The sequence below is a fragment of the Rahnella sp. R3(2024) genome (genome assembly GCF_042920125.1).
In the GTDB taxonomy this organism is placed as follows: domain Bacteria; phylum Pseudomonadota; class Gammaproteobacteria; order Enterobacterales; family Enterobacteriaceae; genus Rahnella; species Rahnella rivi.
The window spans coordinates 2824389-2882059 of record NZ_JBHGBU010000001.1; the positions used below are offsets into that span (position 1 = coordinate 2824389).

At 53.1% G+C, this 57671-nt stretch carries 46 protein-coding genes and 1 riboswitch (2 of these 47 cut by a window edge); of the genes, 24 read left to right on the forward strand and 22 right to left on the reverse strand.

Annotation, left to right across the window (positions count from 1 at the left end; translation table 11 throughout):
* The 4 genes from dnaK to nhaR all read left to right on the forward strand — a co-directional run.
* A protein-coding gene (gene dnaK, locus ABSH60_RS12755) for a molecular chaperone DnaK (protein WP_056776772.1) crosses the window boundary here: on the forward strand, positions 1 to 1658 show its 3' portion. 244 nt of this gene lie to the left of the window's left edge; only the last 1658 of its 1902 coding nucleotides appear in the window; its start codon lies off the left edge, out of view; its stop codon occupies positions 1656 to 1658.
* Positions 1659 to 1758: 100 nt separating this feature from the next.
* Positions 1759 to 2895: a molecular chaperone DnaJ gene (gene dnaJ / locus ABSH60_RS12760; RefSeq protein ID WP_056776775.1), complete on the forward strand. Its 1137-nt coding sequence runs from the start codon at positions 1759 to 1761 to the stop codon at positions 2893 to 2895.
* Positions 2896 to 3128: 233 nt separating this feature from the next.
* Positions 3129 to 4304: a Na+/H+ antiporter NhaA gene (gene nhaA / locus ABSH60_RS12765; protein ID WP_390974230.1), complete on the forward strand. Its 1176-nt coding sequence runs from the start codon at positions 3129 to 3131 to the stop codon at positions 4302 to 4304.
* 62 nt (positions 4305 to 4366) lie between these two features.
* Positions 4367 to 5254 (forward strand): transcriptional activator NhaR, encoded by an 888-nt coding sequence (nhaR, locus tag ABSH60_RS12770; RefSeq protein WP_390974232.1) that lies wholly within the window; start codon positions 4367 to 4369, stop codon positions 5252 to 5254.
* 82 nt (positions 5255 to 5336) lie between these two features.
* On the opposite strand, the gene rpsT is transcribed toward nhaR, so the two are convergent.
* The gene (gene rpsT, locus ABSH60_RS12775; RefSeq protein ID WP_056776784.1) at positions 5337 to 5600 is read right to left on the reverse strand and encodes a 30S ribosomal protein S20; all 264 of its coding nucleotides are present in this window, start codon (positions 5598 to 5600) and stop codon (positions 5337 to 5339) included.
* Between the two features lie 117 nt (positions 5601 to 5717).
* Positions 5718 to 5861, reverse strand: coding sequence for a hypothetical protein (locus ABSH60_RS12780; protein ID WP_183848539.1), 144 nt, complete (start codon positions 5859 to 5861; stop codon positions 5718 to 5720).
* A 178-nt stretch (positions 5862 to 6039) separates the two neighbouring features.
* Here ABSH60_RS12780 and ribF point away from each other — a divergent pair, with 178 nt between their 5' ends.
* The 5 genes from ribF (at position 6040) to ispH (ending at position 11772) form a co-directional block, all read left to right on the forward strand.
* On the forward strand, positions 6040 to 6978 hold the full coding sequence (gene ribF / locus ABSH60_RS12785; protein WP_056776787.1) for a bifunctional riboflavin kinase/FAD synthetase: 939 nt from the start codon (positions 6040 to 6042) through the stop codon (positions 6976 to 6978).
* Between the two features lie 61 nt (positions 6979 to 7039).
* Positions 7040 to 9856: an isoleucine--tRNA ligase gene (ileS, locus tag ABSH60_RS12790; protein WP_122094220.1), complete on the forward strand. Its 2817-nt coding sequence runs from the start codon at positions 7040 to 7042 to the stop codon at positions 9854 to 9856.
* Positions 9856 to 10362 carry a signal peptidase II gene (gene lspA, locus ABSH60_RS12795; protein ID WP_056776793.1) on the forward strand — a complete coding sequence of 169 codons (507 nt, stop codon included), beginning with the start codon at positions 9856 to 9858 and terminating at the stop codon, positions 10360 to 10362. The genes ileS and lspA overlap by 1 nt, the downstream gene beginning before the upstream one ends.
* 5 nt (positions 10363 to 10367) lie before the next feature.
* Positions 10368 to 10838, forward strand: coding sequence for an FKBP-type peptidyl-prolyl cis-trans isomerase (fkpB, locus tag ABSH60_RS12800; RefSeq protein WP_056776797.1), 471 nt, complete (start codon positions 10368 to 10370; stop codon positions 10836 to 10838).
* The gene (gene ispH / locus ABSH60_RS12805; RefSeq protein WP_056776801.1) at positions 10819 to 11772 is read left to right on the forward strand and encodes a 4-hydroxy-3-methylbut-2-enyl diphosphate reductase; all 954 of its coding nucleotides are present in this window, start codon (positions 10819 to 10821) and stop codon (positions 11770 to 11772) included. The genes fkpB and ispH overlap by 20 nt, the downstream gene beginning before the upstream one ends.
* An 81-nt stretch (positions 11773 to 11853) precedes the next feature.
* Here ispH and ABSH60_RS12810 read toward each other — a convergent pair whose 3' ends face one another.
* Complete coding sequence (locus tag ABSH60_RS12810; protein WP_390974236.1) at positions 11854 to 12729, reverse strand: SMP-30/gluconolactonase/LRE family protein; 876 nt, start codon at positions 12727 to 12729, stop codon at positions 11854 to 11856.
* 144 nt (positions 12730 to 12873) lie between these two features.
* Complete coding sequence (locus ABSH60_RS12815; RefSeq protein ID WP_056776810.1) at positions 12874 to 14019, reverse strand: porin; 1146 nt, start codon at positions 14017 to 14019, stop codon at positions 12874 to 12876.
* A 787-nt stretch (positions 14020 to 14806) separates the two neighbouring features.
* On the opposite strand from ABSH60_RS12815, the gene ABSH60_RS12820 reads away from it, so the two are divergent.
* From ABSH60_RS12820 to kefC, 7 genes are all read left to right on the forward strand, one after another.
* Positions 14807 to 16951, forward strand: a complete 2145-nt coding sequence (locus ABSH60_RS12820) for a type I secretion system permease/ATPase (protein WP_056776813.1) — start codon at positions 14807 to 14809, stop codon at positions 16949 to 16951.
* On the forward strand, positions 16948 to 18381 hold the full coding sequence (locus tag ABSH60_RS12825; RefSeq protein WP_390974238.1) for an HlyD family type I secretion periplasmic adaptor subunit: 1434 nt from the start codon (positions 16948 to 16950) through the stop codon (positions 18379 to 18381). Before ABSH60_RS12820 ends, ABSH60_RS12825 begins: the two co-directional genes overlap by 4 nt.
* Positions 18382 to 18652: 271 nt before the next feature.
* On the forward strand, positions 18653 to 19474 hold the full coding sequence (dapB, locus tag ABSH60_RS12830; RefSeq protein WP_390974240.1) for a 4-hydroxy-tetrahydrodipicolinate reductase: 822 nt from the start codon (positions 18653 to 18655) through the stop codon (positions 19472 to 19474).
* A 476-nt stretch (positions 19475 to 19950) separates the two neighbouring features.
* On the forward strand, positions 19951 to 21111 hold the full coding sequence (gene carA, locus ABSH60_RS12835) for a glutamine-hydrolyzing carbamoyl-phosphate synthase small subunit (protein WP_136376082.1): 1161 nt from the start codon (positions 19951 to 19953) through the stop codon (positions 21109 to 21111).
* 16 nt (positions 21112 to 21127) lie between these two features.
* On the forward strand, positions 21128 to 24352 hold the full coding sequence (gene carB / locus ABSH60_RS12840; protein ID WP_056776825.1) for a carbamoyl-phosphate synthase large subunit: 3225 nt from the start codon (positions 21128 to 21130) through the stop codon (positions 24350 to 24352).
* 123 nt (positions 24353 to 24475) lie between these two features.
* Positions 24476 to 25030 (forward strand): glutathione-regulated potassium-efflux system oxidoreductase KefF, encoded by a 555-nt coding sequence (gene kefF / locus ABSH60_RS12845; RefSeq protein ID WP_056776827.1) that lies wholly within the window; start codon positions 24476 to 24478, stop codon positions 25028 to 25030.
* Positions 25023 to 26876 (forward strand): glutathione-regulated potassium-efflux system protein KefC, encoded by a 1854-nt coding sequence (kefC, locus tag ABSH60_RS12850; RefSeq protein ID WP_056776830.1) that lies wholly within the window; start codon positions 25023 to 25025, stop codon positions 26874 to 26876. The genes kefF and kefC overlap by 8 nt, the downstream gene beginning before the upstream one ends.
* A 58-nt stretch (positions 26877 to 26934) precedes the next feature.
* On the opposite strand, the gene ABSH60_RS12855 is transcribed toward kefC, so the two are convergent.
* Positions 26935 to 27549, reverse strand: a complete 615-nt coding sequence (locus tag ABSH60_RS12855; protein ID WP_217203576.1) for a LysE family translocator — start codon at positions 27547 to 27549, stop codon at positions 26935 to 26937.
* A 106-nt stretch (positions 27550 to 27655) separates the two neighbouring features.
* Between ABSH60_RS12855 and ABSH60_RS12860 the strand changes: the two genes are divergently transcribed.
* The 3 genes from ABSH60_RS12860 (at position 27656) to folA (ending at position 29542) form a co-directional block, all read left to right on the forward strand.
* A complete protein-coding gene (locus ABSH60_RS12860) occupies positions 27656 to 28465 on the forward strand; it encodes a threonine/serine exporter family protein (RefSeq protein ID WP_390974244.1) in 810 nt (269 codons plus the stop codon).
* Entirely contained in the window at positions 28462 to 28926 is a 465-nt protein-coding gene (locus tag ABSH60_RS12865) for a threonine/serine exporter (protein ID WP_056776836.1), read from the forward strand. The genes ABSH60_RS12860 and ABSH60_RS12865 overlap by 4 nt, the downstream gene beginning before the upstream one ends.
* A 130-nt stretch (positions 28927 to 29056) precedes the next feature.
* The gene (gene folA / locus ABSH60_RS12870; RefSeq protein ID WP_056776841.1) at positions 29057 to 29542 is read left to right on the forward strand and encodes a type 3 dihydrofolate reductase; all 486 of its coding nucleotides are present in this window, start codon (positions 29057 to 29059) and stop codon (positions 29540 to 29542) included.
* A 74-nt stretch (positions 29543 to 29616) separates the two neighbouring features.
* On the opposite strand, the gene apaH is transcribed toward folA, so the two are convergent.
* From apaH to lptD, 6 genes are all read right to left on the reverse strand, one after another.
* The gene (gene apaH, locus ABSH60_RS12875; protein WP_122094207.1) at positions 29617 to 30471 is read right to left on the reverse strand and encodes a bis(5'-nucleosyl)-tetraphosphatase (symmetrical) ApaH; all 855 of its coding nucleotides are present in this window, start codon (positions 30469 to 30471) and stop codon (positions 29617 to 29619) included.
* 6 nt (positions 30472 to 30477) lie between these two features.
* Positions 30478 to 30855, reverse strand: a complete 378-nt coding sequence (gene apaG, locus ABSH60_RS12880; protein ID WP_056776850.1) for a Co2+/Mg2+ efflux protein ApaG — start codon at positions 30853 to 30855, stop codon at positions 30478 to 30480.
* Between the two features lie 4 nt (positions 30856 to 30859).
* Entirely contained in the window at positions 30860 to 31687 is an 828-nt protein-coding gene (gene rsmA, locus ABSH60_RS12885; protein WP_056776854.1) for a 16S rRNA (adenine(1518)-N(6)/adenine(1519)-N(6))-dimethyltransferase RsmA, read from the reverse strand.
* A 5-nt stretch (positions 31688 to 31692) separates the two neighbouring features.
* On the reverse strand, positions 31693 to 32715 hold the full coding sequence (gene pdxA, locus ABSH60_RS12890; protein ID WP_390974247.1) for a 4-hydroxythreonine-4-phosphate dehydrogenase PdxA: 1023 nt from the start codon (positions 32713 to 32715) through the stop codon (positions 31693 to 31695).
* Positions 32705 to 34000, reverse strand: a complete 1296-nt coding sequence (gene surA / locus ABSH60_RS12895; protein ID WP_056776857.1) for a peptidylprolyl isomerase SurA — start codon at positions 33998 to 34000, stop codon at positions 32705 to 32707. The genes pdxA and surA overlap by 11 nt, the downstream gene beginning before the upstream one ends.
* A gap of 67 nt (positions 34001 to 34067) precedes the next feature.
* On the reverse strand, positions 34068 to 36443 hold the full coding sequence (lptD, locus tag ABSH60_RS12900; RefSeq protein ID WP_136376934.1) for an LPS assembly protein LptD: 2376 nt from the start codon (positions 36441 to 36443) through the stop codon (positions 34068 to 34070).
* Positions 36444 to 36624: 181 nt separating this feature from the next.
* On the opposite strand from lptD, the gene djlA reads away from it, so the two are divergent.
* Entirely contained in the window at positions 36625 to 37446 is an 822-nt protein-coding gene (djlA, locus tag ABSH60_RS12905) for a co-chaperone DjlA (RefSeq protein ID WP_056776863.1), read from the forward strand.
* 64 nt (positions 37447 to 37510) lie between these two features.
* Here the strand turns inward: djlA and rluA are convergent, their stop codons facing one another.
* From rluA to ABSH60_RS12920, 3 genes are all read right to left on the reverse strand, one after another.
* Complete coding sequence (gene rluA, locus ABSH60_RS12910) at positions 37511 to 38212, reverse strand: bifunctional tRNA pseudouridine(32) synthase/23S rRNA pseudouridine(746) synthase RluA (RefSeq protein ID WP_136376935.1); 702 nt, start codon at positions 38210 to 38212, stop codon at positions 37511 to 37513.
* Between the two features lie 61 nt (positions 38213 to 38273).
* On the reverse strand, positions 38274 to 41171 hold the full coding sequence (gene rapA, locus ABSH60_RS12915) for an RNA polymerase-associated protein RapA (RefSeq protein WP_122094201.1): 2898 nt from the start codon (positions 41169 to 41171) through the stop codon (positions 38274 to 38276).
* A gap of 223 nt (positions 41172 to 41394) precedes the next feature.
* Entirely contained in the window at positions 41395 to 43800 is a 2406-nt protein-coding gene (locus ABSH60_RS12920) for a DNA polymerase II (RefSeq protein ID WP_390975755.1), read from the reverse strand.
* A 244-nt stretch (positions 43801 to 44044) separates the two neighbouring features.
* Between ABSH60_RS12920 and ABSH60_RS12925 the strand changes: the two genes are divergently transcribed.
* The gene (locus tag ABSH60_RS12925; protein WP_183848560.1) at positions 44045 to 44812 is read left to right on the forward strand and encodes a DedA family protein; all 768 of its coding nucleotides are present in this window, start codon (positions 44045 to 44047) and stop codon (positions 44810 to 44812) included.
* Here the strand turns inward: ABSH60_RS12925 and thiQ are convergent.
* From thiQ to sgrR, 4 genes are all read right to left on the reverse strand, one after another.
* Positions 44802 to 45527, reverse strand: a complete 726-nt coding sequence (gene thiQ, locus ABSH60_RS12930) for a thiamine ABC transporter ATP-binding protein ThiQ (protein ID WP_056776881.1) — start codon at positions 45525 to 45527, stop codon at positions 44802 to 44804. The genes ABSH60_RS12925 and thiQ overlap by 11 nt on opposite strands.
* The gene (gene thiP / locus ABSH60_RS12935) at positions 45511 to 47121 is read right to left on the reverse strand and encodes a thiamine/thiamine pyrophosphate ABC transporter permease ThiP (RefSeq protein WP_390974251.1); all 1611 of its coding nucleotides are present in this window, start codon (positions 47119 to 47121) and stop codon (positions 45511 to 45513) included. The genes thiQ and thiP overlap by 17 nt, the downstream gene beginning before the upstream one ends.
* Positions 47097 to 48080: a thiamine ABC transporter substrate binding subunit gene (gene thiB / locus ABSH60_RS12940; protein ID WP_390974252.1), complete on the reverse strand. Its 984-nt coding sequence runs from the start codon at positions 48078 to 48080 to the stop codon at positions 47097 to 47099. Before thiB ends, thiP begins: the two co-directional genes overlap by 25 nt.
* A gap of 43 nt (positions 48081 to 48123) precedes the next feature.
* A riboswitch (TPP riboswitch) is annotated at positions 48124 to 48376 on the reverse strand.
* Between the two features lie 40 nt (positions 48377 to 48416).
* A complete protein-coding gene (gene sgrR, locus ABSH60_RS12945) occupies positions 48417 to 50078 on the reverse strand; it encodes an HTH-type transcriptional regulator SgrR (RefSeq protein WP_390974254.1) in 1662 nt (553 codons plus the stop codon).
* A 102-nt stretch (positions 50079 to 50180) separates the two neighbouring features.
* Here sgrR and sgrT point away from each other — a divergent pair, with 102 nt between their 5' ends.
* Positions 50181 to 50366: a glucose uptake inhibitor SgrT gene (gene sgrT / locus ABSH60_RS12950; protein WP_056776895.1), complete on the forward strand. Its 186-nt coding sequence runs from the start codon at positions 50181 to 50183 to the stop codon at positions 50364 to 50366.
* Between the two features lie 169 nt (positions 50367 to 50535).
* Complete coding sequence (locus ABSH60_RS12955; RefSeq protein ID WP_390974256.1) at positions 50536 to 51699, forward strand: MFS transporter; 1164 nt, start codon at positions 50536 to 50538, stop codon at positions 51697 to 51699.
* A gap of 62 nt (positions 51700 to 51761) precedes the next feature.
* Here ABSH60_RS12955 and leuD read toward each other — a convergent pair whose 3' ends face one another.
* The 4 genes from leuD to leuA are packed head-to-tail and all read right to left on the reverse strand — an operon-like array spanning position 51762 to position 56457.
* Positions 51762 to 52364, reverse strand: coding sequence for a 3-isopropylmalate dehydratase small subunit (gene leuD, locus ABSH60_RS12960; RefSeq protein ID WP_056776901.1), 603 nt, complete (start codon positions 52362 to 52364; stop codon positions 51762 to 51764).
* Positions 52365 to 52374: 10 nt separating this feature from the next.
* The gene (gene leuC / locus ABSH60_RS12965; RefSeq protein ID WP_390974258.1) at positions 52375 to 53775 is read right to left on the reverse strand and encodes a 3-isopropylmalate dehydratase large subunit; all 1401 of its coding nucleotides are present in this window, start codon (positions 53773 to 53775) and stop codon (positions 52375 to 52377) included.
* A gap of 1 nt (position 53776) precedes the next feature.
* Complete coding sequence (gene leuB / locus ABSH60_RS12970) at positions 53777 to 54868, reverse strand: 3-isopropylmalate dehydrogenase (RefSeq protein ID WP_056776907.1); 1092 nt, start codon at positions 54866 to 54868, stop codon at positions 53777 to 53779.
* 2 nt (positions 54869 to 54870) lie between these two features.
* Complete coding sequence (leuA, locus tag ABSH60_RS12975) at positions 54871 to 56457, reverse strand: 2-isopropylmalate synthase (RefSeq protein ID WP_056776911.1); 1587 nt, start codon at positions 56455 to 56457, stop codon at positions 54871 to 54873.
* Between the two features lie 750 nt (positions 56458 to 57207).
* On the opposite strand from leuA, the gene leuO reads away from it, so the two are divergent.
* Positions 57208 to 57671, forward strand: the 5' end (the start) of a protein-coding gene (gene leuO, locus ABSH60_RS12980) for a transcriptional regulator LeuO (RefSeq protein ID WP_056776916.1). The gene runs 484 nt beyond the window's last position; 464 of the gene's 948 nt are visible here — the first part of the coding sequence; it begins with the start codon at positions 57208 to 57210; its stop codon lies off the right edge, out of view.

The window sequence follows — 57671 nt, forward strand, 5'->3', positions numbered from 1 at the left end:
TTCAGCGTGACAAAGGCATCATGCCTTACCAGATCGTAGGCTCCGACAACGGTGACGCCTGGATCGACATCAAAGGCCAGAAAATTGCACCTCCGCAGATCTCTGCTGAAGTGCTGAAGAAAATGAAGAAAACCGCTGAAGATTATCTGGGTGAACCCGTTACTGAAGCTGTTATCACCGTACCTGCATACTTCAACGATGCACAGCGTCAGGCAACCAAAGATGCTGGCCGTATCGCAGGTCTGGAAGTAAAACGTATTATCAACGAACCTACCGCAGCGGCACTGGCTTATGGCCTGGATCGCGAAGTTGGTAACCGCACTATCGCGGTATACGACCTGGGTGGTGGTACTTTCGATATTTCCATCATCGAAATTGATGAAGTAGATGGCGAAAAAACCTTCGAAGTTCTGGCAACCAACGGTGACACTCACCTCGGTGGTGAAGACTTCGACAGCCGTCTGATCAACTACCTGGTTGAAGAGTTCAAGAAAGAACAAGGTATGGATCTGCGTAATGATCCGCTGGCGATGCAACGTCTGAAAGAAGCGGCTGAGAAAGCGAAGATTGAATTGTCTTCTGCTCAGCAAACTGACGTGAATCTGCCGTACATCACAGCAGATGCGACCGGTCCTAAGCACATGAACATCAAAGTGACCCGTGCAAAACTGGAATCTTTGGTTGAAGACCTGGTTAACCGTTGTATCGATCCGCTGAAAGTCGCGCTGAAAGACGCAGGTCTGTCAGTGTCTGACATTCAGGACGTGATCCTGGTCGGTGGTCAGACGCGTATGCCAATGGTTCAGAAGAAAGTGGCTGAATTCTTTGGTAAAGAACCACGTAAAGACGTGAACCCGGACGAAGCTGTTGCTATCGGTGCAGCGGTTCAGGGCGGTGTGTTGGCAGGTGATGTGAAAGACGTTCTGCTGCTGGACGTTACTCCGTTGTCACTGGGTATCGAAACCATGGGCAGCGTGATGACGCCGCTTATCACCAAAAACACCACCATCCCGACAAAACACAGCCAGGTGTTCTCTACTGCGGAAGACAACCAGTCTGCAGTGACCATCCATGTGTTGCAGGGTGAGCGTAAACGTTCAAGCGATAACAAATCTCTGGGTCAATTCAACCTGGACGGTATTCAGGCAGCGCCGCGCGGTCAGGCACAGATCGAAGTGACCTTCGACCTTGACGCCGACGGTATCCTGCACGTGTCTGCGAAAGACAAGACTACCGGCCGTGAGCAGAAGATCACCATTAAGGCATCTTCTGGTCTGACGGAAGAAGAAATCCAGAAAATGGTCAATGATGCCGAAGCGAATGCTGAGTCTGACCGTAAGTTCGAAGAACTGGTCCAGACCCGCAATCAGGCGGATCACCTGATCCACGGTACCCGTAAGCAACTGGAAGAAGCCGGCGACAAACTGCCAGCGGAAGACAAAACCGCGGTTGAAGAAGCCCTGCAAGCACTGGAAGTTTCTGCTAAAGGTGAAGACAAGGCTGACATCGAAGCGAAAATCCAGGCGCTGGTACAGGTTTCCGGTAAGCTGATGGAAATGGCTCAGCAGCAGGGTCAGGCTGAAGGCGGCGATAACAGCGCTCAGAAAGATGATGACGTTGTTGACGCTGAATTCGAAGAAGTCAAAGACAAGAAATAATCGCCCTTAAGCGGGCACAGTAAGAGTTCATTACTGAAAACCAGCACGGGCGTCGAGGAAACTCTGCGCCCGTGCACGCATGTTGAGGGTAGGTTAAAGCATGGCGAAGCAAGATTTTTATGAGATTTTAGGCGTATCCAAAACAGCGGATGAGCGTGAAATCAAAAAGGCCTACAAGCGCCTGGCGATGAAGCATCACCCTGACCGCAATCAGGGCGATAAAGCCTCTGAAACTAAATTTAAAGAAATTAAAGAAGCGTATGAAATTCTGACCGATGCGCAAAAGCGTGCGGCCTATGACCAGTACGGTCATGCAGCCTTTGAACAAGGTGGCATGGGCGGCGGTGGTGGCTACGGCGGTGGCGGCGGTGCAGATTTCAGCGACATCTTTGGTGACGTCTTTGGCGACATCTTTGGCGGCGGTCGCCGTCAGCGTGCAAGCCGGGGATCAGACCTGCGTTACAACATGGATCTGACTCTGGAAGAGGCCGTTCGTGGTGTCACCAAAGAAATCCGCATTCCTACGCTGGATGAATGTGACGTCTGCCACGGCAGCGGCGCGAAAGCGGGCAGCTCTCCGGCCACCTGTCCAACCTGCCATGGTGCGGGTCAGGTTCAGATGCGTCAGGGCTTCTTCACCGTGCAGCAGGCGTGTCCGACCTGTCAGGGGCGCGGTAAGGTCATCAAAGATCCTTGCAGCAAATGTCACGGTCATGGCCGCGTAGAGCGTTCGAAAACCTTGTCCGTGAAGATCCCTGCGGGTGTAGACACCGGCGACCGTATCCGTCTTGAAGGCGAAGGCGAAGCGGGCGAGCATGGTGCACCGTCAGGCGATCTGTACGTTCAGGTTCAGGTTAAAGCGCACAAAATCTTTGAGCGTGAAGGCAACAACCTGTACTGCGAAGTGCCTATCAACTTCGCTATGGCTGCACTGGGTGGCGAAATCGAAGTCCCAACGCTCGATGGCCGCGTGAGCCTGAAAATTCCTGCTGAAACGCAAACGGGCAAGATGTTCCGTATGCGCGGACGCGGTGTGAAATCCGTGCGCGGCGGTGCTCAGGGCGATTTAATGTGCCGCGTTGTTGTTGAAACGCCGGTCAGCCTGAGCGACAAACAGAAGCAGTTGCTGCGTGATCTGGAAGAAAGCTTTGGTGGCGTCTCGGGCGAGAAAAACAGCCCGCGCTCTAAAAGCTTCCTGGACGGCGTGAAAAAGTTCTTCGATGATCTGACCCGCTAATCCCGCGCTGATTACAGCGACGGAAAGCCAGACAAAATCCCCGGCAGCGGTTGACGCTCCGGGGATTTTTTTATGGTTCAAAACAGGCAAAAGCCTGAAATCCGATGATTCGTAAAAACCGAGTTATACTGCAGAAATAATCGAATTTTTACGAAGTGAGTCTTTGCGTACAATTCGGTCATTCCATTGTGGCAATCCCTTTTGCGCCACGGTTTTTCTACAGGAGAGTCAGAATGTCGAATATTATTCGTCAGTTTTTACGGATGGAAGCCGCCGGAGGCGTGGTGCTGATCGTCGCGGCTATCGTGGCATTGATCATGGCGAACAGCCCGTGGCAGGGGGCTTATCAGGCATTTCTGGATATTCCCGTTACGCTACGTTTTTCAGAACTGCTGATCGATAAACCTCTTTTGCTCTGGATCAATGATGGCCTGATGGCGGTGTTTTTCCTGATGATCGGGCTGGAAGTGAAGCGCGAGCTGTGCGAAGGCGCGCTGGCAAATCGTGAGCAGGCGTTATTCCCGGCGATTGCCGCCCTGGGCGGAATGATTGTGCCTGCGCTGATCTACTTACTGTTTAACGGTAGTGATGAGATCGCTCGTCAGGGATGGGCCATTCCTGCGGCCACCGATATTGCTTTTGCGCTTGGGGTGATGGCGCTGCTGGGTTCACGTGTACCGACAGGGCTGAAAGTATTTTTACTCGCGCTGGCAATCATTGATGACCTCGGTGCGATCGTCATCATTGCACTGTTTTACAGCCATGATGTCTCTGTGCTGGCGCTGGGGCTGTCCGCGGTTTGCATCGGGGTGTTGGCATTTATGAACTGGCGGGGAGTGACCAGACTGACGCCTTATCTCGTTGTGGGCGCCGTGTTCTGGGTATGCGTACTGAAGTCTGGCGTACACGCCACCCTGGCAGGAGTGATCCTCGGGTTCCTGATCCCGCTGAACACCAAAGAGAATAAACCATCACCGGCACGTCGCCTTGAGCATGGCATTCATCCTTACGTCGCCTGGTTTATTTTGCCTGTCTTTGCTTTTGCCAATGCGGGGATCTCATTGCAGGGCGTATCGGTATCCGGTGCTTTTTCCCTGTTGCCTGTGGGCATCGCTGCCGGATTACTGCTCGGTAAGCCGTTGGGTATCATCCTTTTCAGCGGTGTCGCCCTGAAGTTGGGCCTAACCCGTTTGCCGTCGGGAATTATGTTTAGCCAGATTGCTGCTGTGTCTGTGTTGTGCGGTATCGGTTTCACCATGTCGATTTTTATCGGCTCACTGGCCTTCGCTACACGTGACCCGGCACTGCTGACCTACGCGAAAATGGGCATCCTGATGGGGTCTGTGGCTTCGGCGGTATTAGGTTACTTACTGTTAAGCCGCTCTTTGCCAAAGAAAGCCCTCAAATAATGATGAAGGTGCAGCGCGTCCCGGGGCGTGCTGTGCTTTTATTTTTCAGGAACGGATAAAACATGCCTCATATTAACTACAACCATTTGTATTATTTTTGGCACGTCTGTAAATCAGGTTCTGTCGTCGGAGCCGCAGAGGCCCTGTATCTGACGCCGCAGACCATCACCGGGCAGATAAAATCCCTTGAGGAACGTTTAGGCGGCAAGCTTTTTAAACGTCAGGGGCGCGGTCTGGTGCCGTCTGAGCTGGGACAACTGGTTTATCGCTACGCTGATAAAATATTCACGCTGAGCCAGGAAATGCTGGATATCGTGAATTATCGCAAAGAGTCGAGTTTGCTGTTTGACGTTGGCGTAGCGGACGCGCTGTCGAAACGGCTGGTCAGTCGCGTGCTGGAAGCCGCCGTACCGGCTAACGCGCAGATTCATCTGCGCTGCTTTGAATCCACCCACGAAATGCTGCTGGAACAACTGAGCCTGCATAAGCTGGATATGATCCTGTCGGACTGTCCGGTGGATTCGACGCAACAGGAAGGGTTGTTTTCAGTCAAGCTGGGAGAAAGTCCAATCAGTTTCTATTGCTGCAACCCACCTGCGGGTTTTGATTTTCCTGCCTGCCTGGAGCAACGTTCTCTGCTGATCCCGGGACGTCGCTCAATGCTGGGGCGCAAGCTGCTCAACTGGTTTAACACGCAGGGTTTAAAAGTGAATATTTTGGGGGAGTTTGACGATGCTGCCCTGATGAAAGCTTTCGGCATGAACAATGACGCGATATTTGTTGCCCCAGCGATTTACTCTTCGACTGAGTTTCAGGATGAGAACATTGTTGAGGTGGGACGTGTCGAGGGGATTCTGGAAGAGTACTACGTGATTTTTGCCGAACGTATGATCCAGCATCCGTCGGTGCAAAGGATTTGCCACACGGATTTTTCAACACTGTTTGAGTAACAGTTCAGGCAAGACTCAACATTCAGGTATAAAAAAACCGGCGTTAGCCGGTTTTTTTATCAAGCATATCAGCGTAATGCAATTATTGCATTGCGTTGATTTGCGCAGTCAGGTTTGACTTATGACGCGCTGCTTTGTTCTTGTGGATCAGGCCTTTACAAGACTGACGATCCACAATTGGTTGCATTTCGTTAAATGCATTTTGTGCAGCAGCTTTATCGCCTGCTGCAATAGCCGTGTATACCTTCTTGATAAAGGTACGCATCATTGAACGGCGGCTCGCGTTATGCTTACGACGTTTTTCTGACTGTACGGCGCGTTTCTTAGCTGATTTGATATTAGCCAAGGCCAACTCCCAAATATTTTTCTATTGATGAACAATTCAAAGGCCGAGGAATATGCCTTTTCGGTCTTCTGTTGTCAACGGATTTGTGCAAATAAGCGTCGTTTTAAAGTGTGAACTTCAATCGTCGCTTGTTACGTTGTGATGGCGCAGGATTTTAACAGCTTCCGGCATCGGAATACAGTCTTTCGCGAGAAAAATCGACAGGAGAGTGTACAAACTGCCCACGGCGGCCATTAACGCTTTGTTTATGCGAAAAGTCACGCATTCCCTGCACGAAAAGAAAGATTTTCGTCGCCACACACTCATTTGAACCGCAATATCTGCGGTATGCAAGAGAGAATGGTGTGATCCTGCTAATCGCTGGTTAACCTTGGGGGCTGTACAAGGTATAATCCGCCGATTTCCATCTTTATGAGTCAGCATTGGATTTGAGCCAGCTATGGAGCTAATTCGCGGAATACACAATATTCGAGCACGCCATCATGGATGTGTGCTGACTATTGGCAATTTTGATGGTGTACACCGTGGTCACCAGGCCCTGATTGAACAGCTAAAGCTGGAAGGTCAACGTCTGGGGCTGCCGGTGATGGTCATGATATTTGAACCACAGCCGCTGGAACTGTTTGCAGGGGATAAAGCGCCTGCTCGTTTAACCAGCCTGCGTGACAAAGCCAAATATCTGGCTGAGTGCGGCGTGGATTATCTTTTATGTGTGCACTTTGAGCCGCGGTTCGCTGCGCACATGGCGCAGGCGTTTGTCTCACAGCTGTTGGTCGAAAAGCTGGGCGTTAAATTCCTGACCGTTGGGGATGACTTCCGCTTTGGTGCCAGTCGTTTGGGCGATTTTGAACTGTTGCAGAAAGCCGGAAAAGAGTATGGCTTTGAAGTGATCAGTACCCAGACGTTCCGCGAAGGCGGTAACCGTATCAGCAGCACGGCAATCCGCGATGCGCTGCGTGACGATGACTTAGCACTGGCCGAAAATTTACTGGGCCATCCGTTCAGTATTTCAGGTCGCGTCGTCCACGGTGACAAACTGGGGCGCACGATTGGCTTCCCGACGGCTAACGTGCCGTTAAAACGTGTTGTTTCACCGGTTCGCGGCGTGTATGCCGTCGAAGTTCTTGGCCTGGGCCCGGAACCTTTGCCGGGCGTCGCCAATATTGGTATTCGTCCGACGGTCGGTGGCGTACGCAAGCAGTTGGAAGTTCACCTGCTCGACACCACATTAGATTTATACGGGCGCCACATTGACGTGGTGCTTCGCGCAAAATTGCGCAACGAACAGCGTTTCTCCTCGCTTGATGCTTTAAAGCAACAAATTGCGAACGATGAGGTGACGGCCCGGGAATTCTTCGGGTTAAAGACACCACGCTAAACTTGTACTGACAGGCGTGTAACAAAGCCTGGAATCCAGCCGAAAACGGAACCGAGAATCTATGAGTGACTACAAGAACACCCTGAATTTGCCGGAAACAGGGTTCCCGATGCGTGGCGATCTGGCCAAGCGTGAACCTGACATGCTGAAAAATTGGTATGACCAGGATCTGTACGGGATTATTCGTGCTGCCAAGAAAGGCAAGAAAACCTTTATTTTGCATGACGGCCCTCCGTATGCGAACGGCAGCATTCATATTGGTCACTCAGTCAACAAAATTCTTAAAGACATGATCGTTAAGTCCAAAGGGCTGGCGGGCTTCGATGCGCCTTATGTACCGGGCTGGGACTGTCATGGTCTGCCAATCGAGCTGAAAGTCGAACAACTGATCGGTAAGCCGGGCGAGAAAGTGACCGCCGCGGAATTCCGTCAGGCGTGCCGTAAATATGCCGCAGAACAGGTTGAAGGTCAGAAGAAAGACTTCATCCGTCTGGGCGTGCTGGGCGACTGGGATCATCCGTACCTGACCATGGACTTCAACACTGAAGCCAACATCATCCGTGCGCTGGGCAAAATCATCGGTAACGGCCACCTGCACAAAGGCGCTAAGCCGGTTCACTGGTGTACAGATTGTGGTTCATCACTGGCTGAAGCCGAAGTGGAGTATTACGACAAAAGCTCCCCTTCTATTGATGTGATGTTCAATGCAACCGATGCGGCTGCGGTGGCGGCGAAATTCGGCGCGACGTCCTTTAATGGCCCGATTTCACTGGTTATCTGGACCACCACGCCGTGGACCATGCCAGCTAACCGTGCGATTTCACTCAACGCTGAGTTCTCCTATCAGCTGGTGCAGATTGACGGGCAGTGCGTGATCCTGGCAACCGATCTGGTTGAAAGCGTCATGAAACGCGCAGGCGTTGCACAATGGACCGTACTGGGCGAGTGCAAAGGTGCCGATCTCGAATTGCTGCGCTTCAAACATCCGTTCCTTGGTTTCGACGTTCCGGCGATCCTCGGTGATCACGTGACCCTCGATGCCGGTACCGGCGCCGTGCACACTGCACCTGGCCATGGCCCGGATGACTTTGTTATCGGCCAGAAATACGGTCTGGAAGTGGCAAACCCGGTGGGGCCGAACGGTTGCTACCTGCCTGGCACATACCCGACGCTGGACGGTAAATTCGTCTTTAAAGCCAACGACCTGATTGTTGAGCTGCTGCGTGAAAAAGGCGCATTGCTGCACGTTGAGAAAATCACGCACAGCTATCCGTGCTGCTGGCGTCACAAAACACCGATCATCTTCCGCGCTACGCCACAATGGTTCATCAGCATGGATCAGAAAGGCCTGCGTCAGCAGTCTCTGGAAGAGATCAAAGGCGTGCAGTGGATCCCTGACTGGGGCCAGGCACGCATCGAAAATATGGTCGCTAACCGTCCTGACTGGTGTATTTCCCGTCAGCGTACGTGGGGCGTCCCGATGTCTCTGTTTGTTCATAAAGACACCGAACAACTGCATCCGCGCAGCCTTGAGCTGATGGAAGAAGTCGCGAAGCGTGTTGAAGTGGACGGCATTCAGGCGTGGTGGGATTTGAACCCGGAAGACATTCTGGGTGCTGACGCCGCTGATTACGTGAAGGTGCCGGATACGCTGGACGTCTGGTTTGACTCCGGTTCCACACACTCTTCCGTTGTGGATGTGCGTCCTGAGTTCAACGGTCACGAGCCTGATCTGTATCTGGAAGGCTCTGACCAGCATCGCGGCTGGTTCATGTCTTCCCTGATGATTTCCACGGCGATGAAAGGCAAAGCGCCGTACAAGCAAGTGCTGACTCACGGCTTCACCGTCGATGGTCAGGGCCGTAAAATGTCTAAATCCATCGGCAACACCATTGCGCCTCAGGACGTGATGAATAAGCTGGGTGGCGACATTCTGCGTCTGTGGGTTGCGTCTACGGACTACACTGGCGAAATCGCCGTGTCCGACGAAATCCTCAAACGTGCTGCTGATTCTTACCGCCGTATCCGTAACACCGCGCGCTTCCTGCTGGCGAACCTTAACGGTTTCGATCCTGCGTTGCACAGCGTGGCTCCGGAAGAAATGGTCGTACTGGATCGCTGGGCCGTTGGCCGCGCGAAAGCCGCTCAGGAAGAGATCATTGCTGCATATGAAGCCTATGATTTCCATGGCGTCGTACAACGTCTGATGCAGTTCTGCTCGATCGAAATGGGTTCCTTCTACCTCGATATCATTAAAGATCGTCAGTACACCGCGAAAAGCGACAGCGTTGCCCGCCGCAGCTGCCAGACCGCGCTTTATCATATCTGTGAAGCACTGGTTCGCTGGATGGCACCGATCATGTCCTTCACTGCAGACGAGATTTGGGCTGAATTGCCAGGCAAACGTGAGAAGTTCGTCTTCACCGAAGAGTGGTACGACGGTCTGTTTGGCCTGATCGGTAACGAATCCATGAACGATGCGTTCTGGGATGAGTTGTTGAAAGTTCGTGGCGAAGTGAACAAAGTGATCGAACAGGCTCGTGCAGATAAACGTCTTGGCGGTTCTCTGGAAGCTGCTGTCACCTTGTACGCAGACGACGCGCTGGCCACTGACCTGCGTTCACTGGGCAATGAACTGCGTTTCGTCTTGCTGACCTCCGGTGCGAAAGTCGCTGCTCTGTCGGAAGCCGACGATTCCGCTCAGGCGAGTGAATTGCTTAAAGGCCTGAAGATCGGCCTGGCAAAAGCCGAGGGCGATAAATGCCCGCGCTGCTGGCATTTCACTACCGATATTGGGCAGAACGCGGAACACAGCGACATCTGCGGCCGTTGTGTTACTAACATTGCCGGCGACGGCGAAGAGCGTAAGTTTGCATAATGAGTAAACCTCTCAGTTCTACCGGACTCCGCTGGCTATGGCTGGCGGTTCTCGTCGTTATCGTCGATCTCGGCAGTAAGTTTATGGTCATGGGGCATTTTCAGCTCGGTGAATCTCTGCCGCTGATCCCGTTCTTTAACCTGACCTACGCCCATAATCCGGGTGCAGCGTTCAGTTTCCTCGCGGATAAAGGCGGCTGGCAGCGCTGGTTCTTTACTGCCATCGCGTTGGTCATTGTGGTCGTTCTGCTGGTACTGATGTATCGCAGCAGCGCGAAACAGCGCATGAATAACATTGCGTTTGCGATGATTATTGGTGGCGCGCTGGGCAACATGTTTGACCGCATGGTGCACGGTTTCGTGATCGACTTTATTGATTTCTACGTGAATGACTGGCATTACCCGATCTTCAACCTGGCCGACAGTTTTATCTGCGTCGGTGCGGTGCTGGTCGTGCTGGAAGGTTTCCTCGCGAAACCGAACGAAGCGACGAAGAGCAAAGGATAAGAAGCATGTCTCAACAGGTGAAACACGACAGCGCCGTACTGGTGCATTTTACGTTAAAGCTGGAAGACGGCTCGACGGCAGAATCTACCCGCGCCAACGGGAAACCTGCGCTGTTTCGCCTCGGCGACGGCAGTTTGTCTGACGCGCTGGAGAATCAGCTTTCAGGGCTGAGTGTCGGGGATAAACATGCGTTTACCCTGTCACCGGAATCTGCATTCGGCACGAAAAGCCCGGATTTGGTTCAGTTCTTCTCGCGCCGTGATTTCCAGGAAACAGGGGTGCCGGATGTCGGCACCATCATGCTGTTCAGTGGTCGTGACGGTAACGAAATGCCGGGTGTGGTGCGCGAAGTGACAGAAGATTCAATCACTGTTGATTTCAACCATCCGCTGGCGGGACAGTACATTGATTTCGATATCGAAGTGCTGGAAATCGACCCGCAACTGGAGGAGAAACATGCAGATATTGCTGGCTAATCCGCGCGGATTTTGTGCGGGCGTTGACCGTGCCATCAGCATTGTGGAACGTGCGCTGGAATTATATGGCGCACCGATTTATGTCCGTCATGAAGTGGTGCACAACCGCTACGTGGTCGACAGCCTGCGTCAGCGCGGCGCGATTTTTATCGAGCAAATCAGTGAAGTGCCCGACGGTTCCATCCTGATTTTCTCCGCACACGGCGTTTCGCAGGCGGTGCGTGCACAAGCAAAAGCCCGTGACCTGACCATGCTATTTGACGCGACCTGCCCGCTGGTGACCAAAGTGCATATGGAAGTGGCACGCGCCAGCCGTAAAGGGACAGAAGCGATACTGATTGGTCACGCCGGTCATCCTGAAGTGGAAGGCACCATGGGCCAGTACAGCAATCCGAAAGGGGGCATGTACCTGGTTGAAGCGCCGGAAGATGTGTACAAATTGCAGGTAAAAGACGAAACCAACCTGTGCTTTATGACGCAAACTACGCTTTCTGTGGATGACACTTCGGCGATCATCGATGCCCTGCGCGATCGCTTCCCGAAAATCATCGGGCCGCGTAAAGACGATATTTGCTACGCAACGACTAACCGTCAGGAAGCCGTGCGAACGCTGGCCGATGGCGCGGATGTGGTGCTGGTGGTGGGGTCGAAAAACTCATCCAACTCCAACCGTCTGGCTGAACTGGCGCAGCGCGTTGGCGTGCCGTCCTATCTGATCGATTCCGCGGCAGATATTCAGGAAAGCTGGCTGAAAGACGCGAAAAGCATTGGTGTGACGGCAGGCGCATCAGCACCGGATATCCTGGTGCAGGATGTGATCAACAAACTAAAAACGTTTGGTGGTCTGGATGTGATTAACATCGAAGGGCGCGAAGAAAATATTGTTTTCGAAGTGCCAAAAGAACTGCGTGTGGATGTGAAACAGATCGACTGATTTTCACAGGTCCCTGCAACAATAAAAAAACCGGCTCATTCGTGGCCGGTTTTTTATTTTCTGCGTCTGCATCAGCGCTGCTTAAGGCTTTTGCAGTTTGAACAAATTCTGCGGTACGCCAACGGTTGAGGTTTGAACGTGCAACAATGCCCCTTCCAGCGCATGGGGTGCTTCAAGGGTTTTGCGCGCAGAAGTGATGTAAAGCTCAGTCATGTCCGGCCCGCCAAAGGTACAGCAACTCGGTTGTGTCACCGGGACAGGCACGGTGTCCAGGGTCAGCAATTCACCCTGATTAATTTGCTGGCGTAACAAGCAATGTGATCCCCAGCAGGCGGTAATCAGCCAGCCATTTTGAGCCAGTGCAGAACCGTCGGGTGATTTATCTCCGGAAGAGAAGCAGGAGATTTTTTGCGGATTGATACGGCGTGCATTAGCAGAATAGAAGCGGTTTTTTCGGGTATCAGCGAACCAGACCTTGCCTTCATACCAGACCAGCGTATTAGTGATCCCGACGTTATCGAGCATCATTTCTGGCGCATCGGCTCCTGCTTCGTAGCGATACCAGGCCCCGTTATTCTTTTCTTCTTTGAGGTCCAGAGTGCCAAACCACAGAGAACCATCCGGCGCGATTGCTGCTTCGTTCGGGCGTGTACCTTCTGCACCGAAATAATCGCAGATTGTCTGACGGCTTTTCAGATCGTAATCGTAGAGATGGATGCCGTCGATCGAAACCAGTAAAAACAGATTACGTTTCTCCGTCAGCAGGACGGCACTGGTGATGCTCGGCAGATCGTGGATTTCAGTTTTTTTGGTTTCAGGCCAGTAGCGCAACACACGTTGAGCAAGAATATCGACCCATAACAACGATTGAGTGCGCTGGCACCAGACGGGAGTTTCACCCAATTCGGCTCGATAATCGCCAACGGCGGTCACGTCGGACCGGAATAATGCTGACATCGTAAAGCTCTCCTGAGGTATAGGCTGTGGCAGCATTCAGTCTAGTCCTGCTTTGCGTGTAGTGGATAGTAGAAAAGGTGTAAAAATAAAGGGCCGGCACGTCATTAAGACGTAAAACCGGCCCGCAAATGAGTGCTTAAACGCTTAGAAATCGTATCTCAGACGGATCAGGTTCATATCCCCGAGGTTATCGGTAGAGGATGTGAACACGTGTTCGTAATCAACACGGAAGCCGTAATCGAGCTGGAAGGAAACACCCAGACCGTTATCAATACGCTGGTAATTACGGCCAGTGACATAGGTCAGACGGTCACCCATGAAGTAAGGTTGAATGGTTTTGACAGCCATCTGATTGATCGGGAAGGCATAACCCAGGAAGTATTCCAGACCGTAAGCGTCGCCTGCAAAGAAGCTATCTTCAGTTTTCACGCCAGTGGTCAGGAAGTCATGGTAATAACCGCCGCCGAAGGATGCCGTCCAGTTACCAGGTTTCCAGCTCAGCGCAGTACCAACAATACTCTGGTTATAGTCTTTAGACGTGTTATCGCCCGGATTTCTCATTTCTGCGTCGGTGTAGTTGTACGCAGTACCCCAGGTCAGGTCTTTGGTGATGTGGTAATCCACACCGACAGAACCGCCGCCGTTACGTTTGTAACGCAGGCCATTTTTGCCGGTCAGCAGTTCGCTGTCTTCAAACAGGTAAGAAGCGTAAACATCGGCATCGCCGAATGTATTTTTATATTTCAGCATTTTACGGGAACGGTATGAACCATCGTAATCGCCGTTAACACCATTACCCGGTGCCTGGGCGAGCATATCGTAATCCCAGATATCGGTTTTCGCACCGACCACATCATAGTAAACGCTGTTTTGCTGACCAAAGGTCAACTGACCGTAGGTTTTGCTTTTCAGACCGGTGTAAAGCATACGACGGCTGGTGTTATGCGCGCCATCAGCATGGTGATTATCCCAGCCGGTCAGGGCAGGAATGTTCACGCCCAGCTCGTAGTAGTTAATCCAGCTGATGTCATCAAACAGATAATAATCAGCAGAAAAACGGAAACGTGTGCCGCCATCAAAACCGTTGGTTTTGTAGTTTTTCACGCCGTTCTGGAACTGGAATTGTGGACGAATACTGCCGCCAACCTGGAAATTCAGGCGGCTGAGCGGATCGTTAGGCTGGGGATCTTGTTTGATCAGTGTGATTTCTGCGTGTGAAGCAAAAGAGGCTAAGCCGAATAACAGGCCTGCGGTCGCCACTTGCGTGACTTTATTTAGTTTGAAGTTCATGTAAGTCCCTGAGCCAGTACTCTGTTTTGAAAAAACCAACAGAGAAACCGGCCTTGTGTGTTTTATAGTTTTTCCCCTTACTTATGACAGGCTGGTAAGGGTGAAGACGCGCCTCATACTTTCAGGCTGCTTTCATTTTAACCGCTCAAAAATCAACTTTCGGTGGTTAAAATTAGCTGGCTATTTATTATCATATTCATTGGTTTTATCAATATTATTTCGTGCCATATTATAAAATATTGATGTTTTAGATCTAAGAAATGGCGGTTTTGAGGAAATTATCTGCAAATTGCTTGGATACGGAGGAGGGCATGGCCGCGTTGAGGGTTGATCCCGCCCCTCCGGGTGATAACAAGGAGATCATCCGGAGGGACAAGATCCTGTAGGGGTACAAATGGAATTAGGAAGCTAATGATATAATGACTTAGAGTGACAATATCGTAATGCGTATTATGAATAATGCCCTTAAAAGGCAAGAACGGTTTGTTGCTATTTGGTTTGAACACAAGAATAAATAATCCAATACCGGTCAGAGATAAATCAAATAATCAAGGGGGATAAATTAAATTATCGATAGTGTGATGTGTGTCTATCAATAAGATATCCCACTTATTAATGTTTTATATATTTTTATAATTATTATATATGCATGATTATTGATTTAAAAAATAGTATTGAATTAATGATGTCACTATTGAGTTTGAGCGTTTTTTTTGTTTTTAATGCTGTGGTACACGAAGTGCGAAAGGGATGTTTTGTCCATTATAAAGGGAATAAATAAACTATTATGTCACTGCTTGAAAATGAACTCAGTACAGGGGTGAAAAAACAGCATGATCTTGCTTTTTCTGCCCTGACTATTATTGCGCATTACCACGGCGTTGCTGCTAATGGTGAAGATTTAAAGCATCAGTTCAGTGATGGAAATGGTGGGCTGACAACAACCCAATGGCTGTTAGCGGCAAAGTCTTTAGGGTTAAAGGCAAAATTAGTGCGTCAGGATATAAACCGGCTTCACTTAATCAGCTTACCGGCCGTGGTATGGAGAGAAGATGGTGAGCATTTTATTTTGGCGAAAATTGATAACAATAAATATCTGATTCAGGATCTTGAACTCGGCAGGCCGGTTGTACTGGATAAAGGTGATTTTGAGGCGCGTTACAGCGGCAGGCTTATTCTGGTGACGTCCAGAGCTTCTGTGCTTGGCAGTCTGGCCAAATTTGATTTCACCTGGTTTATTCCTGCCGTTATTAAGTACCGAAAAATTCTGCTGGAAGTGCTTGCAGCATCGGCAGTTATTCAGTTTTTTGCCTTAATTACCCCTTTGTTTTTTCAGGTTGTGATGGATAAGGTGCTGGTGCACAGGAGTTTTAGCACACTCGATGTTGTGGCTGTGGCATTACTTATTGTGGTGTTATTCGACGTTATTTTGAGTGGTTTACGAACCTATATTTTCGCGCATACCACAAGCCGCATCGACGTTGAATTAGGGGCGCGTCTGTTTCGCCATCTGTTTGCGTTACCTCTCGCCTGGTTTGAAAAGAGACGCGTGGGTGACACCATCGCGCGCGTCAGAGAATTGGAACAAATCCGCACTTTCCTCACCGGACAGGCGCTGACCTCGGTGATGGATCTCAGTTTTTCATTCATCTTCCTTATTGTGATGTGGTTTTACAGTGGCTGGCTAACCCTTGTGGTGATGGTTTCATTACCCTGTTATGCCTTTTGGTCTGCCACCATCAGCCCTGTTTTAAGGGCACGTCTCAACGACAAATTTGCCCGTAATGCCGACAGCCAGTCATTTTTGGTAGAGTCCGTCACCTCGGTCGGGACGATTAAATCGATGGCCGTTGAGCCTCAGATGACCCGTAACTGGGATCAGTTGCTGGCGGCGTACGTGCATTCCGGATTACGGGTTACCCGTCTGGCGACCATCGGCCAGCAAGGCGTTCAGTTGATCCAAAAATTAGTGATGGTGAGTACGCTGTGGCTGGGAGCTCAGCTGGTTATTGGAGGAGATTTAACGGTCGGTCAGTTAATTGCTTTTAATATGCTGGCAGGTCAAGTTGCGGCGCCGGTGATTCGTCTGGCGCAGTTATGGCAGGATTTTCAGCAGGTAGGGATCTCCGTGGCGCGTCTGGGAGATATTTTAAATACGCCGACGGAACGTTCCGGTAGCCGTTTAGCGCTGCCTGAAATTAAAGGAAAAATAGATTTTGAACAGGTGAATTTCCGCTACCGTCCAGATGGTTATGAGGTATTGCGCGATCTCACTTTGAGTATTCAGGCCAGTGAAGTTGTGGGGATCGTAGGCCGTTCCGGATCAGGTAAAAGTACACTCACCAAACTGGTTCAGCGCTTATATACCCCCGGGCGCGGCAGGGTGCTGGTCGATGGTAATGATTTAGCGCTGGCTGATCCGGCCTGGTTACGGCGTCAGATAGGCGTGGTATTGCAAGACAACGTACTGCTCAACCGTTCCGTTCGTGAAAATATCGGTTTAGCGGAACCCGGTATGTCTTTAGAAAGAATCATCCACGCGGCCAAACTCGCCGGTGCGCATGAATTTATTATGGCGTTGGCTGAGGGCTATGACACGGTTGTCGGCGAACAGGGCGCGGGGCTATCTGGCGGCCAGCGGCAACGGGTTGCCATTGCGCGGGCATTGGTCGGAAACCCACGGATTTTAATATTGGATGAAGCCACCAGCGCTCTGGATTATGAATCGGAAAGGGCAATTATGCAGAATATGCAATTAATTTGCCGTGAACGCACCGTACTTATTATTGCTCATCGTCTTTCTACTGTTCGTTTTGCGCAAAGAATCATTGCAATGGACAAAGGTGAGATCGTCGAACAGGGCAGTCATGAAGAACTGTTGAAAATAGAAAATGGTTACTATCGTTACTTACATGAGCTTCAGTCATTATGAATATCTGGTTGCAGGCCTCGAAAGAACTTATCCGCAAATATTGTCATGTATGGAAAGAAGTCTGGAAGGTTCGTGAAAAATTGGACCCGCCTAAACGGGAAGGCGATGAGCGAGTTTTTCTTCCCGCCACGCTGGAAATTACGGAGACACCTGTTTCAGTGGCGCCGAAATATATCGCCAGACTGATTATGTTGTTTACTGCCATTGCATTGATATGGGCCATATTTGGGCATATCGATATTGTTGCGGTGACGCAGGGGAAAACCATCGTCAGCGGGCGCAGCAAAAAAATTCAGCCATTGGAAACGTCCGTCATTAAAAACATTTATGTTAATGACGGCGATTATGTCCACGCGGGTCAGACGCTGATTGAGTTGAATGGCATCGGTTCTGACAGCGATTACGAACAATCCCGACATGCTTTGGAAGCGGTGCAGTTAACGAAATTGCGCTGTGATGCGTTAATCAAAGCGCTTCAACATGAGGGCGACATTGAGATTAACCGCGAAGAGGCGAAACAACTCGGTCTGAAAGAAACCGAAATCTTAGCCACACAGTTACTGGCGAAAAATCAATTTCAGTCGTGGTCTGCTGATAATGAAAGGTTGCAGGCGATTTTAAGCCAGCACAAATCTGAATTACGGTCGAATGAAGATCAGGTCCATAAGCTGGAGCAGATCCGAAAAATTGAACTGCAGCGATCAAAAGATTATCAGGCTCTTCTGGAGAAAAAATACCTTTCACAGCATGAGTATTATGAACAGGACAGCAAAACAATCCAGAATGAGCAGGATCTCCGCAGCCTGAGAAATCAGACGCAGCAAATAAAAGAAAGCATTCATCAGGCTGAACAGGAAAAGCTATTAAACACCCAGACGTTTCAGCGAGACACGCTGGACGCACTGCGCCAGGCAAATGAGCAAATACCTCAGCTTAAGGGCCAGATGGAAAAAACCCGGCAGCGCCAGTCTTTGATGACATTAAAGGCTCCCGTCGACGGTACCGTTCAGCAGTTGGCATTTCATACGGTGGGTGGGGTGGCCTTAGAAGCGGAGGCGATCATGACGATTGTGCCACTTGATGACAAAATCGAGGTCGAAGCGATGGTGGCAAACAAAGACATTGGGTTTGTGAATGTTGGGCAGGATGTCATCATAAAAATCGAATCATTCCCTTATACTCGCTACGGATATATCACCGGAAAAGTCACCAGCGTCAGTTTCGATGCGATTGAGCATGAGAAATTAGGGCTGGTATTCAATGCGAATGTCGCGCTCGACCAAAACTATCTGGTGGTGGAAGGCAAGCGTATTAACCTGGTGGCGGGGATGAACGTCAGCGCGGAGATTAAAACCGGCAAGCGTCAGGTGATTGATTATCTGCTGAGTCCGCTACAAACTAAAGTTGATGAAAGTTTCAAAGAGCGTTGAGATCCCCTGACCATTATGCACAAAAATGAATGGTTATGCGGGGAGTCGTACACAGGGGAATTAAGGCTGGTTTTCTGAAAAAGTTCCAGTTTGGCTGGGTTGTTAACACAAAACCTCACTTTAAGTAACCTGAAATCAAATGGTTTTTACTGATATTAACCAGCCTGTATCATAATTTTCTAATTATGTGGCAATTTTGCTGGCTACCCTATAACAGGGTAGTTAACCTGATTCTGTTTCACGGCAGAACCCCTATAAAAAGAGAGTATTTATGAGTAACGCTGAAATTCGCATGGCCATTGTTGGCGCGGGCGGGCGTATGGGCCGGCAGCTGATTCAGGCCGTTTCCGACGCTGAAGGTGTGGTGCTGGGTGCCGCGCTGGAGCGTCCGGGATCATCCCTCATCGGTACTGATGCCGGTGAACTTGCAGGGATCGGCGCAGCGGGTATCAAGGTCAATGATGACCTGAATGCCGTGGCGGATGACTTCGATATTTTGATCGACTTTACCCGTCCCGAAGGCACCCTGGTGCATCTGGAATTTTGCCAGAAGCACCATAAAGGCATGATTATCGGGACTACGGGCTTTGATGACGCGGGTAAGGGGGCAATTAAACAGGCTTCTGAGGTTATTCCGGTGGTTTTTGCGGCTAACTTCAGCGTAGGCGTGAATGTTGTCCTCAAACTTTTAGAAAAAGCCGCCAAAGTGATGGGCGACTATACCGACATTGAAATTGTTGAAGCACACCATCGCTATAAAGTGGATGCGCCATCAGGCACCGCGCTGGCGATGGGTGAAGCGATAGCGGGCGCGCTGGGGCGAGATCTGAAAGAATGTGCGGTATATGCCCGTGAAGGCCACACCGGAGAGCGCGATCCTAAAAGTATTGGTTTTGCGACGATCCGGGCCGGAGATATCGTGGGTGAGCATACTGCGATGTTTGCAGACATTGGCGAGCGCGTAGAGATAACGCATAAGGCTTCCAGCCGTATGACTTTCGCAAATGGCGCTGTTCGTGCAGGGAAATGGCTTGCTTCGCATAAGACTGGCCTTTATGACATGCGGGATGTGCTTGGATTGGATGATTTGTAGCAGATGATTTAGATGTGATGTGGTTGTATTGGTCATAATCTTTTGATAAAAGGGCAGTTCCTTGATTGCCCTTCTCTTTTTATTTAAAAATAAGCATCCTGATTTAAATTTGCAGATTAGTCGTCTTTTTCATGTCTTTTGTGACGATTTTACCTGTCAGTCGCGCGTTTTTCGAACGCCTCCTTTCGTCCTCACCCGCACAAACCGATTTTCAGCACTATTTTCAGACATCCTCTTCCGCAAACGGTTACTATGTTTACTTAGCCTGTGGTTTTGTGGCTGTGACGGAGCCTTTTCACTGAGTTGTGCGAAAAATAGAGAAATATGGCGGCTTTTGGTAGACAAACTTCACTGCCATCATTAGAATGCGCGCAATTTGCCGAAAATTGGCTTCCCGAGCGATTTTTGCATTGATTTAGATCGGGTTATCTGAATTAATATGCAGATATTGTGATTTATTATTCTTGGAGGATGCTTTGATAAAGTCAGCGCTATTGGTTCTGGAAGACGGAACCCAATTCCACGGTCGGGCCATCGGGGCAGAAGGTTCGGCAGTGGGGGAAGTGGTCTTCAATACGTCGATGACCGGTTATCAAGAAATCCTCACTGATCCTTCCTATTCCCGCCAGATTGTCACTCTCACTTATCCCCATATCGGTAATGTCGGCACCAATGCCGCTGATGCAGAATCCTCCGCAGTACACGCTCAAGGCCTGGTCATTCGCGATTTACCTCTTATTGCCAGCAACTACCGCAGTGAAGAAAACCTTTCTGATTACCTCAAGCGCAACAACATCGTTGCCATCGCCGATATCGATACCCGCAAGCTGACCCGTCTGTTACGTGAAAAAGGCGCGCAGAACGGCTGCATCATCGCGGGCGATTCACCGGATGCTGAACTGGCACTGCAAAAAGCCAAAGCATTCCCGGGCCTGAAAGGCATGGATCTGGCGAAAGAAGTGACCACCGCGGAATCTTACAGCTGGCAACAAGGTAGCTGGACGCTGGAAGGCGAACTGCCGGAAGCGAAAAAAGAAGAAGAGCTGCCATTCCACGTGGTGGCCTACGATTACGGCGCCAAACGCAATATCCTGCGTATGCTGGTGGATCGCGGCTGTCGCCTGACGGTAGTACCGGCGCAAACGCCAGCTGCTGACGTGCTGAAAATGAATCCGGACGGTATTTTCCTGTCCAACGGCCCTGGCGACCCGGAGCCTTGCGACTACGCTATCGCCGCCATCAAAACCTTCCTGGAAACCGACATTCCGGTATTCGGCATCTGTCTCGGCCACCAGTTACTGGCACTGGCCAGCGGGGCGAAGACCGTGAAAATGAAGCTCGGCCACCACGGTGGTAACCATCCGGTGAAAGATCTCGATAAAGATATCGTGATGATCACGGCGCAGAACCACGGCTTTGCGGTGGATGAATCCGATCTGCCGGCCAACCTGCGCGTGACCCACAAATCACTGTTTGACCACACGGTGCAGGGCATTCACCGTACTGATAAAGCGGCATTCAGCTTCCAGGGTCACCCTGAAGCCAGCCCGGGCCCGCACGATGCGGCGCCATTGTTCGATCACTTCATCGAACTGATTAACGCTTTTCGCGCTTCTCACAACCACAACGCCAAATAACAGGAGCGAATAAAAAATGCCAAAACGTACAGACATAAAAAGCATCCTGATCCTCGGCGCCGGTCCGATTGTTATCGGCCAGGCTTGTGAATTTGACTATTCCGGTGCGCAGGCGTGTAAAGCGCTGCGTGAAGAGGGTTACCGCGTCATTCTGGTGAACTCCAACCCGGCCACCATCATGACTGACCCGGACATGGCTGATGCGACTTACATCGAGCCTATTACCTGGGAAGTGGTGCGTAAGATCATCGAAAAAGAGCGTCCGGACGCCGTGCTGCCAACCATGGGCGGCCAGACCGCACTGAACTGTGCACTGGAACTGGAACGTCAGGGCGTGCTGGAAGAATTCGGCGTGACCATGATTGGCGCGACCGCAGATGCGATTGATAAAGCCGAAGACCGTCGCCGTTTCGACGTCGCGATGAAGAAAATCGGCCTCGATACGGCGCGTTCCGGTATCGCACACACCATGGAAGAAGCGCTGGCGGTTGCTGCCGATGTTGGCTTCCCGTGCATTATCCGTCCTTCCTTCACCATGGGCGGCACCGGTGGCGGTATCGCGTATAACCGTGAAGAGTTCGAAGAGATTTGCGAACGCGGTCTGGATCTTTCCCCAACCAAAGAGCTGCTGATTGATGAGTCGCTGATTGGCTGGAAAGAGTACGAGATGGAAGTGGTGCGTGATAAAAACGACAACTGCATCATCGTCTGTTCTATCGAAAACTTCGATGCGATGGGTATTCACACCGGCGACTCCATCACCGTGGCGCCAGCGCAAACCCTGACCGACAAAGAATACCAAATCATGCGTAACGCCTCGATGGCGGTACTGCGTGAAATCGGCGTAGAAACCGGGGGTTCCAACGTCCAGTTCTCGGTGAACCCGAAAAATGGCCGTCTGATTGTTATCGAAATGAACCCGCGTGTTTCCCGCTCTTCCGCGCTGGCTTCTAAAGCGACCGGTTTCCCGATTGCTAAAGTCGCGGCGAAGCTGGCAGTGGGTTACACCCTCGATGAGCTGATGAACGACATCACCGGTGGCAAAACCCCGGCATCGTTCGAACCCTCTATCGACTACGTTGTGACTAAAATTCCTCGCTTCAACTTCGAGAAATTTGCCGGTGCAAATGACCGTCTGACCACGCAGATGAAATCTGTTGGCGAAGTGATGGCAATTGGCCGTACGCAGCAGGAATCCTTGCAAAAAGCGTTGCGCGGTCTGGAAGTGGGCGCGAGCGGTTTTGACCCGAAAGTGAACCTTGATGACCCTGAAGCGCTGACCAAAATCCGTCGCGAGCTGAAAGAAGCCGGTGCCGAGCGTATCTGGTACATCGCCGATGCTTTCCGTGCCGGGATGTCCGTTGACGGTATCTTCAACCTGACCAACGTGGACCGCTGGTTCCTGGTACAGATTGAAGAGCTGGTGAAACTGGAAAATGAAGTGGCTGAAGGCGGCTTCAACATTCTGACTCACGATTACCTGCGCATGCTTAAACGCAAAGGCTTTGCGGACCTGCGTCTGGCAAAACTGGTCGGCGTTTCAGAAAGCGAAGTGCGCAAACTGCGTCATAAATACAATCTGCATCCGGTCTACAAACGTGTCGATACCTGTGCGGCGGAATTCTCCACCGATACCGCGTACATGTACTCCACGTATGAAGAAGAGTGTGAATCCAACCCGACCAATGACAAGCCGAAAATCATGGTACTGGGTGGCGGTCCAAACCGTATCGGTCAGGGTATTGAGTTCGACTACTGCTGCGTACATGCCTCACTGGCGCTGCGCGAAGACGGTTACGAAACCATTATGGTTAACTGTAACCCGGAAACCGTGTCTACCGACTACGACACCTCCGACCGTCTGTATTTCGAATCCGTCACTCTGGAAGATGTGCTGGAAATCGTGCGTATCGAACAGCCAAAAGGCGTGATTGTTCAGTACGGCGGCCAGACTCCGCTGAAACTGGCGCGCGAACTGGAAGCGGCGGGTGTGCCCATTATTGGTACCAGCCCGGATGCGATTGACCGTGCAGAAGACCGCGAACGTTTCCAGCAGGCGGTTCACCGTCTGGGCCTGAAACAACCGGCAAACGCCACGGTTGCGACAATCGAACAAGCCGTTGAAAAAGCAGCCGGTATCGGTTATCCGCTGGTGGTGCGCCCGTCCTATGTACTGGGTGGCCGTGCGATGGAAATCGTCTACGACGAAATCGACCTGCGCCGTTACTTCCAGAACGCGGTCAGCGTCTCCAACGATGCGCCGGTGCTGCTGGATCGCTTCCTTGACGACGCCATCGAAGTGGACGTTGATGCCATCTGCGACGGTGAACGTGTGCTGATTGGCGGCATCATGGAGCACATCGAACAGGCGGGCGTTCACTCCGGTGACTCCGCATGTTCACTGCCGTGCTACACGCTGAGCCAGGAAATTCAGGATGTGATGCGTCAGCAGGTCGAGAAACTGGCCTTTGAGCTGAGCGTTCGCGGCCTGATGAACGTCCAGTTTGCGGTGAAGAACAACGAAGTCTACCTGATTGAAGTTAACCCGCGTGCTGCGCGTACCGTGCCGTTTGTCTCCAAAGCAACCGGTGTGGCGCTGGCAAAAGTGGCGGCGCGCGTGATGGCGGGGCAGACACTGGCGCAGCAGGGCATCACAGAAGAAGTGATCCCGCCTTACTACTCCGTGAAAGAAGTGGTGCTGCCGTTCAACAAATTCCCAGGCGTTGACCCGATTCTGGGGCCGGAAATGCGTTCCACCGGTGAAGTCATGGGCGTCGGTCGTACCTTCGCCGAAGCCTTTGCCAAAGCGCAGCTGGGCAGTAACTCCGGCATGAAGAAAGCCGGTCGCGCACTGTTGTCAGTCCGCGAAGGCGACAAAGGCCGCGTGGTGGATTTAGCCGCGAAACTGCTCAAACGCGGTTTCGAGCTGGATGCGACTCACGGTACCGCGGTGGTGCTGGGTGAAGCCGGGATTAACCCGCGTCTGGTCAACAAGGTGCATGAAGGCCGTCCACATATTCAGGACCGTATCAAGAACGGTGAATATGTGTATATCGTGAATACCACGGCGGGCCGTCAGGCGATTGAAGACTCCAAGCTTATCCGTCGCAGTGCGCTGCAATACAAAGTGCATTACGACACCACGCTGAACGGCGGTTTCGCCACGGCGATGGCGCTGTCTTCTGACCCGACGGAGCAGGTGATTTCAGTGCAGGAAATGCACGCGAAAATCAAAGGCTAATGGCATAATTGCTTGATGAAAGGCGCGGCGAAAGCTGCGCCTTTTCTTTTTATACGCTCAGCTTTTACCAGAAAGCCCAAAATTGCGTATGCTGAAGTAAAGCTAATAAGACAAGAGACCTGCATGATTTTAATAATTTACGCCCATCCTTATCCGCGCCATTCGCGGGCCAACCAGGGACTGCTCTCGGCCGTCAGCGATTTACCTAATGTTGAAGTGCGTTCGCTGTATGACCTTTACCCCGATTTCAATATCGATATCGCTGCTGAACAGAAGGCGGTTGAACGCGCCGATATGGTGGTATTTCAGCATCCGATCCAGTGGTACAGCCTGCCGCCACTGATGAAGCTGTGGCTGGACAAGGTGCTCGAGCACGGCTGGGCTTACGGCCATGACGGCAACGCGCTCAACGGTAAGCATTGCCTGTGGGCAGTGACGACCGGCGGAGATGAACACCATTTTGAGCTCGGCGATCACCCCAATTTCGACGTGCTGGCGCAGCCATTACAGGCGACGGCAGTTTACTGCGGCATGCACTGGCAGCCATATTTCGCCGTACATAACACCTTTATTTGCGATGAAGTTGCGCTGAAAGCCGCGGGTGAAGAGTACCGTCGACGTCTGACCGCCTGCCTGAGCCTGAAAGAAGGCTGTGCGCCGGAGGTCGAAAATGGATAACCATAACCTGATGATTGAAGGGCTGATTTACCTCGGCTCTGCGGCGTTGTTTGTCCCGATTGCGGTACGTCTTGGTCTGGGATCGGTGCTCGGTTATCTGATCGCCGGCTGCATTATCGGGCCGTGGGGCCTGAAACTGGTTTCTGATGCTGAGTCGATTCTGACCTTTGCGGAAATCGGCGTAGTGCTGATGTTGTTCGTTATTGGCCTTGAGCTGGATCCTAAAAGGCTTTGGACCATGCGCGCCTCGGTCTTTGGCGGCGGCAGCATCCAGATGGTCGGCTGCGGCGTGGTGCTCAGCGCATTCTGTTATTTCCTCGGCCTCGACTGGAAAATCGCCATGCTGATCGGCCTGACGCTGGCGCTTTCCTCAACGGCCATCGCCATGCAGGCAATGAGTGAACGCAGCCTGACGGCGTCACCGATTGGCCGCAGCGCCTTTGCGGTGTTGCTGTTCCAGGATATCGCCGCGATCCCGCTGGTGGCGATGATCCCGCTGCTGGCGAGTACCGGTGAAGCCACCACGCTGATGAGCTTTGGCCTGTCGGCGGCGAAAGTGGCCGGTGCGCTGGTGCTGGTGGTGTTGCTCGGGCGCTATGTCACTCGCCCGTTACTGCATTTTGTTGCCCGCTCCGGTATGCGTGAAGTGTTCAGTGCCGTGGCGCTTTTTCTGGTGTTTGGATTTGGCATTCTGCTGGAAATGGCGGGTATGTCGATGGCGATGGGCGCGTTTCTGGCGGGCGTATTGCTGGCGAGCTCTGAATATCGTCATGCGCTGGAAAGCGATATTCAGCCGTTCAAAGGCCTGCTTCTCGGGCTATTCTTTATCGGCGTCGGCATGTCCATCGACTTCGGTACACTGGTTCATCAGCCGTTACTGATCGCCACATTGCTGGTCGGCTTTATGGCGCTGAAAGCCGCTTTACTGTGGCTGGTCGCACCCTGGCTTGGCGTTCCGAAAAAGCAGCGCGGGTTATTCGCCATCCTTATCGGGCAGGGCAGTGAATTCGCGTTCGTGATTTTCAGCACAGCACAAATGGCCGGTGTGTTGCCGGTGGAATGGGCGAAGGCGCTGACGCTTGCTGTGGCGCTGTCGATGGCGGTCACGCCGCTGTTGCTGGTTCTCGCCGCGCGTATGGAACGCAATGCGCCGCAAGACGATCGTCCGCAAGATACGATTGATGATGAAAATGCGCAGGTGATTATCGCCGGTTTCGGGCGCTTTGGTCAGATTGCCGGTCGTCTATTGCTGGCGAATAACGTTCATACCGTGGTGTTGGATCACGACCCGGATCATATCGAAACGCTGCGTAAATTCGGCACCAAAGTGTTTTACGGGGATGCCACGCGGGTGGATTTGCTGGAATCAGCCGGTGCGGCGCAGGCCAAAGTGTTGATTAACGCTATCGATGATGTGGAAGCCAACCTGCAACTGACCGCGCTGGCAAAAGAGCATTTCCCGAACCTGAAGATTATTGCCCGCGCCCGCGACGTCGATCACTGGTATCAGCTGCGGCAACTGGGTGTGGAAGCACCGGAGCGGGAATTGTTCGAAGGATCCCTGCGCGTTGGCCGGGAAGTGCTGGAGACGCTCGGGCTTGATGCGTATGAAGCCCGCGAGAAAGCCGATCTGTTCCGCCGCTACAACCTGAAAATGCTGGAAGCGACCATCGAGAATTACGAAGACACTGAGTTCCGTATCGCCAGTATGCAGCGCGCGAAAGACATGCTGAGCGCCGCGATTGAACAGGATCAGGAACGTCTCGCCTCTGAACAGCAACAAGGCTGGCGGGGAAGTATCGACGGTAAAGCACCGGAGAATGAAGTGATTGAAGCGAAGAGTTAAGCAAGGATGAAATCTGAAGCCGGTGCCTGAACAGCACCGGCTTTTTTTTGTGTTTCAGTCAGCTCAGCGCGACTTTGATACCTAAACCTATCAGTACGCCGCCCAGCAGTTTATCGATAATTTTTTGCGCTTTTGCCAGACCACGACGCACCGGCGCGCTTTGGATCAACAAGGCCAGCGACGGCCACCAGACCAATGAAAGTCCGACAATGATCGAGGCATACCAGAGTTTCTCGCCAAGGCTGGAGTCTACCTGTAATACCTGGGTAAACATCGCCAGGAAAAACAGCGTTGCTTTAGGATTCAGCAGGTTGCAAAGATATCCCTGTACAAAAGCGGTACGCAGTTTCACCTGCTGCGGCACCAGTCCGTCGAGATTCATTTTACTGTTGCTGCGCGAGAACAATGCCTGGATCCCCACCCAAATCAGATAAGCCGCCCCGACGTATTTCAGCAAGCCAAACAACCACGGCGTGGTGGTGATCACGACCGCCAGACCTGCGACGCAGTAAGACATATGTGTAATCACGCCACAAATGACGCCCAGCGAGGTCATCAGTGCCGCCGCGCGCGGATAGCGGGCCGCATTTTTGATCACCAGAAAGAAATCGGGGCCGGGAGAGAGCATGCCGAGGAAGGCGATACTGGCAATAAAAAGGGAGGTTTCAAGCATGAAAGTAACCGTCGTCAATGTTCAGGGCAAAATAAGGCCGCATGATACGTCAATCTTCACCTCGACGTATCACACTTATTGGCTTTTTTTACGGGCGGTAAAGGCTATGCAAGAACCTGTCGTTGAATACCCGCAGCGCGAAAGTCCACAGGCGCATTACCAGCGTGAAATCACCCGCCTGTGCATCGAATGTGCCCTGTTGTTGTTACAGCACGGCGCTGAAAGTATGTTGGTGGAGCAGTTATCAGCCCGGCTCGGTATCGCGCTGGGCATGGATCAGGTGGAAAGTTCGATCTCCGCCAATGCCGTGGTGCTCAGTACGCTGTGCGGCGGATACTGCCTGACCTCAACGCGAAAAAATGTCGATCGCGGGATCAACATGCAGGTGGTCACCGAAGTGCAACATACGGTGATCCTCGCCGAGCATAAGTTGCTCGACAGCACGCTGGTGGAGAAGCGTCTGAGCCATATCAGGCCGCTGCGCTATCCCCGCCCGCTGATGATCCTGATGGTGGCGCTGTCGTGCGGTTGCTTCAGCAAACTGAACGGCGGTGGCTGGGATGCGTTCAGCATAACGTTTATCGCCAGCGGTGTGGCGATGGCGGTGCGCCAGACGCTGACCCTTCGCCATATGAATCCGCTGATTAATTTCTGCTGTACCGCCTTTGTGGCGACCTCGATTTCCGGTCTGCTCATGCGCCTTGATGCATTCCATCACACCTCGAACGTGGCGATGGCTGCCAGCGTTTTACTGCTGGTGCCGGGGTTTCCGCTGATCAACGCGGTGGCCGATATGTTTAAAGGCCATGTGAACACCGGTTTGGCGCGCTGGGCAATGGCCAGTTTGCTGACGCTGGCAACCTGCATCGGGGTGGTCATGGCGATGGCGCTGTGGGAATTACGGGGGTGGGCATGAGTCTGATCTGGGCACTCCTGCAGGATATGTTTCTGGCCGCGGTGCCGGCGCTGGGTTTTGCGATGGTGTTCAATGTCCCGCCGCGTGCGTTGCGCTATTGTGCGCTGCTCGGTGCCATCGGGCACGGCTCCCGTATGCTGATGATGCATGGCGGGATAAACATTGAGTGGGCTTCTTTGCTGGCGGCTATACTGATCGGCATCATTGGTATTCGCTGGTCGCGCTGGTTTCTCGCGCACCCTAAAGTTTTCACAGTAGCCGCCGTCATCCCCATGTTTCCGGGAATTTCTGCGTATACGGCGATGATTTCCATGGTGGAAATTTCGCACCTTGGTTACAGCGAAGTGCTGATGTCTACCATGGTCACCAATTTCCTGAAGGCCAGTTTTATCGTCGGGGCATTGTCGATTGGATTATCTTTGCCGGGGCTGTGGCTGTACCGCAAACGTCCCGGCGTGTAAGTCTGAGCGGCGCGCGTTTATATCTTTGTAAAGCGCGAGTCTCCCTATCGACGGCTGATGGGGCTTTCCGTATAGTGGCAGCTCTTTTTTCGGGTCACGGTTTTATTCCTTATCTACACAGGGCTTCACAATGATTATTAGCCTGATCGCCGCACTGGCGACCGATCGCGTTATTGGCATGGAAAACGCTATGCCTTGGCATTTACCCGGTGATCTGGCCTGGTTTAAGCGTAATACGCTCAATAAACCCGTCATCATGGGACGCAAAACGTTTGAGTCGATAGGACGCCCTTTGCCTGGCCGACTGAATATTGTCATCAGCTCTAAACCCGGCGAGCACGAAGGCGTGACCTGGGTGACGTCTGTTGATGCCGCACTGGCCGCTGCCGCCGGCGTGGAAGAAGTGATGGTCATGGGCGGTGGTCGTGTGTATGAGCAATTCCTGCCTAAGGCGAACCGCTTATATCTGACCCACATTGACGCCGAAGTCGAAGGGGATACCCATTTCCCTGACTATGAGCCGGACGACTGGGAAAGTACGTTCAGCGAATTCCATGATGCGGATGAGCAGAACTCTCACGGCTATTGCTTTGAGATCCTTGATCGCCGCGCCTGATTAAGCCGCAGCAGTCAGCAAAAAGGCACCTGAGAAGGTGCCTTTTGTCTTTCAGAAACGGGGGAAATGTCTGCTCAGAGCGCCTTTGGCGCGACCGCCAGATCCTTTTCACTGCGCCGGTGAGAAGGCTCAGTGAAATAGGTTTTGTCTTCCCAGCGCAGCATGGTCATATCGCCGCCCCAGCAACAGCCGGTGTCCAGCGCATAAATACCTTCCGGCGCGCCTTTTCCTTCCAGCGAAGCCCAGTGACCAAACGCAATGCTGAAACCCGCTTCCTGTAAAGGACCCGGAATATCAAACCAGGGTTTGAGCGGTTTCGGCGCGGTATCGGGCGTGTCTTTGCATATCATATCCAGCTGCCCGTTAGGGAAGCAGTAACGCATCCGGGTCAGCGCATTGGTGCTGAAACGCAGACGCGCAAGACCGGTCAGCTCGGGATGCCAGTTGTTGGGCATATCGCCATACATCGCGTCGAGAAACAGCGGATAGGTGTCACTTCTCAGCACGGATTCCACTTCACGCGCGCACATCTGCGCGGTCTCCAGGTCCCACTGCGGCGTAATCCCCGCATGCGCCATCACCAGCTTCAGCTCTTCATCCACCTGCAGCACCGGCTGGCGTCGCAGCCAGTTGATCAGCTCATCTGCATCTTCAGCTTCAAGCAAAGGGGTGATGCGATCTTTCGGTTTGTTAAAGCTGATACCGGCGTAAACCGCTAACAGATGTAAGTCGTGGTTGCCGAGCACCATGCGGACTGCGTCGCCCAAACCACTGACAAAACGCAGCACCTCGAGCGAGGACGGGCCACGGGCGACTAAATCTCCGGTCAGCCAGAGACAATCATTTTGCGGATTAAAATCCACCTGCGCCAATAGCGCCTTGAGTTCATCGATACAACCGTGAACATCACCAATAAGGTATGTCGACATAAAGGATTAATTTATCAGTGTAGGGATGGCGAGGCGGAAGACCGGAACCGGCACACGGAAGGATTCACCGTCTTGTGCGACCATTTCATAATGGCCTTCCATGGTACCGAGCGGCGTTTCAAGGATCGCACCGCTGGTGTAGTGAAATTCACTGCCGGGCAGGATCAGCGGCTGTTCGCCGATAACCCCTTCGCCCTGTACTTCGGTCTGGCGGCCGTTACTGTTGGTGATCAACCAGTAACGGCGCAGGAGCTGTACGTTAAAACGCCCAAGATTGCGGATGGTGATGGTGTAGGCGAAGACAAAACGCTCATCTTCCGGTATCGACTGTGACTCAATGTAGACACTTTGCACCTGAACACATACGCGGGGCGAATTAAGCATATCGCTACTCCTGGGGTTCTGTGGTTTTCGGTCGGGTTGATAACCAGTTAGCCAGTTTACAGAATTGTTCGACTGAAATGTTCTCAGCACGCATTGACAGATCCAGACCCAGCGCGCTCATTTGTTCTGGTGTGAACAAGTGGCCGAGGCTGTTACGAATCGTTTTACGGCGCTGGTTAAACGCATCTGTTGTCAGACGACTCAGAATGCGGATATCTGAAACCGGGTACGGGATCACGTCATGCGGAATCAAACGCACCACGGCGGAATCAACTTTCGGCGCTGGGGTGAAGGATTCCGGTGGAACTTCCAGAACCGGGATCACGTTACAGTAATACTGTGCCATGACCGTTAAACGACCATACGCTTTGCTGTTCGGCCCCGCAACCAGACGGTTGACCACTTCCTTTTGCAACATGAAGTGCATGTCTTTAATGGCGTTGGTATAGGTGAACAGGTGGAACATCAGTGGCGTAGAAATATTATAGGGCAGGTTGCCGAATACGCGCAGCGGCTGGCCGAGCTCTTCGGAAAGCTCGGCGAAATTGATTTTCATCGCATCAGACTGAATGACGCGCAATTTGCCCTGAAACTTAGGATTACTTTCCAGACGAGCCGCCAAATCGCGGTCAATTTCGATAACGGTCATGCTGTCCAGACGCGAGGCGACGGGCGCCGTCAGCGCTGCCAGGCCGGGCCCGATTTCGACCACCGCTTGTCCCGGCATCGGATGAATGGCCGACACAATGCTATCAATCACAAATTGATCGGTTAAAAAGTTTTGGCCGAAACGTTTACGGGCAAAGTGCCCCTGGTGGACTCTACTATTCATTGTTTTTATTTATCAGTGTGTTGTGGTTCAAAAGTATTGATTGCCATACGAATGGCGAGATTTATTGCTGTCCTGAAACTGCCTGCATCGGCGGTGCCGGTAGCGGCAAGTTCAAGCGCAGTACCGTGATCAACGGAAGTCCGGATAAAGGGCAGGCCAAGCGTGATATTCACAGCGCGACCGAATCCCTGATATTTTAGCACCGGAAGGCCCTGATCGTGATACATCGATAAAACAGCATCGGCGTGTTGCAGATATTTCGGCTGGAAAAGCGTATCTGCCGGCAGCGGACCCACCAGATTCATCCCCTGCTGACGCAGTTCATCCAGTGCAGGAATGATCGTATCGATCTCCTCATGCCCCATGTGACCGCCTTCTCCGGCATGCGGATTCAGGCCGCAGACGTAAATCTGGGGGTCAGCAATGCCAAATTTGGTTTTCAGATCATGATGAAGAATGGTGATCACTTCATGCAGACTTTGTCGGGTAATGGCACCCGGCACGGCCAGTAACGGTAAATGCGTTGTCGCCAGCGCGACGCGTAATTCTTCGGTCGCCAGCATCATCACCACACGTTCACAGTGGCTGCGGTCAGCGAAGAATTCGGTATGCCCGATAAACGGAATACCGGCATCGTTGATGATGCTCTTCTGGACCGGCCCGGTGATCAGTGCAGCGAATTCGCCGCTTATCGCACCGTCACATGCTCTGGCCAGCGTTTCCACGACGTAAGCACTGTTCGCGACGTCCAGCTTGCCCGCCGTCACCGGCGTTGCGGTTTTTACCGGCAGAACCGTGAGTGTCCCTGCAGCCTGAGGCTGGGCCGGGCGGCCCTGCACGTAATCGCGTAACTGAATGTTCAGACCCAGCGTCGCGGCACGTTCAAGCAACAGGGCCGGATCGGCACACACCACTAACTCAACAGGCCATGCCTGCTGAGCCAGCGCCAGTACCAGATCCGGCCCAACCCCGGCGGGTTCGCCGGGGGTGATGACCACAGATTTTGTCATGGAAGTATTATTTACCATTACCATCCATAATTTTCACATAAGCTTCAGCACGTTGTTCCTGCATCCACGTCTGAGCTTCTTCCGCAAACTTACGGTTGAACAGCATGCGGTAAGCACGTTCTTTCTGAGCAGCATCGGTTTTATCAACCTGACGGGTATCGAGTAATTCGATCAGATGCCAGCCAAAGGAAGAGTGCACCGGTGCGCTCATCTGGCCTTTTTTCAGGTTAATCAGTGCTTCACGGAACGCCGGATCGTACATGTCCGGAGAAGCCCAGCCTAAGTCTCCGCCCTGAAGCGCAGAACCCGGATCCTGAGAAATCTGTTTTGCTTCTTCAGCAAAGGTCGCTTTGCCGCTCTTGATGTCTGCAGCAACCTGTTCCAGTTTTGCTTTAGCCTGTGCATCCGTCATGACGACGGAAGGTTTCAGCAGGATGTGACGGGCATGAACTTCGGTGACGGAAACCGTTTTGTTATCGCCACGGATGTCATTCACTTTCAGAATATGGAAGCCAACGCCTGAACGGATTGGGCCGATGATCTGACCTTTCTGCGCGGTGCTCAGCGCCTGAGCAAACAGCGAAGGCAACTCCTGCAATTTGCCCCAACCCATGTTGCCGCCTTTCAGCGCCTGTGAGTCAGCAGAATAGGTGATCGCCAGCTTACCGAAATCAGCGCCGTTATTCAGATCTGCAACAATTTTCTTCGCCTGCTCTTCAGCAGCATCGACCTGATCCTGCGTCGGGTTTTCCGGCAATGGCAACAGGATATGGCTGAGGTTGAACTCAGCACTGCCGCCATTTTGTGCCGCCACTTGCTTAGACAGCTGATCCACTTCCTGAGGCAGGATCGTCACGCGACGGCGGACTTCACCATTACGGACCTCACTGATCAGCATTTCTTTGCGGATCTGGGCGCGGTAGGTGCTGAAGTTCAGACCGTCATAGGCCAGACGACTGCGCAGTTGATCGACGGTGATGTTGTTCTGCTGAGCAATACCGGCGATGGCTTTATCCACGTCCTGATCGGTCAGTGTGATGCCCATCTTCGACGCCATCTGGAGTTGGATCTGATCCATGATCAGGCGGTCGAGGATCTGGTGGCGCAACGTTGCATCATCGGGCAACTGCTGTTTAGCCTGAGCTGCCTGCTGTTTAACAGACTGCATTAAGCCATCGACATCACTTTGTAACACGACGCCGTTGTTCACAACGGCGGCGACTTTATCAACTTCCTGAGGGGCTGCAAACGCAGTGCTGGCACAAAGCGTCACGCCGAGGAGAAGTGTTCTCCAGTTCTTCATACTTTTTCCATTTGTCTAATCCGCAAGCGCGGGTTTCAAGTTCACTGAGTTAATCGTGTCGTCTGGCTTAGAAAGCGCGTTGATAAGGCAGTATGCCACTGGCCAACATTTCTTTCGTTCCGAGAGTTTGATTACTTCCCAGGCCTCTAAGTTCAATGTTGAAACCAATCTTATTGTCATACTTACTTTCAGACTTAACGGAGTCGTAGTTGGTGATCTTGCGTTCGTAACCGACATTGATGGCCCAGCAGCAGGTGTTGTATTGCAGGCCGATCAACTGATCTGCAGGCTGCTGTGCTTTGGTGTCGTAATAGTAAGCACCGACAATCGCCCAGCGATCGGCGATTGGCCAGCTGGCGATACCACCGACCTGAGAAATCCCATCCTGATAACCCGGGTTTGTCACGCTAGGTAAGGTAGCCTGAATATATTCCGGGCTGGCGTAACGGTAGCTCAACTGAATCATTCTTTCTGAATCAGCTTTGTACTCGAGAACGGCATCGCCCACGGCCAGCGAATCCAGACGTGTGTCGTACTGCACACCGCCACGAATACCCCAGAAGTTGTTGATTTTATAATAAGTGTCACCCGCCCAAACCAGGCTGCCGGTGTCATCATTTTTATCCAGTGCGCTGTTCTGGTCGCCCGTACGTGGCGGCTGGAAGTAGTAAATCTGACCGGCGGACGCATTAAAGCGCTCAACCAGACCATCATCATAAATACGGGTTGTTAAACCACTTGCGACCTGGTTGGCGGAGGCAATGCGGTCAAGGCCACTGTAGCTCTTATCGCGGAACAGGCCGGTATAGTCGGACTGCAGCAGCGTAGAGTCATAGGTGTTAATGGAGCTTTGATTACGGTAAGGGATGTACAGATACTGCACGCGCGGTTCAAGCGTTTGCGTGTAATCACTGTTCCAGTCCATCGTGCGGTCGAAGACCATTTTGCCGTCGCTTTTAAACTCAGGCATGACACGGTTTACCGACGAGCGCAGCTTGGTATTCGGATTGGCCTCGTAATAGTTATCCGAAATGTCCTGCTGATAGTGGGTCGCCATCAGCTTCACTTCGTTATCCAGGCTTCCCCAACCGTTACTGAGCGGCAGACTGATGGTTGGTTCAATGTGCGTACGAATGGCTTCCGGGTTATCCGGGTTTACGCTGGTAAATTTGGCTGCCTGACCGTAAATGTGCAGATCGAACGGGCCGACGTCATTTTGGTAATAGTTGACATCAAGCTGTGGCTGAGCACGGTAGGCATTGGTATTTCCGTAATCGGAGAACACCTGGAACTGCTTGCTGGCCAGGGTGGCATTCCAGTTTTCGTTGAAATAACCGACGCTGAATTTTTGGGTAGCATAGCCATCTGTACTTGAACCGTATTTCGAATCGAAATCGGTGAAGTAGTAAGGATCGCTAACTTTGGTGTAATCGACATTGAAGCGCCACACCTGATCATACACACCCGAATGCACCCAATAGTACATCCAGCGCTTCGTCTTATCGCTGATGCGGTTTTCATCTGCGACATACTGGTCGTCAATTTTCTTGTCATTACCCAGGAAGTCAAACTCCATCAAACCTGCACCGGCAACGGTCAGATAACGGAATTCGTTCTGCAATTGCAGACCACGGGTACTCATGTAATTTGGCGTGATAGTGGCATCGTAGTTTGGTGCGATGTTCCAGTAATAAGGAACCGTGACACCAAAGCCATTGTTGCTGCTGTATTTCGCGTTCGGGATAAGGAAACCGGAACGGCGGCGGTCACCGATAGGCAACTGCATATACGGGCTATAGAACACCGGCACCGGGCCGATGTGGAAGCGGGCATTCCAGATTTCAGCCACTTCTTCCTGACGGTCCTGAATCACCTCAGAACCCACTACGCTCCAGCTGTTATCGCCGGGCAGACAGGTCGTGAAGGTGCCGTTGTCCATGATGGTGTAGCGGTTGTTATCACGCTGCTTCATCTTGTCGGCATCACCACGGCCCTGACGGCCCACCATCTGGTAATCACCGTTCTCAACATCCGTATCTTTGGTGGTCAGGTTGGCGAAACCTTTCGGCCCGTTCAGCTTGATTTGGTTATCGTTATAACGCACGTTGCCGGTCGCCGTGGCGGTTCGGGTCGGTGTGGGCTGATTGGGATTGGCGATTTGGTTCAGCTGAACCTGATCGGCATCCAGCGTGCTGTTGCCCTGTACGACGTTAACGTTTCCGCTAAACAGCGCGCTATCAGGATAGTTACCGGTGGCTTTATCGGCATTGATGGTGACAGGCAGTGAGTTTGGGTCACCCTGTACCAGAGGTTTGTCATAGGTCGGAACGCCGAGCATACATTGTGCAGCAAGGTCGGCCATTGCGCCGTGACTGTACAATGCTGACCAGATTGTGGCGGCCAGCATTGTGGGTAAGCGTGTATTCAGACGTCTGTTTTTCATACGTAAAATGGTGTTCCGTCATCAGAGGCATCATGCCGGCAAACGGTCAGAGACTATCTCACTCATCATGGTTGCGCTAGTGTTAAATCCCACCTGTTACGTTGCCGCCGTTAGGCACAACGATAAATGCCGGTTATGATAAAGCAATTTTTAAGCGACGGCATGGCGAATTGAGGAGTATATGCAGTATTGGGGAAAACTGCTCGGACTTATCCTTGGCTATATGTCAGGGACGGGATTCTGGGGGATCGTATCAGGTCTGCTGATTGGACATATGTTTGACACGGCGCGCGCTGCAAAACGCCGGGGTTACTTTGCCGATCAACAGACGCGTCAAACCATCTTCTTCCGCACCACGTTTGAGGTGATGGGGAATCTGACTAAATCAAAAGGCAGGGTAACAGAGGCGGATATCCAGATCGCCAGCCTCTATATGGATCGTATGCAGTTGCATGGTGAGCAGCGTGAAGCCGCGCAGCGCGCCTTCCGCGACGGGAAAGAGGCGAACTATCCCTTGCGTGAGAAAATGCGTGAGTTACGCAGTGCGTGTTTTGGTCGTTTCGACCTGATACGGACTTTTCTGGAAATTCAAATCCAGGCTGCGTATGCCGACGGTTCATTGCATCCTAACGAACGCGAAGTGCTGTATGTGATTGCCGAAGGGCTTGGCATTTCACGCATGCAGTTCGATCAGTTCCTGCGCATGATGGAAGGCGGCCAGCAGTTTGGCGGCGGTCAGCAGGGCGGTCGTTCTTATGGCGGCGGTTATCAGCAGGCACAGCAGGGCCCGACCCTGGCCGACGCCTGCAAAGTGTTGGGCGTCAATGCGACTGATGATGCGACCACCATCAAACGCGCCTACCGCAAGCTGATGAGTGAGCACCATCCGGATAAACTGGTGGCAAAAGGCTTACCGCCGGAAATGATGCAAATGGCAAAAGAGAAAGCGCAGTCGATTCAGGCCGCGTATGACCTCATCAAACGAGAGAAAGGCTTTAAATAAGTCTGGTTGATGCAAAAGCAAAAGGCGCTGAATTCAGCGCCTTTTTTGTTTTTTACGGGCCGCATTAAAAATCCGGCTCGCAATTAAACACCAGCGGCTCATCGGTAACCGGATGGTAAAACGACAATTCCTGCGCATGCAGTTGCAGGCGATCCACGGCGGCCAACGCGGCGGGGTGGGCGTAAAACTTATCCCCCAGAATCGGATGTCCGAGCGCCAGAAGATGCACGCGTAACTGATGTGAACGTCCGGTGATTGGCCGCAGCCGGACGCGGGTCGTGCCATCGTCGTCCCACGACATCACTTCGTATTGCGTCAGCGCCTTTTTGCCCGTCTCATGACAAACCTTCTGCTTGGGCCGGTTCGGGTAATCGCAAATCAGCGGTAAATCGATAATGCCGTAATCTTCTTCCATCCGTCCCCAGACCCGCGCGATATACACTTTCTTGGTTTCGCGTTCGCGGAACTGGCGTTTGAGCTCGCGCTCGGCGTCTTTGGTCAGTGCCACCACAATCACGCCGCTGGTCGACATATCCAGACGATGTACGGATTCCGCCTCAGGAAATGCCTGCTGAATACGGGTCATCAGGCTGTCCTGATGTTCAGCTAACTTGCCCGGCACCGAAAGCAGACCGCTTGGCTTATTGACCACCATGATGTGTTCATCCTGAAAAATCACCTGCAACCAGGGATCGGTCGGCGGATTATAGTTTTCCAGCGGCCGGGTGTTTGAAGGGACAGGCATGTTCGGTTGATGTTCGCTCATAGCGGTTTCAGTCTGTGTCGGGTTTAAAAGAGGGGTGCAGACCGGCTGCACCCCGTCGGGCTTACTGATGGCTGACCACCACCAGGCGGATCGCATCCAGACGCCAGCTGGCATCGTTCAGGTTCGCCAGCACTTGCTTACGGTTAGAGTCTACCGATTCCAGTTCGTCATCACGAATGTTCGGGTTCACTTCCTTCAGCGCTTTCAGACGAGCAAGTTCCTGCGTCAGTTGCGCGTCGGCTTCTACCTTAGCTGCTTCAATCAGCGCACGCGCCTGTTCTGCAATCTGCGGTTCGGCCTGCTGCAACATGTTATGCACATCCTGCTGCACGGCGTTCACCAGTTTGCTGGAGTTATGACGATTGATAGCATTTAACTGACGGTTAAAGCTCTCGAACTCTACCTGCGCGGCCAGGTTGGTGCCTTTGCTGTCCATCAGCATGCGCACCGGCGTTGGCGGCAGGAAGCGGGTCAGCTGTAGATGCTTAGGCGCCTGACACTCGACCACGTAGATAAGCTCGGCCAGCATGGTGCCCACCGGCAGCGCTTTGTTTTTCAGGATTGACACCGCACAGCTGCCGGTATCGCCGGACAGGATCAGATCCAGACCGTTGCGCACGATCGGGTGTTCCCAGCTAATGAACTGCGCATCTTCACGCGACAGCGCCTGCTCACGATCGAAGGTCACGGTACAACCCTCTTCCGGCAGACCTGGGAAATCCGGTACCAGCATGTGATCGGACGGCGTCAGAACGATCAGGTTATCACTGCGATCTTCCTGATTAATCCCCACGATATCGAACAGATTGAGCGCGAAGTTAACCAGATTCACGTCGTTATCCTGCTCGCCGATCTCTTTTGCCAACTGCTGCGCACGCTCGCCACCGTTGGAGTGCATCTCCAGCAGACGGTCGCGGCCATTTTCCAGCTTCTCTTTCAGCGCATCATGTTCCGCGCGGCATTCGAGAATAAAGTCGTCCAGACCTTCCTGTTCAGCCGGCGTGGCGAGGAACGCGATCAGTTGCTCATAGGCGCTGTCATAAATGGTGCGTCCGGTCGGGCAGGTGTGTTCGAACGCGTCCAGCCCCTCATGGAACCAGCGAACCAGCACCGACTGCGCGGTCTGTTCGAGGTAAGGCACCATAATGTCTATGTTGTTTTGCTGGCCGATACGATCCAGACGGCCAATACGTTGTTCCAGCAGATCCGGGTTGAACGGCAGATCGAACATCACCATTTTGCTGGCGAACTGGAAGTTACGGCCTTCGGAGCCGATTTCAGAACACAGCAGAACCTGTGCACCATCTTCCTGCGAGGCGAAATAGGCGGCAGCGCGGTCACGCTCAATGATCGATAAACCTTCATGGAACACGGCGGCGCGGATCGCTTCACGTTCACGCAGTACCTGCTCCAGCTGTAATGCGGTGGCCGCTTTGGCGCAGATCACCAGCACTTTTTCGTCGCGGTTGGCGGTCAGATAACCGAGCAGCCATTCAACGCGCGGATCAAAGTTCCACCAGGTGGCGTTCTCGCCTTCGAATTCCTGATAAATCTGCTCCGGGTACAGCATGTCATGCGCACGGGCTTCGGCGGATTTCTTCGCGCCCATAATGCCCGAGACTTTAATGGCGGTCTGATACTGCGTCGGCAGCGGCAGTTTCACCGCCTGCAGATGACGCTCAGGGAAACCTTTCACGCCGTGACGGGTGTTACGGAACAGCACGCGGCTGGTGCCGTGGCGGTCCATCAGCATGGAAACCAGCTGTTTGGCTGCGGCTTCATCACCTTTATTGGCGGCGGCCAGCAGGGCATCGGTATCGGCGTTGCCGACGCTTTCACCCAGCAACGCCAGGGCTTGTGGCGTCAGCGGTTCTTTATTCAGTAACAGCGTGACGGCATCTGCCACCGGCTGATACTGCTGTTGTTCTTCGATGAATTCTTCGTAATCGTGGAAACGATCCGGATCCAGCAGGCGCAGACGCGCAAAGTGGCTTTCCTGACCGAGCTGCTCAGGCGTAGCGGTCAGCAACAGAACGCTGGGGATTTGCTGAGAAAGTTGTTCGATAACCTGATATTCGCGGCTTGGCGCGTCTTCGCTCCACACCAGATGGTGCGCTTCATCGACCACCAGCATGTCCCACGCCGCATCTGAAAGCTGCTCGAGACGGGATTTATTGCGGCGCACGAAATCGAGGGAGCAGATCACCAGCTGTTCAGTTTCAAACGGGTTGGTCGCCTCATGCACGGATTCGGCGTAGCGGTCATCATCAAACAGAGAGAAACGCAGGTTGAAGCGGCGCAGCATTTCCACCAGCCACTGGTGTTGCAGGGTTTCCGGCACCACAATCAGCACGCGTTCGGCGCGGCCTGACAGCAGTTGCTGATGAATGATCATGCCTGCTTCGATGGTTTTACCCAGACCCACTTCATCGGCCAGCAATACGCGCGGGGCATGACGCTGACCGACTTCATAAGCGATGTGCAACTGGTGCGGGATCAGGCTGGCGCGCATACCGCGCAGGCCGCCGAACTCCAGGCGGAACTGCTCGCGCTGATATTTACGGGCGCGGAAGCGCAGGGCGAAACGATCCATGCGATCGATCTGGCCGGCGAACAGGCGATCCTGCGGTTTGCTGAAGGTCAGCTTGCTGTCGAGCAGCACTTCACGCATGGCGACGCCGGTTTCTTCTGTATCAAGACGGATGCCGATGTAGGTCAACAGACCTTTGTCTTCAACGACCTCTTCGACCTGCAACTGCCAGCCTTCGTGGCAACTGATGGTATCACCGGGATTGAACATCACACGGGTGATCGGGGAATCATTTCGGGCATACAAACGGTTTTCACCGGTGGCGGGGAAAAGCAAAGTCACCATGCGTACATCCACTGCTACCACGGTTCCTAATCCTAATTCGCTTTCCGTATCGCTTATCCAGCGTTGACCCAATGTAAACGGCATAATCTCTCTCTGTGTTGTGTGTTCCAGATATGGCAACTGTGACGCCAACTGCGCAATGCTTGCTATGCCTCTGATGAAGCGTGGGCAATAGTCTTCTTTCCCCGCCCGAAGGGACGGAGTGATTCACTGTGTGAGGATGATTCAGAAATGGGAAAGGGCGCTATGGTAATGGAAGGTAAACGATTCGTCACCTGCGAATCACCGGGCGCGCATCAACTTTTGCTTAAAATAGCCCCATCTGACCCGTAATGAGTGTAGCAAAATCATCGTGAAGGAAAGGCAGAATGCCATCGGCCACCGGTTCAAGCTGGCGCTCAATGTAGTGGTCATAATCGACAGGTGACTGGCGGTTTTCCAGCGGTTCCGGCCCGGACGTGGTCATAACGTAGCTGATCCAACCGCCGTTCTGGTACTGCTTCGCACGGCCGTGCAGGGCGTTATATTCATCGGCAAGTCTCGCGGCGCGCACGTGCGGCGGCACATTTTTCTCATAATCGCTGAGTTTACGGCGCAGGCGTTTGCGATACACCAGTTTGTCATCGAACTCGCCCGCCAGCGTGCGCGCGACATAATCACGGACGTAATCCTGATAAGGCTGGCGGTGGAACACGCGCTGATACAGTTCCTGCTGGAACTCCTGCGCCAGTTTCGTCCAGTCGGTGCGCACGGTTTCCAGCCCTTTATAGACGATGTGCTCGCCATCGGCATCTTTCACCAGACCGGCATAACGTTTTTTACTGCCTGTCTCTGAGCCGCGAATGGTGGGCATCAGGAAGCGCTGGTAGTGCGTTTCGAACTCCAGCTCCAGCGCACTCTCCAGCCCGTACACCTGCCCGATATGGTTTTTCCACCAGGCATTCACCTGTTCTACCAGATGGCGGCCAATGACGTTCGCGTCTTCCTGCGAATGGGCCTTGTTCAGCCAGACAAAGGTGGAATCGGTATCGCCGTAAATCACCTGATATCCTTCGGCTTCAATCAGCTCGCGGGTCTGACGCATGATGTCGTGTCCGCGCAGGGTAATCGACGAGGCGAGACGCGGATCAAAGAACCGGCAGCCGCTTGACCCCAGCACGCCGTAAAAGGCGTTCATGATGATTTTCAGCGCCTGAGACAGCGGTTTGTTTTTTTGCTTTTTGGCTTCTTCCCGACCCATCCAGATTTGACGGACGATCTCCGGCAGGCAATGTTTTTCCCGCGAGAAGCGGGCGTTGCGGTAACCGGGAACCGAATGCTCATCGTCCGGTTGTTGCAGCCCGGCGACCAGGCCGACCGGGTCGATCAGGAAGGTGCGGATAATTGACGGATACAGACTTTTATAATCAAGCACCAGCACCGAATCATACAGGCCGGGCCGTGAATCCATCACAAATCCGCCAGGGCTCATTTCCCCTTCCAGTTCGCCCATGTTGGGTGCGACATAACCGGCGCGGTGCATACGCGGTAAATAAAGGTGAGTAAATGCCGCCACCGATCCACCGCTGCGATCTACCGCCAGGCCGGTGACCGAGGCGCGCTCGAGCAGGAAGGGCATCAGTTCGGTTTTGGCGAAAATGCGCGTCACCAGCTCGCAGTCTTTCAGGTTGTAGCGCGCCAGCATCGGCTTATCTTCACGAAAACGCTGTTCGATTTCGGCCAGCCGCTGATAGGGATTGTCGCTGGCCTTGCCTTCGCCCAGTAAACTTTGCGAGACGAATTCCAGGCTGAATGAATTGAAATTCCAGAACGCCGATTTCAGTGCTTCTATGCCGTCAATAATCAGACGGCCCGCCGCAGCGGCAAAAAAGTGCCCCTGCTTAAAGCCGTGCTCGCGCCACTCCAGCTCCCCGCCGCCGCGTCCGAATTTTAGCGGGATTTTGTAGCGGTCAGCGTGTTTTTGTAAAACCCGCAGATCAAACTGCACCACGCTCCAGCCGATAATGGCGTCGGGATCGTAGGTTTCCAGCCACTCATTGAGTTTTTCCAGCAACTGCGGACGGCTGTCGACATAAACCAGATTGAAATCAAACTGCGCGTGCGGATCGCCATTGGGCGGCCCGAGCATATACACGTGGCGCTGCCCGCAGCCTTCCAGCCCGATGCAGTAAAGCTCGCCGTTACCGCTGGTTTCGATATCCAGGGAGCAGAGCTTGATGGGCGGGCGGTAGCCTTCGGCAGGCTTCATTTTGGTGTCGAGCAGAAGATTTCCTGCTCCCGGTTTCCCGCTGAACCAGACGGGCGCGGTGATATACCGCTCCATCAGAAAGCGCTCCGGCGGGCGGATATCCGCCTCATAAACCTGAACGCCGCCTTCTTTCAGCAATTTCTCAATGCGCATCAGCTGACGGTGTTGCGGGCAATACAGGCCGAGAACCGGGCGGGAATGGAAATCCTGCATCGGTAATTCGCGCAAACTGACATTTTTTTCATCGGCCAGCAGGCGTTCTGCGGCGTGGCGCTGTTCCGCCGGAATAAACGCGACGGATTCCTGCAATGGCAGACGAATTTTCTGTGCGCCTTCATCGGTTGCCAGCCACAGTTCCACCTCGGTGCCGCGCGGCGTGTCGCGCCAGTGGCGGGTCAGCACAAATCCCTGACGCGGCGGGGTATCAGTGGCAGCAGGAGCGGGACGAACAAAGGTGGAAGTAATAAGCGCCTCGAAACGGTACAGATGAAGATATCGGGATCCAATACAGAGTATGGTTATTTATACAGTCTTTGTCTATGGCTCAGGTTTCTGCCAAATACGCATACAATTACCCGGTTGACTGTGATAGTTCATGCACTGACAATTCAGCCGCTTAATGTATTTACTACAATGAGAAGGCAGAAAACTCACACTTGTCTCATTTATCTGCGCAATTGGCGCAGGCGAAACTGAATTCTGGGAATATATGGAAGCCTATCTACAACATCTGGTCGCTCAGTCGGTGGGCTTCGCGTTAATTATTGTCGCCGTGGTGGCTTTTTTCGAGTCGCTGGCGCTGGTGGGGCTGATCCTGCCGGGTACCGTCATGATGGCGACGCTCGGCACGCTGATTGGCAGTGGTCAGGTGGGATTATACGAAGCCTGGCTTGCCGCCGGTCTGGGGTGTTTCCTGGGAGACTGGGCCTCGTATTTCATTGGCCGTGGTTTCAAGGAGCCGCTGCATCGCTGGCGCTTCCTCAAACGTTACCAGTCATTACTGGATAAAACCGGTTATGCGCTGGATCGTCACAGTTTTGCCACGGTGATTTTAGGCCGTTTTATCGGTCCGACGCGTCCGCTGGTGCCGCTGGTCGCCGGTATGCTCAATCTGCCGCCGTATAAATTCGCCCCACCAAATATTGTCGGCTGCATCACCTGGCCGCCGGTGTATTTTCTGCCGGGGATCCTGGCGGGTGTGGCGATCGACATTCCTGCCAGTCACAACAGCGGCGTTTTCAAGTGGATGTTGTTTATCAGCGTGATGCTTATCTGGCTCAGTGCGTGGCTGGGGTGGCGCTGGTTCCGTGCCGGTAAAAGCTCACCTGACTTCATGAGCAAATGGCTGACGCTGCCAAGATTACGCATTGTCTGCATCCTGAGCGTGGTGGCGACGGTGGTCAGTCTGGTGATGCTCAGCAAGCAACCGATGATGCCGGTTTACGGCCATCTGCTGTGGAACGTCATTACGCGCTGATATCAGGTTTACTTCCTGAAGCGTCGATTCCTAATACTCTGGCCTCCGGCGCACTACCGTTTACCAGCGCCTGCGTCGGGCCATCGTAGAAAATCCTGCCATCGACAATCAGCAACGTGCGCGGCGCAATCCGCGCTGCGTCATCCAGATTATGCGACACCATCAGCAGCGTGAGTTGACGTTGCCCGCAGACCTTATCGAGCAAACTCAGCATTTCACTGCGCAGCGCCGGATCGAGCGCCGAAAACGGCTCGTCGAGCAGTAAAATCGGCTGGCTGCGCAACAGGCAGCGTGCCAGGGCGACACGCTGACGCTGACCGCCGGAAAGCTGCGACGGCAACCGCGCCAGACAATCACTCAACCCCACCTGCCGGGCGATCTCCTCCAGTTCCTGCTTTTGTTGTGCCGTCAGTTTCAGCCCCGGATGCAGCCCCAGCCCCATGTTCTGACGTACGGTCAGATGTGAGAACAGATTGTTTTCCTGAAACAGCATCGATACCGGGCGCTTAGCCGGTGGCGTTGCGCTGTGATCGGCGCCATTAAGCAGGATCTGCCCGCTGACCGGCGACAGAAAACCAGCGGTCAGGCTGAGCAGGGTACTTTTCCCCGCGCCGCTCGGGCCGAGGATGGCCACGCGCTCACCGGCGTCGATCTGCAAATCGAAGCGCATCGGCAGATGTTCGTACAAATACGTCAGTTTATTCAGCGTCAGCATGGCGGCCCGGCAGTTTCTCAATCAGGGTGAATAACAGGAAGCATAACAACAGAAGTAACAGCGCCGTCACCGCACCGTCCTGGCTGCGATAGGCACCGATCTGCTGATACAGATAAAACGGCAGGGTGCGGAAATTCTCATTGCCGAACAAGGCGATCACGCCGAAATCTCCCAGCGACAGCACGCAGGCAAACGCCAGCGCCTGCGCAATAGGGCGTTTCAGCGCGCGGAGTTCCACCCAACGCAGGCGCTGCCAGCCGCGCATATCCAGCGAAAGGCACAGCGGGTTATAGCGCTCGGCGACGTCGCGCATCGGATTATCCAGCACTTTTAATGCGTAAGGCACCGCCATCAGCGCATTGGTCATGATCACCAGAGGCCACGGCGATTGCGGCAAACCTGTAGTATCGCCAAGCAGCAGGAAAAAGCCGGTCGCCAGCACGATACCGGGCATCGCGAGGATCAGCATGCCGCTCAGATCCATCGCCTGCGCCCAGCCGTTTCGCTGACGTAAACGCAGCTCGCGGCTGCTCCACAACAGCATCATGGTCAGCAAAACACACATGACTCCGCTGCCGAGCGCGATGCGCACAGAGGTCCATAATGCCTGCCAGAGCGCGGTTTGTTGCAGCACGCTGACCGCCGCGCGGTTGACACCATCAAACATCACGGCCAGCAGCGGCGGCAGGATCAGCAACAATGCCAGACCAATCAATACGCCATCGGCGATACGGCGCAGCAGAGAATCATCGGGGTTTCGCCAGCGCTGAGCATGCGTCTGCCCGACCGGCAATGCCTGACTGAGTTTCTGACTGAGCAGCACCAGCGCCAGACAACAGAACAGCTGCACCAGCGCCAGCGTGGCGGCACGGCTTAAATCGTAGTCGTAGCTGAGCGCCTGATAAATGGCCAGCTCAATGGTGGTCGCCTGCGGGCCGCCGCCCAGTGAAAGCACGGTGGCGAAGCTGGCAAAACACAGCATGAAGATTAACGCAGCCGCGGGGAAAATCTGCCGGCGCAGGGCAGGCCATTCAACAAAACGGAATTGCTGCCAGGCGTTCATCCCGAGCTGCGCGGCAAGCTGGCGCTGTTCCACGGCGATGTTTTCCAGCGCCTGCACTAACAGACGCGTCGCCAGCGGCAGATTGAAAAATACGTGCGCCAGCAAAATGCCCTGTAAACCATACGGCGAGAAACGGTAATCCACGCCCAGCCAGCCGCATATCTGTGCCAGCCAGCCCTGTCGCCCGTAGACGCTGAGAATGCCAAACACCGCGACCAGAACCGGCAGCACCAGCGTCATTGCGCACAAACGTAATAACAGCTGACGGCCGGGGAAACGGCGGCGAAACAGCGCACGCGCCAGTAAAATCGCGGGCAGCACGGAGCAGAGCGCCGAAAGCAGCGCCTGCCAGAAGGTAAAGCGGATCACGTGCCAGAGATAGGGATCCTGCCAGAGTGAGGTGCCGCTCATCTGCGGCGCATGACGCCACAGAGAACCTAACGCCAGTGCCGCCACCAGCAACATAGCCAGCGAAGCGACGGCACCCGGCCACAGCCAGCGCGGGATCAACGGCTGACGGCGTTCTGCCATGCCTGGATCCATTGTGAACGGTGGGTGGCAACATCCTGTGCGCTGTATTGCAGGGATTTGGCCGGTACGGTCAGTTGTTTAAAGGCGTCAGGCAGCGGCGTGTTAATCACCGGATACATCCAGTTGCCGGATGGGATCACTTTCTGGAAATCTTCCGTAGTGACGAATTTCATGAACGCTTCAGCCAGTTTAGGTTGCTTGCTGTTGGCCAGCTGGCCGGCCACTTCAACCTGCATGTAATGGCCTTCGGTGAAATCCGCAGCCGCGTAATTGTCTTTCTTCTCTTCCACGATGTGGTACGCCGGAGAGGTGGTGTAGCTCAGCACCAGATCGCTTTCGCCTTTGAGGAATAACCCGTAGGCTTCACTCCAGCCTTTGGTCACGGTGACGGTTTTCTTCGCCAGTTTTTCCCACGCCTCTGGCGCTTTATCACCATAGACTTTTTGCATCCACAGCATCAGGCCCAGACCCGGTGTACTGGTGCGCGGATCTTCATAAATCACTTTCCAGTTCTGATTGCTGTTGATCAGTTCATCGAGGCTTTTTGGCGGGTTCTTCAGTTTGTTTTTGTCATAGACGAACGCGAAATAGCCGTAATCGTAAGGCACGAAGGTGGTGTCTTTCCAGCCGCCCGGCACGGTCAGTTTGGCGTCGGTTTTCGGTGCTTTGGCGAATAAACCGGTTTGCTCAGCGGCCTGCAACAGGTTGTTATCCAGCCCGAGAACCACGTCCGCTTTGCTGTTCTTGCCTTCCATCCGCAGACGGTTCAGTAAAGACACGCCATCTTCCAGCGCAACGTATTTCAGCTCGCAGCCACATTGCGCCTCAAAGGCTTTTTTGATCGCCGGGCCAGGGCCCCAGTCGGCAGAGAAAGAGTCGTAGGTGTAAACCGTCAGAACAGGTTTTGCAGCCAGGGCAGGTGCAGAAAGTAACAGCAGGCAGGACAATATTTTTTTCAACTTTGCGCTCCAAAAAAATGAAAGGGCAAAGGATTTTGAGTAAGCATCGCGCAGTCTCAAATCCCTCCGCCGGGATTAACCGGATCAGGTTCGACGGGTTTCAAATCTCAGCCTTTTAAACTTGCTGAGCGTGTGTTGATCGGGTGTCGTGCAGTGCTCGAAATGCTCACGTACCGTGTGTACGCTCTGCTTTCTGTGCGCTGGACTTCACCCGCTGAACACGCGCTCGCGGCGTTTAAAGATCGAGCTCATTCTTTATAAAAAAAGAACGCACTCGGGCACCCCGTTGAGAACGGATGTCATTCTAGAGATTAACGGCGCGATGCGATAGTCCGATTAACTGTCCGGTGGCGCAAACCAGGCGGATTTGAAGTCGAACCAGCCAAGCGTATTCATGCGCACGCCGCGCATACTGCGCTGCCCCTGCAAGACCAGCCAGTGGTGAAACAGCGGATGGATCTGATGGCTGGCCGTTTGTTTCTGGCTCCATTTGGCGATGGATAAATTTCCCGCGTGCCACTGCGCGGCGTCCTGACTCATGTCTTCGCTAAAGCAATGTTTTGCCAGCGGTAATTCGTAGAAATGCGCGAACAGCGAAAACTCCAGCGGCAGGGTGAAGTTGGCGCTGCCGAGCCACACATCGCTGTTGGCGTCGCCGCGATACCAGACCGCGTAATCCACCACCTGAATGATCAGTTCGATACCTTCCGCCGTCAGCAGCGGGCGCAGCGCATTGCAGATGGCGTGATGCTCGGAGTGCTCACCGTAGAACGTCAGCGTCACCTCCGTCAGATTTTGCGGTTTGGGCGGTCGCGGCTGTGGCGCCTTATGGTGCCAGCGCGGCAGCAGGCCGTAAGCCGGGGACCAGTAGCGCTGAAAAATCGGCTCTGCATTACTGAGCAGTGCGATGGGGTTGAGTAAGTCGCACAGCCACCGGCGCGTTTCCTCTGACTGGCCGACCGGCGAACGCTGGTCAAATAACAGGAAATAGCAGCCTTCTTCGAGGCGGCTTTCTAGCTCGCTTTTACCGGATTCATCCGCCTGTAGCTGAACACCGGAATGCACCAGTTCTTCACTCAGCTCCGGCAACACCCAGATATTCACTTCATCGATCAGCGCCCGGAACCCGAAATAATCATCAAAGGCGCGGATACGCAGCTGCGTTTTCAGATTACGCACCACGGCGTAAGGGCCGGTGCCGACCGGATGACGGGCGAAATCAGGGAGTGATTGCCATTCCTGCGGCAAAATCATCGCGTGAACATTGCCGAACAACCACGGCAGCCAGCGGTCAGGCTCATTCAGATGGACATCAATGACATTCGGCGTGGGCGTGGTGACGGATTTCAGGTTGCTGAACAGCGGATGCGAGGTCAGGCGGGTAAAGGTGGCGATGATATCGGCCATCTCCAGCTCACGGCCATGATGAAAATGAATGGCAGGACGCAGATAGAAACGCCAGTGCAGCGGTGAAATTTCCTGCCAGTGATGGGCTAAATCACCTTCAACTTCCCCTTTTTCCTCATTTATGCGTGTCAGGCCGCTAAAGATTTGCCGGGCGATGTGTGTTTCTGAACGGCGCAGCATGGTGCCGGGCAGCAGGTTAAACAGCGGACGGTAGTAGAGCACCCGCAGGATATGTTTACCCTGTCGAAAGCTGCGGCCGAGCTGTGATAACAGCATCTGGCGCACCTGCGTTTTATCGCCGACCAGTTGCACCAGTTGATCAATATGATCCTGCTCCAGCAGTTCTTCGGCCCGCTGTTGCCGTAGTGCCAGCCCGGTATACAGAAAACGCAGCGTGGATCGTTTGCCGCGCCCGGCCTCTGCGTCCCACGTCAGCCAGCCCTGTTCCTGCATGGTGCTGAGCAGCGAGCGCATGTGCCTGCGTGAACAATTCAGGACTTCCGATAACGCCTGTAATGTCGTTTCGGTTTCTTCACCGTGACAGCTTTGCCATAAACGAATGAACTGTTGTTGCAGTCGGGGCGAGGACATAAAAGAGGAGCTCCGTGGGCGATCTTCATCAATTTATCTTTCCTCATATTACTCCGATACTGTTTCTCAACGAAAGCCTGTTGTGAACACCCGGAGGTCAGCATGAAACGCAGTCTGAACGCCCGTTTTTACCAGCGTTATTTTGAAGCCATAAAGAGGAACGCCTCTAAAAATCATGCAGACTGGCTGTCCTGGGTTCCGGTGCAATATCGTCTGGATATTCTGTCCCGTCTCACCCAGTGGGATATTGATTCCGTGGATGAAAAAGAGTATCGCCAGCGTCTGTAATCTTTTCACGGCAGGTTTGATCCGAATTCGATTTTCTGAGTAATGGTGTAATTTCACCAGCCAGTGGGGCGACTCACTGGTTTTTTTATGCTCATTTTCCAGAACCGCCTGAAACTTCGCTACACTGTCTGTCTTGCTTTATCTGCTTTCATTTCTCAGGGACGACGTTATGTCAAAACCTCGTATTAATGCCATTTATGTCACCTTTCTGGTGGTTTCCTTACTGTGTGGTATTGCAGGCGCACTGCAGGCGCCGACGCTCAGTCTGTTTCTGACCAACGAAGTGAAAGTGCGGCCGCTGTGGGTCGGCTTCTTTTATACCGTCAATGCGATTGCCGGAATCGCGATTAGCTTTCTGCTGGCTAACCGCTCGGATAACAAAGGCGACCGGCGCAAGCTGTTGATTTTCTGCTGTCTGATGGCGCTCGGTAACAGCCTGGTGTTTGCTTTCAGCCGCGATTATCTGGTGCTGATCACCGTCGGCGTGCTGCTGGCGGCGATCGGAAATGCCTCGATGCCGCAGCTGTTTGCGCTGGCGCGTGAACATGCCGATCGCTCATCGAGCGAAGTGGTGATGTTCAGCTCGATGATGCGTGCGATGTTGTCGCTGGCCTGGGTCCTCGGCCCGCCGCTCTCGTTTATGCTGGCGCTCAATTATGGCTTCACCCCGATGTACCTGAGTGCCGCGGCGGTGTTTGTCGGCAGCATTCTGATGATCGTTTTCTTTCTGCCTTCTGTGCCGCGCGTCGAGCAACCGGTGGACGAAAAAGTGGTGCCGGTCAGCGCGTGGCGCAACAGAGACGTACGGCTGCTGTTCTTTTCATCCCTGCTGATGTGGACCTGCAACATCATGTACGTCATTGATATGCCGCTTTATATCACCAGCGATCTGGGATTGCCGGAAGGGCTGGCAGGGTTGCTGATGGGAACGGCCGCCGGGCTGGAGATCCCGGCGATGTTGCTGGCCGGCTATCTGGTCAGGCGCACCGGCAAACGCAAGCTGATGCTGTATGCCGTGGCGAGCGGGGTGGTTTTCTATGCAGGACTGGTGGCGTTTCAGTTCAAAGCGGCGCTGATGATCCTGCAACTGTTCAACGCGATTTTCATCGGTATCGTGGCCGGGATAGGCATGCTCTATTTTCAGGATCTGATGCCGGGGCGCGCAGGTTCAGCGACCACGTTGTTCACCAACAGTATCTCGACCGGCGTCATTTGCGCGGGTTTGTTACAGGGCTTCATCGTGGAAAACTTCGGGCATTATCCGGTGTACTGGGCGGCGACGGTGCTCGCGGTTCTGGCGCTGGGGCTGATGTATAAAGTGAAGGATGTCTGAATCTTGCTGATAAGAAAAAACCCGCGAATGTCGCGGGTTTTTTTATAGCGGCGAAACCGTCATCACTGCATAAAGGCAGGCTGATTCTTTTCGTAGCTGGAGATATTGGTTTCGTGTTGCAGCGTCAGGCCGATGCTGTCCAGACCGTTGATCATGCAATGACGGCGGAAACTGTCAATCACAAACGGATAGCTTTTATCGCCCGCTTTTACGGTCTGCGCTTCCAGATCCACCACAAACGTGATGCCCTCGTTCGCTTCAACCAGCGCAAATAATTCGTCTATTTCTGCATCGCTCAGGGTAATCGGCAGCAGCTGATTGTTGAACGAGTTGCCATAAAAGATATCGGCAAAACTCGGCGCAATCACTGCGTGAAAACCGTAATCGGTCAATGCCCACGGCGCATGTTCGCGGGAAGAACCGCAGCCGAAGTTTTCGCGTGCCAGCAAAATACTCGCGCCTTTATAACGCGGTTTGTTCAGCACGAAATCAGGATTAGGTACCTGACCGGCATCGTCCAGAAAACGCCAGTCGTTGAACAGGTGCTGACCGAAACCGGTACGCGTCACTTTCTGTAAAAACTGTTTTGGGATAATGGCATCGGTATCGACGTTTGCTGCATCCAGCGGAACCACCAGACCGATGTGTTGGGTAAATTTAGCCATGGTGTTTTCCTCAGTTCAAATCACGAATGTCAGCGAAACGACCGGTCACCGCGGCAGCCGCAGCCATCGCCGGGCTGACCAGATGCGTGCGTCCGCCACGGCCCTGACGGCCTTCGAAGTTACGGTTGCTGGTGGACGCGCAACGTTCGCCCGGTTCCAGACGGTCGTTGTTCATCGCCAGACACATTGAGCAGCCTGGCAAGCGCCATTCAAAGCCGGCTTCGATGAAGATCTTATCCAGACCTTCTTCTTCCGCCTGAGCTTTTACCGGGCCGGAGCCTGGCACCACAATCGCCTGTACGCCGGTGGCGACTTTGCGACCTTTGGCAACGGCGGCGGCGGCGCGTAAATCTTCAATACGCGAGTTGGTGCAGGAACCGATAAACACTTTGTCGATCGCGACGTCGGTCAGTTTAATGCCCGGTTGCAGATCCATATAGGCCAGTGCTTTTTCTGCGGAAGCGCGCTCAACCGGATCGGCGAAGGAAGAAGGATTTGGGATCACCTGATTAACGCCCATCACCTGACCCGGATTCGTTCCCCAGGTGACTTGCGGTGCGATGTCTGCGGCATCCAGCGTCACGATGCTGTCGAACTGAGCCGTTTCGTCGGTTTTCAGGGTTTTCCAGTATTCTACTGCGGCATCCCAGTTCTGGTTTTTCGGGGCAAACTGACGGCCTTTCAGATAGGCAAAAGTCGTTTCGTCCGGTGCAACCAGACCGGCCTTAGCGCCCATCTCAATCGCCATGTTGCACAGGGTCATACGACCTTCCATGCTCAGCGCTTCAATGGCTTTACCGCAGAATTCCACCACATGGCCGGTACCGCCGGCGCTGCCGGTTTTGCCGATAATTGCCAGCACGATATCTTTTGCGGTGATACCGGCAGGCGCATCGCCGGTGACTTCGATTTTCATGGTTTTGGCGCGGCCCTGTTTCAGGGTTTGCGTCGCCAGCACGTGTTCCACTTCTGATGTCCCGATACCGAACGCCAGTGAACCAAATGCGCCGTGGGTGGCGGTGTGTGAATCGCCGCACACGATGGTCATGCCCGGCAAGGTCATGCCTTGTTCAGGGCCAATGACGTGAACGATGCCCTGAAACGGGTGGTTCAGGTCATACAACTGCACGCCGAATTCTGAGCAGTTCTTGATCAGTTCCTGCATCTGAATGCGCGCCATCTCGCCGCTCGCATTGATGTCTTTGGTTTGCGTGGACACGTTATGGTCCATGGTCGCGAAAGTTTTACCCGGCTGACGCACCGGACGCCCCATCGCACGCAGGCCGTCGAAAGCCTGCGGAGAGGTGACTTCATGCACCAGATGACGGTCGATGTACAACAGTGGCGTTTCGTTTGGCGCTTCGTAAACGACGTGCGCGTCATACAATTTTTGATACAGAGTCTTCGCCATGTTATGCCCCTTCTTTCACAAAGCGGGCAATAATGTCGCCCATTTCACTGGTGCCCAACGCCTGCTGACCGTTCGCCAAATCGCCGGTGCGGTGTCCCGCTTCCAGTGCTTTATTAACGGCCTGCTCGATAGCGTTAGCGGCATCATCCGCACCCAGGCTGTAACGCAGCAACAGCGCGGCAGACAGGATTTGTGCAATCGGGTTCGCGATGTTTTTACCGGCGATATCCGGCGCTGAACCGCCCGCTGGTTCGAACAAACCAAACGCCTGCTCGTTCATACTGGCAGAAGGCAGCATGCCCATTGAACCGGTGATCATCGCGCATTCGTCAGACAGGATGTCGCCGAACAGGTTGGAACACAGCAGCACGTCGAACTGCGACGGATCTTTAATCAGCTGCATGGTCGCGTTATCGATGTACATGTGGCTCAGGCTGACATCCGGGTAATCTTTAGCGATTTCGTTTACCACTTCGCGCCACATTATTGAGGTCTGCAACACGTTCGCTTTATCGATGGACGTCACTTTGCTGCGGCGTTTGCGCGCAGATTCAAAAGCGATACGGGCGATGCGTTCAATTTCAAAGCGGTAATACACTTCGGTATCAAAGGCTTTTTCGTGCATGCCCTGACCTTCGCGGCCTTTCGGCTGACCGAAGTAAATGCCACCGGTCAGTTCGCGGACGCACAGAATATCGAAGCCTTTGGCCGCGATGTCTGCACGCAGCGGGCAGAACTCTTCCAGCCCCTGATACAGACGGGCAGGGCGCAGGTTGCTGAACAGTTTGAAGTGCTTACGCAGCGGCAGTAATGCGCCGCGCTCAGGCTGATCGTTTGGCGGCAGATGTTCCCATTTCGGGCCACCGACCGAGCCGAACAGGATCGCATCCGCGTTTTCGCAACCGGCGACGGTGGCTTCCGGCAACGGGCTGCCGTGTTTGTCGATGGCTGCGCCACCCACATCGTATTCGCTGGTGGTAATGTTCAGACCAAAACGCTGACGTACTGCGTCCAGCACTTTGTATGCCTGGGCCATGACTTCCGGGCCAATTCCGTCTCCGGGTAAGACGGCAATATGATGGGACTTGCTCATGTTCACACCGTTTCCTGATTATTTTGAATGTTGTGTTGCTGACTTTCCTGCTGCAAACGTTGTTTTTCAATCTCAACTTGTTTGCTGCGCCAAATGTTATTCAGTACATGGACCATCGCTTTCGCGGAGGATTCGACGATGTCTGTTGCCAGACCGACACCGTGGAAGCGGCGGCCATTAAAGGAAACCACCACGTCAACCTGACCCAGCGCATCGCGGCCCTGGCCTTTCGCGCTCAGCTGATATTTCACCAGTTCGATCTGATAGCCGGTGATGCGGTTGATGGCCTGATACACGGCATCAACAGGGCCGTTGCCGGTCGCGGCTTCGGTGATGACCTCTTCGCCGCAGGCCAGATTGACTGATGCGGTCGCGGTAATGTTGGAACCGGACTGCACGCTGAAGTTATCCAGACGGTAAAATTCCGGCTCTTCCTGCTGCTTATTAATGAACACCAGTGCTTCTAAATCGTAGTCGAAAACCTGACCTTTTTTGTCTGCCAGCTTCAGGAACGCGGTATACAAATGATCCATATTGTAATCGGACTCTTTGTAGCCCATTTCTTCCATACGATGCTTCACGGCAGCACGGCCGGAGCGGGACGTCAGGTTCAGCTGAATCTGGTTCAGACCGATGGATTCCGGGGTCATGATTTCGTAGTTTTCGCGATTTTTCAGCACGCCATCCTGATGGATACCGGAGGAGTGCGCGAAGGCGTTAGAACCGACAATCGCTTTGTTGCCAGGGATCGGCATGTTGGTGATCTGGCTGACAATCTGGCTGGTGCGGTAGATTTCTTTGTGATTGATATTGGTATGGACGTTCATGTAATCCGAACGGGTGCGGATCGCCATGATCACTTCTTCCAGCGCGGTATTCCCGGCGCGTTCGCCGATACCGTTCAGGGTGCCTTCAACCTGACGCGCACCGGCCTGGATTGCGGCGATGGAGTTACCGACCGCCATGCCCAGATCGTCGTGACAGTGAACGGAGATAATCGCTTTATCAATGTTAGGCACGCGTTCATACAAATTGGTGATGATGCCACCGAACTGAACCGGCGTGGTGTAACCGACGGTGTCAGGGATGTTAATGGTGGTCGCACCGGCTTTGATTGCCGCTTCTACGACACGGCACAGGTTATCCAGCGGGGTACGGCCTGCGTCTTCGCAGGAGAATTCGACGTCATCAGTATAGTTACGGGCACGTTTTACGGAATGCGTTGCCATCTCCAGCACCTGATCAAACGAACGCTTCAGTTTGGACTCAATGTGCAGGGTGGATGTGGCCAGGAAGACGTGAATACGGAAAGCTTCGGCAACGCGCAACGCTTCAGCAGCGGCATCGATATCGCCGTCAACGCAGCGGGCCAGACCGCAAACACGGCTGTTTTTAATCTGGCGCGCGATAGTCTGTACAGACTCGAAATCGCCGGGAGAGGACACCGGGAAGCCGACTTCCATCACGTCAACGCCCATTCTCTCCAGCGCCATTGCAATCTGAATCTTCTCTTTAACACTCAGGCTGGCTTGTAACGCCTGTTCACCGTCACGCAGCGTGGTATCGAAAATAATGACTTGCTCGCTCATGGGTTGTTCCTTGTCTGTTTTATTATTCGCGCCCTGCGGGAGGTAAAAAAAAACCCGCGCATCGGCGCGGGTTTGTTGTCTGTGGAAGTTGAATCAGTTCTGATTTTCGCCCACTGGCTTACCGCGCAAATTTTCTGCGTTGAGTAGTAGGCCTAGGAGACGGGTAGTCATAAACATGTTTTCAGCTTCTCGTAATAGGGTTGTTAAACGGACGTCGTTTAAACAGTGCTTAAATTGATACGGGAATGCGCCAGGTATGTCAACCTTCAGCGTGTGGAAATACCGTGAAAACTCACAAATGAAACTGACTCTCATTTAGCATAAAACTCTGTTTGTAAGAATGTGTTTAGCTTAAAGAATTCATGGCGAACTCCGGCATTTAATTGCACAAAAAAAAGTCTAAATATGGACATTTGACGAACTATGCCTGTAAAAAAGCAATGTAATACAAGGGATTGGAGATGATTTACTGCTGCTTAATTTATTATTCATTTTTTGCATGTTGTTCGTGCAAGTATTTTAATGTCTTATATCATCAGTTTTTTTAGAAGGAAATGAATTTTATATTTTGCTTTCTTATTATTTAAAGCCGTATTCGCGTATCTTTCTAAAAATAATAATATTAAATGGCACGCGCTCATTGTCAGCTATTTGTTAATTAGTCTGATGTCACTGTGCCGATTTTTTTAATCATATCAATTAAAGATAATCATTCTTCTGCGAGTCTGATGCTCTTTAGTGAGGATTGTTATGTCAGACATCATTACCGAAAACTCAGTGAAAACTCCTGAACCTGAAACACATCTTCGTAACGTCGATCTGAATTTGCTGACAGTTTTTGATGCTGTCATGCAATTACAAAATATTACCCGTGCTGCAAATATGCTGGGTATGTCTCAACCGGCCGTCAGTAATGCGGTGGCTCGTTTAAAAATCATGTTTAATGATGATTTGTTTGTCCGCTATGGCCGTGGCATTCAACCGACAATGCGTGCCCGCCAGCTTTTTGGCCCGGTGCGTCAGGCGTTGCAACTGGTCATGAATGAATTACCCGGTGCCGGTTTTGACCCTACCGTCAGCATGCGCCAGTTCAACGTGGCGATTTGCAGCCCGCTGGATAAGCGCCTGACATCACAGGTTCTGCATGCAGTAGATACCTTAGCCAGCAGCGTCAGTATTAAATTACAAACCATTGTTAATGATAATATTGAACA

Excerpts from the sequence above, each read along its gene's own strand:
- ABSH60_RS12865 (WP_056776836.1), top strand. The coding sequence starts at position 28,462 with ATGAGTCTGATCTGGGCACTCCTGCAGGATATGTTTCTGGCCGCGGTG.
- leuB (WP_056776907.1), bottom strand. The coding sequence starts at position 54,868 with ATGAGCAAGTCCCATCATATTGCCGTCTTACCCGGAGACGGAATTGGC.
- ABSH60_RS12925 (WP_183848560.1), top strand. The coding sequence starts at position 44,045 with ATGGAAGCCTATCTACAACATCTGGTCGCTCAGTCGGTGGGCTTCGCG.
- rapA (WP_122094201.1), bottom strand. The coding sequence starts at position 41,171 with ATGCCGTTTACATTGGGTCAACGCTGGATAAGCGATACGGAAAGCGAA.
- ispH (WP_056776801.1), top strand. The coding sequence starts at position 10,819 with ATGCAGATATTGCTGGCTAATCCGCGCGGATTTTGTGCGGGCGTTGAC.
- nhaR (WP_390974232.1), top strand. The coding sequence starts at position 4,367 with ATGCCTCATATTAACTACAACCATTTGTATTATTTTTGGCACGTCTGT.
- ABSH60_RS12825 (WP_390974238.1), top strand. The coding sequence starts at position 16,948 with ATGAATATCTGGTTGCAGGCCTCGAAAGAACTTATCCGCAAATATTGT.
- ABSH60_RS12815 (WP_056776810.1), bottom strand. The coding sequence starts at position 14,019 with ATGAACTTCAAACTAAATAAAGTCACGCAAGTGGCGACCGCAGGCCTG.
- thiQ (WP_056776881.1), bottom strand. The coding sequence starts at position 45,527 with ATGCTGACGCTGAATAAACTGACGTATTTGTACGAACATCTGCCGATG.
- rsmA (WP_056776854.1), bottom strand. The coding sequence starts at position 31,687 with ATGAATAGTAGAGTCCACCAGGGGCACTTTGCCCGTAAACGTTTCGGC.
- ABSH60_RS12855 (WP_217203576.1), bottom strand. The coding sequence starts at position 27,549 with ATGCTTGAAACCTCCCTTTTTATTGCCAGTATCGCCTTCCTCGGCATG.
- folA (WP_056776841.1), top strand. The coding sequence starts at position 29,057 with ATGATTATTAGCCTGATCGCCGCACTGGCGACCGATCGCGTTATTGGC.
- carB (WP_056776825.1), top strand. The coding sequence starts at position 21,128 with ATGCCAAAACGTACAGACATAAAAAGCATCCTGATCCTCGGCGCCGGT.
- leuC (WP_390974258.1), bottom strand. The coding sequence starts at position 53,775 with ATGGCGAAGACTCTGTATCAAAAATTGTATGACGCGCACGTCGTTTAC.
- ribF (WP_056776787.1), top strand. The coding sequence starts at position 6,040 with ATGGAGCTAATTCGCGGAATACACAATATTCGAGCACGCCATCATGGA.
- djlA (WP_056776863.1), top strand. The coding sequence starts at position 36,625 with ATGCAGTATTGGGGAAAACTGCTCGGACTTATCCTTGGCTATATGTCA.
- surA (WP_056776857.1), bottom strand. The coding sequence starts at position 34,000 with ATGAAGAACTGGAGAACACTTCTCCTCGGCGTGACGCTTTGTGCCAGC.
- apaH (WP_122094207.1), bottom strand. The coding sequence starts at position 30,471 with ATGTCGACATACCTTATTGGTGATGTTCACGGTTGTATCGATGAACTC.
- lptD (WP_136376934.1), bottom strand. The coding sequence starts at position 36,443 with ATGAAAAACAGACGTCTGAATACACGCTTACCCACAATGCTGGCCGCC.
- leuA (WP_056776911.1), bottom strand. The coding sequence starts at position 56,457 with ATGAGCGAGCAAGTCATTATTTTCGATACCACGCTGCGTGACGGTGAA.
- kefF (WP_056776827.1), top strand. The coding sequence starts at position 24,476 with ATGATTTTAATAATTTACGCCCATCCTTATCCGCGCCATTCGCGGGCC.
- ileS (WP_122094220.1), top strand. The coding sequence starts at position 7,040 with ATGAGTGACTACAAGAACACCCTGAATTTGCCGGAAACAGGGTTCCCG.
- kefC (WP_056776830.1), top strand. The coding sequence starts at position 25,023 with ATGGATAACCATAACCTGATGATTGAAGGGCTGATTTACCTCGGCTCT.
- ABSH60_RS12860 (WP_390974244.1), top strand. The coding sequence starts at position 27,656 with ATGCAAGAACCTGTCGTTGAATACCCGCAGCGCGAAAGTCCACAGGCG.
- sgrT (WP_056776895.1), top strand. The coding sequence starts at position 50,181 with ATGAAACGCAGTCTGAACGCCCGTTTTTACCAGCGTTATTTTGAAGCC.
- ABSH60_RS12820 (WP_056776813.1), top strand. The coding sequence starts at position 14,807 with ATGTCACTGCTTGAAAATGAACTCAGTACAGGGGTGAAAAAACAGCAT.
- sgrR (WP_390974254.1), bottom strand. The coding sequence starts at position 50,078 with ATGTCCTCGCCCCGACTGCAACAACAGTTCATTCGTTTATGGCAAAGC.
- dnaJ (WP_056776775.1), top strand. The coding sequence starts at position 1,759 with ATGGCGAAGCAAGATTTTTATGAGATTTTAGGCGTATCCAAAACAGCG.
- rluA (WP_136376935.1), bottom strand. The coding sequence starts at position 38,212 with ATGAGCGAACATCAACCGAACATGCCTGTCCCTTCAAACACCCGGCCG.
- apaG (WP_056776850.1), bottom strand. The coding sequence starts at position 30,855 with ATGCTTAATTCGCCCCGCGTATGTGTTCAGGTGCAAAGTGTCTACATT.
- dapB (WP_390974240.1), top strand. The coding sequence starts at position 18,653 with ATGAGTAACGCTGAAATTCGCATGGCCATTGTTGGCGCGGGCGGGCGT.
- pdxA (WP_390974247.1), bottom strand. The coding sequence starts at position 32,715 with ATGGTAAATAATACTTCCATGACAAAATCTGTGGTCATCACCCCCGGC.
- nhaA (WP_390974230.1), top strand. The coding sequence starts at position 3,129 with ATGTCGAATATTATTCGTCAGTTTTTACGGATGGAAGCCGCCGGAGGC.
- thiP (WP_390974251.1), bottom strand. The coding sequence starts at position 47,121 with ATGGCAGAACGCCGTCAGCCGTTGATCCCGCGCTGGCTGTGGCCGGGT.
- leuD (WP_056776901.1), bottom strand. The coding sequence starts at position 52,364 with ATGGCTAAATTTACCCAACACATCGGTCTGGTGGTTCCGCTGGATGCA.
- ABSH60_RS12955 (WP_390974256.1), top strand. The coding sequence starts at position 50,536 with ATGTCAAAACCTCGTATTAATGCCATTTATGTCACCTTTCTGGTGGTT.
- fkpB (WP_056776797.1), top strand. The coding sequence starts at position 10,368 with ATGTCTCAACAGGTGAAACACGACAGCGCCGTACTGGTGCATTTTACG.
- lspA (WP_056776793.1), top strand. The coding sequence starts at position 9,856 with ATGAGTAAACCTCTCAGTTCTACCGGACTCCGCTGGCTATGGCTGGCG.
- ABSH60_RS12810 (WP_390974236.1), bottom strand. The coding sequence starts at position 12,729 with ATGTCAGCATTATTCCGGTCCGACGTGACCGCCGTTGGCGATTATCGA.